Annotated in this window: 47 protein-coding genes and 1 pseudogene; 11 read left to right on the top strand and 37 right to left on the bottom strand. The window is 41.1% G+C overall.

Annotated features, from left to right (window positions below; all coding sequences use genetic code 11):
- Positions 1–204 precede the first annotated feature (204 nt).
- The 3 genes and pseudogenes from ACNQGS_RS23535 to ACNQGS_RS23545 all read left to right on the top strand — a co-directional run bounded on the left by ACNQGS_RS23535 (position 205) and on the right by ACNQGS_RS23545 (position 3,649).
- Entirely contained in the window at positions 205–1,179 is a 975-nt protein-coding gene (locus ACNQGS_RS23535; RefSeq protein ID WP_491489444.1) for a metal-dependent hydrolase, read from the top strand.
- Positions 1,180–1,297: 118 nt separating this feature from the next.
- Positions 1,298–2,976, top strand: a pseudogene (locus ACNQGS_RS23540) (bifunctional metallophosphatase/5'-nucleotidase).
- Positions 2,977–3,496: 520 nt separating this feature from the next.
- Positions 3,497–3,649 carry a hypothetical protein gene (locus ACNQGS_RS23545; RefSeq protein ID WP_491489445.1) on the top strand — a complete coding sequence of 51 codons (153 nt, stop codon included), beginning with the start codon at positions 3,497–3,499 and terminating at the stop codon, positions 3,647–3,649.
- Between the two features lie 77 nt (positions 3,650–3,726).
- Here the strand turns inward: ACNQGS_RS23545 and ACNQGS_RS23550 are convergent, their stop codons facing one another.
- On the bottom strand, positions 3,727–4,284 hold the full coding sequence (locus ACNQGS_RS23550; RefSeq protein WP_491489446.1) for a hypothetical protein: 558 nt from the start codon (positions 4,282–4,284) through the stop codon (positions 3,727–3,729).
- Between the two features lie 166 nt (positions 4,285–4,450).
- Between ACNQGS_RS23550 and ACNQGS_RS23555 the strand changes: the two genes are divergently transcribed.
- Positions 4,451–5,986, top strand: a complete 1,536-nt coding sequence (locus ACNQGS_RS23555) for a CehA/McbA family metallohydrolase domain-containing protein (RefSeq protein ID WP_491489447.1) — start codon at positions 4,451–4,453, stop codon at positions 5,984–5,986.
- Positions 5,987–6,102: 116 nt separating this feature from the next.
- Positions 6,103–7,158, top strand: coding sequence for a HupE/UreJ family protein (locus ACNQGS_RS23560; protein ID WP_491489448.1), 1,056 nt, complete (start codon positions 6,103–6,105; stop codon positions 7,156–7,158).
- Between the two features lie 107 nt (positions 7,159–7,265).
- On the opposite strand, the gene lepB is transcribed toward ACNQGS_RS23560, so the two are convergent.
- The 10 genes from lepB to ACNQGS_RS23610 form a co-directional block, all read right to left on the bottom strand.
- Complete coding sequence (lepB, locus tag ACNQGS_RS23565) at positions 7,266–7,814, bottom strand: signal peptidase I (protein ID WP_491489449.1); 549 nt, start codon at positions 7,812–7,814, stop codon at positions 7,266–7,268.
- 138 nt (positions 7,815–7,952) lie between these two features.
- Complete coding sequence (locus ACNQGS_RS23570) at positions 7,953–8,084, bottom strand: hypothetical protein (protein WP_491489450.1); 132 nt, start codon at positions 8,082–8,084, stop codon at positions 7,953–7,955.
- Positions 8,085–8,118: 34 nt separating this feature from the next.
- Complete coding sequence (locus tag ACNQGS_RS23575; protein ID WP_491489451.1) at positions 8,119–9,186, bottom strand: phosphotransferase family protein; 1,068 nt, start codon at positions 9,184–9,186, stop codon at positions 8,119–8,121.
- An 80-nt stretch (positions 9,187–9,266) separates the two neighbouring features.
- Positions 9,267–10,502: an acyl-CoA dehydrogenase gene (locus ACNQGS_RS23580; protein WP_491489452.1), complete on the bottom strand. Its 1,236-nt coding sequence runs from the start codon at positions 10,500–10,502 to the stop codon at positions 9,267–9,269.
- An 88-nt stretch (positions 10,503–10,590) separates the two neighbouring features.
- Complete coding sequence (locus ACNQGS_RS23585) at positions 10,591–11,373, bottom strand: enoyl-CoA hydratase (RefSeq protein WP_491489453.1); 783 nt, start codon at positions 11,371–11,373, stop codon at positions 10,591–10,593.
- Positions 11,370–12,257 (bottom strand): 3-hydroxyacyl-CoA dehydrogenase family protein, encoded by an 888-nt coding sequence (locus ACNQGS_RS23590; RefSeq protein WP_423798363.1) that lies wholly within the window; start codon positions 12,255–12,257, stop codon positions 11,370–11,372. The genes ACNQGS_RS23585 and ACNQGS_RS23590 overlap by 4 nt, the downstream gene beginning before the upstream one ends.
- Positions 12,258–12,312: 55 nt before the next feature.
- On the bottom strand, positions 12,313–13,488 hold the full coding sequence (locus tag ACNQGS_RS23595) for a thiolase family protein (RefSeq protein WP_491489454.1): 1,176 nt from the start codon (positions 13,486–13,488) through the stop codon (positions 12,313–12,315).
- Positions 13,489–13,522: 34 nt separating this feature from the next.
- The gene (locus ACNQGS_RS23600; protein ID WP_491489455.1) at positions 13,523–14,659 is read right to left on the bottom strand and encodes an acyl-CoA dehydrogenase family protein; all 1,137 of its coding nucleotides are present in this window, start codon (positions 14,657–14,659) and stop codon (positions 13,523–13,525) included.
- Positions 14,660–14,807: 148 nt separating this feature from the next.
- Complete coding sequence (locus ACNQGS_RS23605; RefSeq protein ID WP_491489456.1) at positions 14,808–16,253, bottom strand: sigma-54 interaction domain-containing protein; 1,446 nt, start codon at positions 16,251–16,253, stop codon at positions 14,808–14,810.
- Between the two features lie 145 nt (positions 16,254–16,398).
- Positions 16,399–17,064, bottom strand: coding sequence for a hypothetical protein (locus ACNQGS_RS23610; protein ID WP_491489457.1), 666 nt, complete (start codon positions 17,062–17,064; stop codon positions 16,399–16,401).
- 262 nt (positions 17,065–17,326) lie between these two features.
- Between ACNQGS_RS23610 and ACNQGS_RS23615 the strand changes: the two genes are divergently transcribed.
- A complete protein-coding gene (locus ACNQGS_RS23615; RefSeq protein WP_491489458.1) occupies positions 17,327–18,088 on the top strand; it encodes an SDR family NAD(P)-dependent oxidoreductase in 762 nt (253 codons plus the stop codon).
- A 712-nt stretch (positions 18,089–18,800) separates the two neighbouring features.
- Here ACNQGS_RS23615 and ACNQGS_RS23620 read toward each other — a convergent pair.
- The 6 genes from ACNQGS_RS23620 to ACNQGS_RS23645 all read right to left on the bottom strand — a co-directional run bounded on the left by ACNQGS_RS23620 (position 18,801) and on the right by ACNQGS_RS23645 (position 26,074).
- Positions 18,801–20,573, bottom strand: a complete 1,773-nt coding sequence (locus ACNQGS_RS23620) for an ABC transporter ATP-binding protein (protein ID WP_491489459.1) — start codon at positions 20,571–20,573, stop codon at positions 18,801–18,803.
- Between the two features lie 966 nt (positions 20,574–21,539).
- Complete coding sequence (locus tag ACNQGS_RS23625; protein WP_491489460.1) at positions 21,540–22,337, bottom strand: DUF8832 domain-containing protein; 798 nt, start codon at positions 22,335–22,337, stop codon at positions 21,540–21,542.
- A complete protein-coding gene (locus ACNQGS_RS23630; RefSeq protein WP_491489461.1) occupies positions 22,330–24,816 on the bottom strand; it encodes an FtsX-like permease family protein in 2,487 nt (828 codons plus the stop codon). Before ACNQGS_RS23630 ends, ACNQGS_RS23625 begins: the two co-directional genes overlap by 8 nt.
- A complete protein-coding gene (locus ACNQGS_RS23635) occupies positions 24,788–25,495 on the bottom strand; it encodes an ABC transporter ATP-binding protein (protein WP_491489462.1) in 708 nt (235 codons plus the stop codon). Before ACNQGS_RS23635 ends, ACNQGS_RS23630 begins: the two co-directional genes overlap by 29 nt.
- 146 nt (positions 25,496–25,641) lie before the next feature.
- The gene (locus ACNQGS_RS23640) at positions 25,642–25,899 is read right to left on the bottom strand and encodes a hypothetical protein (protein WP_491489463.1); all 258 of its coding nucleotides are present in this window, start codon (positions 25,897–25,899) and stop codon (positions 25,642–25,644) included.
- Between the two features lie 31 nt (positions 25,900–25,930).
- Positions 25,931–26,074 (bottom strand): YrzI family small protein, encoded by a 144-nt coding sequence (locus tag ACNQGS_RS23645; protein WP_491489464.1) that lies wholly within the window; start codon positions 26,072–26,074, stop codon positions 25,931–25,933.
- 360 nt (positions 26,075–26,434) lie between these two features.
- On the opposite strand from ACNQGS_RS23645, the gene ACNQGS_RS23650 reads away from it, so the two are divergent.
- The gene (locus ACNQGS_RS23650; RefSeq protein WP_491489465.1) at positions 26,435–26,596 is read left to right on the top strand and encodes a hypothetical protein; all 162 of its coding nucleotides are present in this window, start codon (positions 26,435–26,437) and stop codon (positions 26,594–26,596) included.
- Positions 26,597–26,764: 168 nt separating this feature from the next.
- Here the strand turns inward: ACNQGS_RS23650 and ACNQGS_RS23655 are convergent, their stop codons facing one another.
- The 6 genes from ACNQGS_RS23655 to copZ all read right to left on the bottom strand — a co-directional run bounded on the left by ACNQGS_RS23655 (position 26,765) and on the right by copZ (position 34,217).
- Positions 26,765–27,934, bottom strand: a complete 1,170-nt coding sequence (locus ACNQGS_RS23655; protein ID WP_491489466.1) for a uracil-xanthine permease family protein — start codon at positions 27,932–27,934, stop codon at positions 26,765–26,767.
- Positions 27,935–28,170: 236 nt separating this feature from the next.
- Complete coding sequence (locus ACNQGS_RS23660; RefSeq protein ID WP_213119199.1) at positions 28,171–28,821, bottom strand: response regulator transcription factor; 651 nt, start codon at positions 28,819–28,821, stop codon at positions 28,171–28,173.
- Entirely contained in the window at positions 28,821–30,245 is a 1,425-nt protein-coding gene (locus ACNQGS_RS23665) for a PAS domain-containing sensor histidine kinase (RefSeq protein WP_491489467.1), read from the bottom strand. Before ACNQGS_RS23665 ends, ACNQGS_RS23660 begins: the two co-directional genes overlap by 1 nt.
- A gap of 186 nt (positions 30,246–30,431) precedes the next feature.
- Positions 30,432–31,358 (bottom strand): DUF8832 domain-containing protein, encoded by a 927-nt coding sequence (locus ACNQGS_RS23670; protein WP_491489468.1) that lies wholly within the window; start codon positions 31,356–31,358, stop codon positions 30,432–30,434.
- Positions 31,359–31,578: 220 nt separating this feature from the next.
- Entirely contained in the window at positions 31,579–33,933 is a 2,355-nt protein-coding gene (locus tag ACNQGS_RS23675; protein WP_491489469.1) for a heavy metal translocating P-type ATPase, read from the bottom strand.
- Positions 33,934–34,007: 74 nt separating this feature from the next.
- On the bottom strand, positions 34,008–34,217 hold the full coding sequence (gene copZ, locus ACNQGS_RS23680; protein WP_491489470.1) for a copper chaperone CopZ: 210 nt from the start codon (positions 34,215–34,217) through the stop codon (positions 34,008–34,010).
- A gap of 241 nt (positions 34,218–34,458) precedes the next feature.
- Here copZ and ACNQGS_RS23685 point away from each other — a divergent pair, with 241 nt between their 5' ends.
- Complete coding sequence (locus ACNQGS_RS23685; protein ID WP_491489471.1) at positions 34,459–34,785, top strand: hypothetical protein; 327 nt, start codon at positions 34,459–34,461, stop codon at positions 34,783–34,785.
- A 116-nt stretch (positions 34,786–34,901) separates the two neighbouring features.
- Here the strand turns inward: ACNQGS_RS23685 and ACNQGS_RS23690 are convergent, their stop codons facing one another.
- The 4 genes from ACNQGS_RS23690 to ACNQGS_RS23705 all read right to left on the bottom strand — a co-directional run bounded on the left by ACNQGS_RS23690 (position 34,902) and on the right by ACNQGS_RS23705 (position 39,700).
- Positions 34,902–36,380 carry a PAS domain-containing sensor histidine kinase gene (locus ACNQGS_RS23690; RefSeq protein WP_491489472.1) on the bottom strand — a complete coding sequence of 493 codons (1,479 nt, stop codon included), beginning with the start codon at positions 36,378–36,380 and terminating at the stop codon, positions 34,902–34,904.
- A 177-nt stretch (positions 36,381–36,557) separates the two neighbouring features.
- On the bottom strand, positions 36,558–37,220 hold the full coding sequence (locus ACNQGS_RS23695; protein ID WP_491489473.1) for a DJ-1/PfpI family protein: 663 nt from the start codon (positions 37,218–37,220) through the stop codon (positions 36,558–36,560).
- Between the two features lie 159 nt (positions 37,221–37,379).
- The gene (locus tag ACNQGS_RS23700) at positions 37,380–38,426 is read right to left on the bottom strand and encodes a flavin-containing monooxygenase (RefSeq protein WP_491489474.1); all 1,047 of its coding nucleotides are present in this window, start codon (positions 38,424–38,426) and stop codon (positions 37,380–37,382) included.
- A gap of 251 nt (positions 38,427–38,677) precedes the next feature.
- Positions 38,678–39,700, bottom strand: a complete 1,023-nt coding sequence (locus ACNQGS_RS23705; RefSeq protein WP_491489475.1) for a nuclease-related domain-containing protein — start codon at positions 39,698–39,700, stop codon at positions 38,678–38,680.
- Positions 39,701–40,406: 706 nt separating this feature from the next.
- Between ACNQGS_RS23705 and ACNQGS_RS23710 the strand changes: the two genes are divergently transcribed.
- Positions 40,407–41,663, top strand: a complete 1,257-nt coding sequence (locus ACNQGS_RS23710; RefSeq protein WP_491489476.1) for an MFS transporter — start codon at positions 40,407–40,409, stop codon at positions 41,661–41,663.
- Between the two features lie 142 nt (positions 41,664–41,805).
- Here the strand turns inward: ACNQGS_RS23710 and ACNQGS_RS23715 are convergent, their stop codons facing one another.
- The 9 genes from ACNQGS_RS23715 to ACNQGS_RS23755 all read right to left on the bottom strand — a co-directional run bounded on the left by ACNQGS_RS23715 (position 41,806) and on the right by ACNQGS_RS23755 (position 52,816).
- Positions 41,806–42,816, bottom strand: coding sequence for a DUF3231 family protein (locus ACNQGS_RS23715; protein ID WP_491489477.1), 1,011 nt, complete (start codon positions 42,814–42,816; stop codon positions 41,806–41,808).
- A gap of 370 nt (positions 42,817–43,186) precedes the next feature.
- On the bottom strand, positions 43,187–43,861 hold the full coding sequence (locus tag ACNQGS_RS23720; RefSeq protein WP_491489478.1) for a pepsin/retropepsin-like aspartic protease family protein: 675 nt from the start codon (positions 43,859–43,861) through the stop codon (positions 43,187–43,189).
- A gap of 28 nt (positions 43,862–43,889) precedes the next feature.
- The gene (locus ACNQGS_RS23725; RefSeq protein WP_491489479.1) at positions 43,890–45,257 is read right to left on the bottom strand and encodes an arsenic transporter; all 1,368 of its coding nucleotides are present in this window, start codon (positions 45,255–45,257) and stop codon (positions 43,890–43,892) included.
- A gap of 492 nt (positions 45,258–45,749) precedes the next feature.
- The gene (locus ACNQGS_RS23730) at positions 45,750–46,106 is read right to left on the bottom strand and encodes a heterocycloanthracin/sonorensin family bacteriocin (protein ID WP_491489480.1); all 357 of its coding nucleotides are present in this window, start codon (positions 46,104–46,106) and stop codon (positions 45,750–45,752) included.
- 246 nt (positions 46,107–46,352) lie between these two features.
- On the bottom strand, positions 46,353–46,661 hold the full coding sequence (locus ACNQGS_RS23735) for a hypothetical protein (protein WP_491489481.1): 309 nt from the start codon (positions 46,659–46,661) through the stop codon (positions 46,353–46,355).
- 232 nt (positions 46,662–46,893) lie between these two features.
- Positions 46,894–48,474: a SagB family peptide dehydrogenase gene (locus ACNQGS_RS23740; RefSeq protein ID WP_491489482.1), complete on the bottom strand. Its 1,581-nt coding sequence runs from the start codon at positions 48,472–48,474 to the stop codon at positions 46,894–46,896.
- A 25-nt stretch (positions 48,475–48,499) separates the two neighbouring features.
- Complete coding sequence (locus ACNQGS_RS23745) at positions 48,500–50,440, bottom strand: TOMM precursor leader peptide-binding protein (protein ID WP_491489483.1); 1,941 nt, start codon at positions 50,438–50,440, stop codon at positions 48,500–48,502.
- Positions 50,437–52,371 carry a putative thiazole-containing bacteriocin maturation protein gene (locus ACNQGS_RS23750; RefSeq protein ID WP_491489484.1) on the bottom strand — a complete coding sequence of 645 codons (1,935 nt, stop codon included), beginning with the start codon at positions 52,369–52,371 and terminating at the stop codon, positions 50,437–50,439. The genes ACNQGS_RS23745 and ACNQGS_RS23750 overlap by 4 nt, the downstream gene beginning before the upstream one ends.
- 172 nt (positions 52,372–52,543) lie before the next feature.
- Positions 52,544–52,816, bottom strand: a complete 273-nt coding sequence (locus tag ACNQGS_RS23755; RefSeq protein ID WP_491489485.1) for a heterocycloanthracin/sonorensin family bacteriocin — start codon at positions 52,814–52,816, stop codon at positions 52,544–52,546.
- A gap of 291 nt (positions 52,817–53,107) precedes the next feature.
- Between ACNQGS_RS23755 and ACNQGS_RS23760 the strand changes: the two genes are divergently transcribed.
- Together ACNQGS_RS23760 and ACNQGS_RS23765 are read left to right on the top strand one after the other, a co-directional pair.
- Complete coding sequence (locus ACNQGS_RS23760; protein ID WP_213119178.1) at positions 53,108–53,443, top strand: L,D-transpeptidase; 336 nt, start codon at positions 53,108–53,110, stop codon at positions 53,441–53,443.
- A 185-nt stretch (positions 53,444–53,628) separates the two neighbouring features.
- Complete coding sequence (locus tag ACNQGS_RS23765) at positions 53,629–54,135, top strand: J domain-containing protein (protein ID WP_491489486.1); 507 nt, start codon at positions 53,629–53,631, stop codon at positions 54,133–54,135.
- Positions 54,136–54,179: 44 nt separating this feature from the next.
- Here ACNQGS_RS23765 and ACNQGS_RS23770 read toward each other — a convergent pair.
- Positions 54,180–54,548: MBL fold metallo-hydrolase (locus tag ACNQGS_RS23770; RefSeq protein WP_491489487.1), on the bottom strand; the 369-nt coding region annotated here is incomplete at its 5' end.

Raw genomic sequence — 54,548 nt, forward strand, 5'->3', positions numbered from 1 at the left:
GTCCGAAAACATTCGTTTTCGGACTTTCTTTGATTTCTAGTACGACCCTGCTGCCTGAAAACGACTCTTCTCCTTTTGAGGCAGAAGAACCGTCCCCATGCATCATTACAAAAACAATATATACTTTTTACATTGGATTAATAAAGTAGACTCGAACTTCAAATATAATAAAGTAGAAGCTGACATTTAGAGAGGAGTGATGAAATGGATACAACTTCTCACATCTTAATGGGGTTGGGATTGGGTGCTCTTGCTCAAATGGATCCTGTGATCGCTAATGATGATGCCCTGACACAAGCCGTTGTTTTAGGTACAGTCATTGGTTCCAATGCCCCCGATTTCGACTTTATGTATCTTTTGAAAGGAAAAGGCAGCTACTATCGAAACCACAGAGCATGGTCCCATTCCCTACTGGCTTTACCTTTATGGAGTGCTGCCGTTTCAGGAATTATTTTTTCCCTTTTCAATGTGCCGTCTTTTTCCCATCTATTCTTTTGGACCTTCTTAGCTGTTATACTGCATGTCTTCTTTGATTTGTTTAATGTGCATGGCACTCAAGTCTTGCTTCCTTTTTCAAACAAATGGATTGCCTTTGATTCCCTCCCATTATTTGACCCAACCATTTCTTTTGTACATATCCTAGGATTTTGCCTGCTGCCTTTCTATGATCCTGGAAAAACCTTTCTTATTATCTATCTTTTTATCTTCCTATATGTTGTTGTCCGGACTACTTATGCAGTTATGATAAAAAGAAAATTAGAGCACCACTTTGTCCGTTCCCTCCGGATTAAATTGATTCCACGTATGTTCTTGTTTCAATGGGACGTCTTAATCGAGACCAAAACAGACTTTTTATTTGGCGTCTATTCCGAAGGAAGTCTACACATTGAGCATACTTTTTCAAAGGAAATAGACTTTCCAGAACTCGTTTCAGATAGCCAAAACCACCCGACCGTTTCCGATTTTCTTTCTAGCACCCAATATGCCTTTCCGTTTGTTCGGTCTAGGAAAAATGGATACATCATCTATTGGAAGGACCTTCGTTTTCGGACTAGAAAATTTTTTCCCACTCTAGCCATCCTATTTATTTCGTCTGATTTTAAAATAAAAAATTGCTTTATCGGTACTTTGCATTCCTTGAAGCAATACAAACAGGTTATTCGAAAACTAAAAATATAAAAAAGGGTGATTCAATGGAAAAAACATTATGCATGATTACTAGCGAAATGACAGGTTATGTTCATAGCACTATATTGCGCCCCCATCCTCACACTCTTTTTTACATGAAAATTCCGCCATGAATTTTATCAGCACCCTAAAAAATAATTTAGGAGGGAAAAAAGTGAAAGGCGCATTTAATGGGAATGCCATCAGAAAAGCTGTACCTGCTTTGATCCTTACGACTGTGTTTTCAGCGGCTTTTGTTTTGGACTCAGGGAGACCTGAAACGACAGGCATTTCCCACAGCATCGAGACTGATCAGACGCGCATTCACGTTCAATTGCTTGGGGTTAATGACTTTCACGGCCAATTAAATGTAACTCGTGAAGTGAACGGAAGGCCAGTCGGCCGTGCGGATTATCTCGCTGCCTATTTAACTGAAAGAAAAGAGGAAAACAAAAACACGCTGCTAGTTCACGCAGGTGACATGGTTGGCGCAAGCGCACCCGTCTCTTCGCTTTTACAAGAGGAGCCCGCAATCGACGTGTTAAACCAAATCGGCTTTGATATCGGAACGTTAGGGAATCACGAGTTTGACCGGGGCGTGAAGGAAATGCTGAGATTGATTCGCGGAGGTTTCAACCAAAGGTCCGAATATTTTAAAGGTGCTGGGTTCCCCTATCTATGTGCCAATGTTCTTAACGCAAAGACGAATTACCCCCTTTTCCCTCCCTATAAAATTATGAAAGTAGCAGGCGTTCCAATTGGATTTATCGGTGTGGTAACGGATGATACACCCAGCATGGTGGATTCGAAGGCAATTGAAGGTGTCACCTTCATAGAAGAAGTTACAGCCATCAATAAAGCGGTGGACGAATTAAAGGAACAAGGCGTAAAAGCAATCGTAGTCCTGGCTCACAATCCAGGAAAACAGTCTTCCTTCGACGCTGCCGCGACCGGTGAGATTGTAGATATTGCCAAACTGGTTGACGATGAAGTGGATGTCATGTTTGCTGGCCACAGCCATTCTTACCTTAATACGGAGGTTGATGGAAAACTGCTAGTCCAGGCTGAATCCTACGGGACTGCCTTCTCCGATGTGGATTTGGAGATTAACCCAGTAACGAAGGACATTGTGAATAAAAAGCGGAGATTGTTGTTACCTATCAAGACTCTATTAAACCTGATCCTGAGATGAAGGCATTGATTGAAAAATACGAAACAGAAGTTACCTCTGTGGTGGACGAAATTGTTGGAACGGCTGCTTTTGATATTACCAGCAAACGGAACGAAAACGGTGAATCCGTTTTGGGCAATCTGATTGCCGATTCCGAGCGTTCCATGATGAACACGGATTTTGCTTTTATGAACCCAGGTGGAATTCGAGCGGACATCCAAGCTGGTACCATCACTTATGAAGAGCTGTTAACGATATTGCCATTTCATCATCATCTCGTTAAGATGCGGCTGACTGGAGAACAAATCCGCCAGGTGTTAAATCAACAGTGGCAGCATGGCCAAGTGCGAATGCTGCAGATTTCAGGTTTGAAATATACTTGGGATGAGATGAAAGCTGGCAGCGACAAGATCGTCGATTTATATACGGATGACGGAACCTTGGTTGTGCCTGAAAAAACCTACTCCGTAACTGTAACCAACTACCTCGCAAATGGCGGTGATCATTTCACTGTTTTTCAAAATGGGACGAATAAAGGGATTGGACCTATTGATGTTGATAGTTTTAAAGAATACTTGAAACAGTTTAATCAACCTATTCGCTCTTTCATTGATGGCCGGGTTCAAAAAGTTCGCTAATAGGATTCCCGCTAGTGAATGAAGGACATTTGCTGCCCACGATTCGTTCATTTTGTCCCTCATCCCCTTCATGAAGGACATTTCCATACCGGGGCTCCTTCGTTTTGGCCTTCATCGCCTTCATGAAGGACATTTCCATCCCCGGGCTCCTTCGTTTTGGTCTTCATCGACTTCATGAAGGACATTTCCACCCCCAGTTTCACTCGTTTTGACCTTCATCCCCTTCATGAAGGACATTTCCGCTCCAGTGTTCACTCGTTTTGGTCTTCATCTCCTTCATGAAGGACATTTCCATCCCCGGGCTCCTTCGTTTTGGTCTTCATCGACTTCATGAAGGACATTTCCACCCAGGAACTCCTTCATTTTGTCCTTCTTTCACAAAAGTGGTCTATTCGTTATAAATAATTTAAGAAAACATTACCGCTTTTTAATCTAGCCTTAAAAAAGAAAGTCTACAATTAACGTTAGTAACTAGATGGAATAGCACCAAAAAATATTATTCATAAAAGAAGGATGATATATGAATATTTCCTATAAAAACTATCAAGGCGGATATAATAATTTGGTCGTAGTAGAAAGCGGCGGAGTGGTTACCACGAGTTTAAAAGATAAGGATACCGCAATAAGAACCCATAAAAGAAAATTAAAGCGGCTAAAGGCTAAACAAAAATGAAACATAGGGATGGTTCTCATGGCATTTTAAATTGATTAATAATTTAAAAAAGCCTGCAGAACCGTCCCCATGTTTTCTTAATAGTTTTTTATCAGCATTTTATCAATTTCACGTACTATATCATATGAATTTACTAGTTTCTCAGGTACCAAAGTTCTGCCATATTCCCAGGCATTCCTTTCTATTAGAGACAGAAGCTGTGCTTTTTCTTCATCCTCACCATAATGTATAGTCCTTAAATCATGTTTATTTTTCTTAAAATCTAAATAATAACCGAGTTGACGATAAAGAATAAGTCTGACACAGTCTTCATCTGTCTGTTTAATTTTAAAGTTAATATTCGCTATGTATCCATTTATTTGTAGGTAGTTAAACTTAAGCGTATTTGTCGATACGTTATAACTCATCGGTGCAGGTAATTTATTGTTCATCTCATAATTAATATCTAATTTGTGCTCTTCTAAAGTTTTACTGATGATCTCCTCAATATCCCATATATATAGCATTTTATCGACCACTTCCCTTCCTAAAATCTTTTCATTAAAAATAATTTTTTCTGCCTTCCTCTCATTATTTTTATGGAATGGTAACGGAAAGTAAATCCTTCCATTTACCTTAAGTCTTAATACCTGCATCAAACGTACCCTGCCATTTTTTTATTATTTATTCCAATAAAGATAGTTCTTTTGTCTCATTTTTCCTAATTTACACAATATTTACAGAATGTTTATTCTCCCCTAATAAAACTTATTTAATATTTAAGCTGTTGAGCAAGCTTATTAATAAGGGGGCAAAGGAAAAATGAAAACTCGTTTTAAGAAGGCTATTCCTTTCATTGCAACAACTGTTCTTGCAACAACTGCACTTACTACCCAAACATTATTTAATGAGGGTGGTAATCAAAAAGCAGAAGCACAGTCAGTCTCAAATGAAGATGTAAAAAAGAAGGATGCCACATGGCTTGCAGGTGACCATCACGTGCATAGCGAGTGGAGTGTTGGCTGGGACAATTCTACAAATCCTCCAACTCCAATTAGGGGTGGGGATGCAATTTATCCAATCTCTAAAAATGCCGAATATGGTAAAAAGTACGGACTTGATTGGATGATGACCACAGATCATGGGGGCCCTAATCATTCCAAGGTTAACTTAGAACAAGCTTATCCTGAATTATTAAAATCCCGTGCAGCTGTTCCTGAAGTTCTTCAATTCTACGGAATGGAGTTTGACACACCAGCAGCTGACCACAGCACTCTCATGATTCCAAAAGGTGAAAATGAATCGCAAGTGCTTTACGATATTGAAAGTAAATTCAATAAACGTGATCCTTTTCCAAACGATGGAAGCAGGGATACAGAATCAACTATGATTGATGCTCTTAATTATATGAAACAAATGGATGAACTTCCAATTTCTATTGCACACCATCCATCCCGCTCTGCTACTGGTGTCGGTGTATGGGGACAAGATACTCCGCAAGAGTTCCGTAATTGGAACGATATCGCACCTAACATTTCTATCGGTATGGAAGGTGCGCCAGGACACCAGGCGGCTGCTATTAACCCAGATGGCTCTCTTGATCCTAAAGGTTCCCGTGGTTCGTATGGAAACGTAAACGCTCCAACAATGGGTGGATTTGACCAAATGTCAGCTATCGTTGGCGGTTTATGGGATTCGATGTTAGGTGAAGGAAGACATTGGTGGATTACTGCTACCTCTGACTCACATGTTAACTGGCGTGATGGAGGAAGTGACTTCTGGCCAGGTGAATATTCGAAAACATATGTTAAAGCAAAGAAAGATTATAAGGATGTAATGGAAAACCTTCGTAATGGTAATGTGTTTGTTACCACGGGTGACCTTATCTCAGAACTTGATGTTAAACTGCAGGCAGGAGGAAAATCACCATTGCATGCGCAGGCAAAAGGAAATACAGCATCAATCGGTGAAACACTTACACTTCCTAGTAAGAAATCTGATGTAACAGTAACAATTCGCATCAAAGATCCAAACGCTGCAAACTCTCATGGTGATAAGCCAAATGTTCAACGTGTTGACTTAATCATGGGAGAAGTTAATGGGAAAGTAGAAGACCGCTCAACTGCTTCTAATCCTACAACTAAAGTCGTGAAGCGTTTTACGGAAAATGAATGGACAAAAGACGGTGAATACATCACGATTACTTATACTTTAAAAGATGTGGATAAAGATAGCTACATTCGTTTACGTGGTACTAACACTGATCAATTAGAACCAGAAAAAGATCCTAAAGGTGAAAACCCATGGAATGATCTTTGGTTCTACTCAAATCCAATTTTCATGAAAGCAAGTAAATAAATAGAAACTCAAACTAAAAAAGATCTTGACGAGGGGCATTTTATACTCCTCGTCTTTCCGTTATCTTTAATCATCAACAACATTGCGAGAAAACATTTGAAATGGACGTGGAATGAATGAAAAAGCTATGGCTGCCTACTTTAATCTTTTTACTTTTATTTGGTTCCCTTTTGCCTGCCCCATCCTCTGCCCATACCAATAATAGTGAAGGTTTTTCTACCATGGAAGTAAAAGAGAAGTCACTAGATTACGAGTTGAAACTTGATCTCGAAGAACTAGGCCATGCCCTAAATAAGGGAACAGAAGAAAAGGAACTGATTAACAATAAGATGGTGGAGCAATATATAAATTCCCATATAAAGCTTTATGCGGATAGTCAACTTATTGAAGGAAGCTTGGAAAAATCAGATATAGAGATGATTAACGAGAAACCATTTGCGGTCATTAACTTGATATATACTATGGAACATAAACCCCAAAAACTAGTGATGGAATATAATATGTTTATGGACGACTCCGATCCAAGTCATGCCAATTTCGCAACCATTAAAATGGACGGGAAACAACAGGAAAAGATTCTTACATTTGAATCGAGGGAATTAGAGATTGGTAAGGCAAGCCTTTTGCAAAATGTTAAACAGTTTGTCGTTCTTGGCTTGGAACATATTTTTACAGGTTATGACCATATCCTGTTTATCATTAGTTTACTTTTTGGGGCAAAAACCTTTCGTCATATTCTTTCTTTAGTCACGGCCTTTACGATTGCCCATAGTATCACATTGGCTCTTGCTACTTTTGACATTGTTCAGCTTCCAAGCAGATTTGTGGAATCCGCGATTGCTTTAAGCATCGTCTACGTTGCGCTTATGAATATTTTTAATACGGACTCCAAACACCAGCCATGGCTTGCCTTTGCTTTTGGTTTAATCCATGGATTCGGTTTTGCCGGAATATTATCGGAAATGAGATTAGACACAAACCATATGGCTGCGTCCCTCTTATCTTTTAATATCGGAATCGAAATCGGCCAACTAATCATTGTATCGTTGGTATACCCGCTTATTTTATGGATCAAGAAATTAACGGTGAAACCAATTAAATGGGTCATTCCCGGAACCTCGGCAGCCATTTTAGCTTTTGGTCTGGTTTGGTTTATTCAAAGAGCTTTTTAAAAAGGCTGATTTCGTAAAAATTATTGCTATACCATAAGGATATAATTACACTAACAAAAACTCGCATTACGTTTGCGAGTTTTCTTTGTTATATACATAAGTAGCAATTAGTTATTTACGATTTTAATCTCTTTTATTGGATAATAAACAACATTTGTTGTCCCTATTACCTTTTCCATTGGTATCGCTCCAATATCACGGCTGTCTTTGCTTCGCCTTCTGTTATCTCCCATTACAAACAAACTATCTTTAGGGACAGTATCACTACCTACAGCGGTTTCCTTTAAAGTGAAGGAGTCTGTTAAGGTTCCTTCATCTTTTAATGATTTCTTGTATTTTTCCAAGTAAGGTTCGTTGTAAGCCTTCCCATTTATATATAAAACATCATTTTTATACTCAATACTGTCACCTGGGAGTCCGATTACACGTTTTATGTAATCCTTACCTTCCGGGGCGTGAAAAACAACAATATCAAATCTTTTCGGTTCCCCAATTTTGGTTACTACCATACGGTCCTTGTCCTGGAGAGTGGGGTTCATTGATTCACCGTCAACAACAATTGGGGTAAAGAAAAAAGAGCGAATAATAAATGCTATAACAAGAGCACCCAAAATTGATTTAATCCATTCAAACGTTTCATTTTTCTTCTTTGTCATTACTCAACCTCCTTTAATAATCTATATCCTTATTTTACCACATTTGTTTAGTTTAGGTATAAGTCATCCTTTTTAAGCTATCCTGCCACGTCGAACAAGATTATTTTTACTACTCATTTTAACCATAGGTTTCCAAACCTAGGATTGCTTGTTTGCCAGCTTTCTTTCAAATACTTGCACATCAAAGAAGCCATTTAAATCAGAAAAGAGCCTAAAAAATCCATAGGGACGGATTTCTGAAATAAGATCCGTCCCAAATCCAACAATCATTTTGAGGCAAGAGAACCGTCCCCATGCATCATTCCTATAGCCACTTAGTCGACAACAAGGCGTATTCAATATAGCTGGCAGCAGCTCGATTCATCCGAGCAAATCTTTCGTCATGGGTCTGACCTTTGAAATATCGGAAATATATTTGCTGGGCTATGACAGCCAATTTAAAGTACGAGAAGGTAAGATAATAAGAAATATTTGAAACGTCATGGCCGCTTTTCTTCGCATACCTTTCTAAAAATTCTCTGCGTGTAAAGAAGCCTTCTTTTGCTGTGATGGGTTGAATCCCAGATCCGCCTTTTAATTCGTCAGGGTCGCCGGATTCCAGCCAGTAACATAAGGCAACCCCTACATCTGCCAGCGGATCGCCGATTGTTGCCATTTCCCAATCAAACAAACCGGTCATCTTGCGAAAGTCCTCAGAAAACATCGCATTATTCAATTTATAATCATATTGAATGATGGCGGGTTTTGGTGAAACAGGGATATTTTTTTGCAGCCAGGAAGTTAACTCCTCAACACCGGGGACCTCTTCCGTTTTGGCATTTTCGTATCGTTTAATCCAGCCGCCAGTCTGCCGCTCCATAAATCCATCCGGCCTTGAGATGTTTAGTAATTCTGTTTTCGTGTAATCGACCTGATGCAGTTCTACTAATTGATCGACCATGATTTCCGATATTTTACTCCCTAAACTAGGATGATAGGGAACATGTGCAGGAAACTCATGATCTAGCACTAAACCCTTTCTTCTTTCCATGATAAAAAAAGGACTGCCGACTATGGAATGATCATTGGAAAAAATATACGGCTTGGGTGCAGTTGAAAAGATTGGGTGCACATTCGATAAAATCGTATATTCCCGCTCCATATCATGGGCTTTTGGGGCGACAGGTCCGTGCGGCGGCCGGCGCAGCACTGCCTCCCATTCGCCAACTCTTATTAAATAGGTCAGATTAGATTTACCTGCACCAAATTGTTCAATCTCCAATTTGCCTGCAGGGGCCTCCTCGATATTTTCCTGAATAAACTTTTGGAGCTTCTCATAATCGAGCTCCTCCCCTTTTCTCACATCAATCGTGTCACGAAAGGTTTCCTTCATTTCCTTTTTTCACTCCCTTTTAAAAAAAAGTTCAGGCAATGGAGGGCTGACCTCCCATTACCTGAACTCGGATATTGTTTTTAAATCTGGACTGCTGATAATTCTGGAGTTTGATATTTTTTCAGTTCCAATCTAGCAATCTGACGGCGATGCACTTCATCAGGACCATCGGCCAGTCTTAATGTACGTGCCTGCGCCCAATGATTGGCAAGAGTGAAATCATCACTTACGCCGGCAGCACCAAATGCTTGAATAGCACGGTCCAGGACTTTTAGTGCCATATTTGGCGCAACCACTTTAATCATCGCGATTTCAGTTTTCGCTTCTTTATTTCCAACTGTGTCCATCATATAGGCCGCTTTCAATGTCAATAAACGGGCTTGCTCGATTTCAATTCTGGATTCTGCAATCCACTCTTGAACAACACCTTGCTCGGCAATTTTTTTACCAAAAGCAGTCCGGTTTAGCACACGCTTGGTGAGGTCTTCAAGGGCACGTTCTGCCAATCCGATTAATCTCATGCAATGGTGAATCCGGCCCGGTCCAAGCCGCCCTTGGGCAATCGCGAATCCTTTTCCTTCTTCCCAAAGCATATTCTCGGCAGGCACCCGGACATTCTCATAGACAATTTCCGCGTGACCATGCGGTGCATCATCATACCCAAACACTGAAAGGGTTCGTTCAATCTTCACACCTGGTGTGTTTAATGGTACGAGAATCATAGACTGCTGTTCATGCCGCTTTGCGGTTGGATCATTTTTCCCCATCACAATCGCAATCTTACAGCGCGGATCCCCTGCCCCTGAAGACCACCATTTCCTGCCATTGATGACATATTCATCGCCATCTCTGACAATGCTTGTTTCAATATTGGTTGCGTCACTGGAAGCCACATCTGGCTCAGTCATTGAAAAACAGGAGCGGATTTCACCGGCCAGAAGCGGTTCAAGCCACTGTTTCTTTTGCGCTTCCGTACCATAACGGACAAGAACCTCCATGTTACCTGTATCTGGTGCGCTGCAATTAAATACTTCCGGACCAATCATGGATCTCCCCATAATCTCACAAAGCGGTGCATATTCCAGATTGGTTAATCCAGCCCCATACTCACTTTCCGGCAAGAACAAATTCCATAGCCCTTCCGCTTTTGCCTTTTGTTTCAGTTCTTGCATAATCGGAGGAATATCAGACCAGCGTGTTTCCTGTTGATTCAGCTGCTCCTTATACACCTTTTCATTTGGGTAAACATACTCCTCCATAAAATTAATTACCCTCTTTTGCAAGTTAACAACCTTTTCAGAATATGAAAAATTCATCCTATCCATCCCCTTATCATGTTTTTAGATAAATTAAGATTGTACAAAAAACCTGAATCGAGTGTTGACATGTTCACTGTTACCCATTTTATTTATGCGCAAAAACGGGCTTTCTTTTTTCGATAAACGCTGAAACTCCTTCTTTCACATCTTCCGTTAAAAAGACCTCTCCAAACAGTTCAGCTTCTCTTTCAATTCCGGCATGGAATTCCATATTTGTTCCTTCATCTACGGCCTTTTTAATCCGAGATAGAGCTTGTAGGGAATACCCGCTGATTTTCTTGGCCATCGCCAGTGCCGCGTTCATTCCTTGTCCTGTTGCGACAACTTTGTTCACGAGTCCAAGCTTCACCGCTTCATGTGCCGAAATAGGGTCGCCGACAAACATGAGCTCTTTCGCTTTTGCCTCTCCTACTATTCTCGGAAGACGCTGGGTGCCCCCTCCGCCAGGGAAGATTCCCAATTTGATTTCCGGCAGGCCAAGCTGCGCGTGTTCTTCGGCAATCCGGATGTCACAAGTGATGGCAAGCTCACAGCCTCCGCCGAAGGTCAGGCCATTTAAGACGGCAATCGTCGGCTTCGGCAGGAAGTCGATTTGGTTAAAGACGGCATGCTGCTCCAAAACTCGGTCCTTCATGCCTGCTTTGCCAATGGATTGAGGGAATTCTTTAATATCTGCTCCCGCCATAAACGCCCGGCTTCCTGCCCCCGTCAAGATGACCACCACAATCTCGTGATCGCTGGCAATATCATCAAAGACAGTCTTTAACTCACTGGTTACCTGCCCGCTTAAAACATTTAGCGGCGGATTATCAATCGTCACTATCGCAATATGATCACTTTTTTCCAGTTTTACTAATTGCGTATTCACTTTGCTTTCACCCCTGTTTTTTCATATTCATACCAGCCCTTGCCGGTTTTACGGCCAAGAGTCCCTGCCTTCACTTTTTCTTCTAGGCTTGCAGACGGCTTATCCTCTTCATTTCCTGTTTCTTTATACTTTTCAGCCAGTGCATAGTAGCCGACATCAATACCGGATAAATCCATCAGCTCGAAAGGACCCATTGGGTGGTTTAATGCTTTTTTGACAATCGTATCAATGTCTTTATAATCGCAGATGCCTTCCTCATACAGCTTGAGCGCCTCGTTGTTTAAGGCAAACAACAGACGGTTGGCTATAAAGCCCCATGTTTCCTTACGCAGCAACACGCCGGTACGTTTGATTTTTTCACAAACAGCCATTGTGACAGCAGCCGTTTCTTCAGACGTAGTCTCACTCATGACGACCTCAACGCAATCCATCACTAAAGCTGGAAAAAAGAAGTGCATATTACAGACTTTCTCCGGCCTCCTGGTAACATCGGCAATTTTTGAACTAGCAATTGTGGAGCTATTGGATGCTAAAATGGCATGAGGAGGTGCCAAACGATCAACTACAGCGAATAGCTCCCGTTTAACATCTAGCTTTTCAACAACCGCCTCAATGACAAAGTCTGTATTCCCTACAGCCACTTCTAAATTAGTAGTATAAGACAACCGGGCGAAGGCCTGATCCAAGCCTTCCTGACTGATTTTCCCTTTTTGCACCCATTTTCCCATTTGAAAATCAAGGGCTTCCTTTGCCTGTTCCAAGGCCTTCTCCTGGATATCGTAGATCGTTGTTGAAAACCCGCCTAACGCGCATAACATGGCAATTTGGTGTCCCATCGACCCTGCACCTAACACCGAAATATGTTTTACATCCTGTATATTCAATGATTTCACTCCTTCCGGTACTAACCGGTTAGTACTTTAGCAATGTTCAAAAAACTTATCCTTCTCGCTCAATCAACGCTGCAATACCTTGGCCGCCGCCAATGCATGCGGTAATCAAAGCCCGCTGTTTATTTGTTCTTTGTAATTCGTAAACGGCTTTCGTCATCAAAATGGCTCCTGTTGCTCCAAGTGGATGGCCGTGTGCAATTGCCCCTCCGTTTACATTGAGCTTTGCTTCGTCGATTTCCAGCTCGCGGTTGCAGGCAAGAACCTGGGCAGCAAATGCTTCGTTCAACTCTACAAAATCAAAATCATCGATCTTTAACCCTGTCCGTTGTAATAGCTTTCTAGTTGCCGGTACCGGACCAATTCCCATAATATTAGGATCCACACCGCTTACCGCAGCGTCACGTACAACTGCCAGCGGCTTTAAGCCTAATTCTTCAGCCTTTTCACGGGACATGATCACTAATGCACTAGCTGCATCATTGAGTCCTGAGCTGCTTCCGGCTGTAACGGTTCCTCCTTCAAGGAAAGCTGGCGGTAATTTAGCTAATCCTTCAAGCGTCGTAGATGGTCTCGGGTGCTCATCCACTGCAAATGTGATCGGCTGCCCTTTTCTAACAGGAATTTCAATAGGAACAATTTGTTGTTTAAAAAATTCCTGTTCCATCGCGGCTGCCATTCTTTGCTGGCTTCTTAATGAATAGGCATCCTGTTCTTCTCTAGAAATATTATATTTTTTTACTAGATTTTCAGCCGTGATTCCCATTGGCGGATCACCGATTTCCTTTGGTGAAAGCTGCGATTTACGAAAACTTGGCGGCGCTGCACTGTATGCTTTTGTAGGGCGATCCATTAAATATGGAGCACGGCTCATACTCTCAGTTCCACCTGCCACATAAATATCTCCTGCTCCAGCATTAATCGCCTGCGCAGCTAAAACAACGGCATTGATACCAGAACCGCACTGACGGTCAATGGTTAAACCGGGAATTTCAAGAGAAAGCCCAGTTTGCAGGGCAGTTAATCTAGCAATGTTTCCACCGCCGCTTAACACATTTCCAAAAATAACATCATCAATCTGATTTGCGTTTACACCTGCTCGATTTAGCGCTTCCTTAATCACGACTGCACCAAATTCATGGGCATTCAGGCTGGCTAATGCCCCACCCTGCCTTCCAATCGGAGTTCTTACGGCTGATACGATCACTGCATCTCTCTTTGACATTCTTTTTTCCTCCCTATTCATCTATTAACTATGTTTATAGTAAAACCTGTCTTGCAATGACAAGCTTTTGTATCAAATTTGAGCCTTCATAAAACTGGGTGATTTTCGCATCCCGCAGCATTCGTTCCACAGGGTAGTCATCGGTATAGCCGCTGCCTTCTAGCATTTGAACGGCATCCGTGGTCACCTTTATCGTGGTATTCGAACAGAATAGCTTTGCCATTGAGGCTGTACCTGCCACTTCAGCTGATCCGCTGTCCAGTAATTCTCCACCGTAGTAAAGCAATCTTCTAGCAGCCTCAATCTCTGTTGCCATTTCAGCCAGCATCAGTTGGGTATTATGAAATCGCAAACTCTCCCTCGAAGAGCGCATAAATTTATGGGCATACTTTATTGCTTCTTCATAAGCGCCTTGGGCAATCCCCAAAGCTAGAGCCGCCACATTTAATCTCGTCCGATTAAGCGTTTCTTTCAAAATTTTAAATCCCTTGCCCTCCCCTCCAACTAGCTGTGAATGATGAATTTTTACATTCTCTAAAATTAGTTCTCTTGCTGGAATCCCTTTTACACCCATTTTCCCTGCTTCTCTTCCTACTGTTAGTCCGGGTGTTCCCTGCTCGACAATAAAATAGGTAAGTCCTGCATTTTTTATTCTAGGGTCCATGGTTGCGACAATCATGTAAATGTCAGCTACCCCAGCGTTAAACACAAATAACTTTTTACCATTTAAAACATAATAATCGCCCATTTTCTCAGCTGTTGTATATACTGTTTCGAGATCGCTGGTGATTCCCTCTTCCGTAATCCCAATCGTCCCTATTAACTCACCTGATGTGAGAGGAGGTAAATACTTCATTTTTTGCTCCTCCGTACCACCTAGAAGAATGGGGTTCATCACCATTTCCTGATTCGTCAACAGCATGGATGTCGAACCGCAGCAGCGAGCAATCTCTTCAATCATTATCAACTGATTCAAGCACGATAGGCCGCCACCGCCAAAACTGGTAGGTACACTTGTCCCGAATAATCTATTTTCTGCTAACTTCCTGAGGTGGGTGTCCGGTATTCTTTGAAGTTGGTCCACATCTTTTGCTGCAGGAAGAAAGCAATCTTCAGCAATAGACCGGATAAAATGACGAACCATATGAATCTCTTCCTGAATCAATTTCATTGCCCCTCCCATGGTCATTATTCTTTTATAATGCAATTTCTGTGCCAAACTAAATTGACTGGTTATTTAGGCTCCATTCCTTCGGTAATGCAAAAACACAACAAAAAAATAGTGCAAAATTGCAACGTGTTGCATTTTCGCACTACTTCTAAATATTAGAATACTTTTGTACTTTCCTTGATAACGTGGAAGCATCGACGTCTAGTGCTTTGGCTGCCGCGCGCATGCTAGGATAATTCTTCAAGGCACGCTCGATGACCTGTTTTTCATAATGCTCCATTTGCTCTTTCAGGGACTTTAAATTGTTAGGCTTAGTGATGATGATGTCACTTTCCCTTTGTGGTTCAGTCTGCGTTTTTTCTTTATCTTGCTGTATAAACAATTCATTTCTGATGTCCTCAGCAGTAATAATCGGTTTTTCAATCATAATGCACAGCCGCTCAACTATATTTTGAAGTTCTCGTACGTTCCCCGGCCAATGATAGTGTTTAAAGCTATCCATCACTTCTTTCGAAAAAATCTTATTGACGCCATATTTTTGTCTGATGTCATGGATAAAGTGATAGGTTAACGGAACGATATCATTTGGTCTTTCCCTTAGCGGAGGAATATGAATCGGAATGATGTTTAAGCGATAATAGAGGTCCTTGCGAAATCCTCCTTTTTTGATTAAATTTTCCAGATTTTGATTAGTTGCAGCGATCACCCTGGTGTCAATTTTTATCGGCTTTGTCCCCCCGACCCTGGTAATTTCAAATTCCTGCAGGACCCTTAGTAATTTGACCTGTAAGTGTAAGGGGATTTCACCAATTTCATCTAAGAGAATCGTCCCCTTAGCGGCCTGCTCAAATAAACCAACCTTACCCTTAGGGCTGGCTCCAGTAAAGGCACCAGGTTCATAGCCGAACAATTCAGATTCTAACAGATCATTGGGAATCGCCCCGCAATTCACTTTGATAAGCGGCTGGCTGCTCCGATTGCTATTTTCATGAATTAATTTTACAACAACCTCTTTACCTACTCCTGATTCCCCATATAAAATAACGGTCGAGCCATGCTGAGCGACTCGTAAGGCGCGGTCGATGACTTTCTTCATTTTTATGTCGTAGGCGACAATGGAATGAATGGCGGTTTTATTGGATTTTAGTTCTTCCAGCTGCTGAGTGATCTCCTCATGCTCCTGCTCTAATTGAAAAATTTCATGCTTGAGCTGGTTTAATACCGTTACGTCCAACATCTGACTGACAACTTTAATGATTTGTCCTTGTTTATTTTTAATAGGGATGGCGGTTACTAAAACTTCCTTGCCATTATAGAGTTTTGTCAGTTGGGTAATAGGTTTTCCTTCTTTAAAAACCTGTAGTTCGGCGGTTTGGTCGATGATTTCCTCGATTATTAAATCCCGATGCCTGCGGCCAACCACATCACTTGCCGATAATCCTGTTTGTTCCTTAAATGCCGGATTTACTTCGGAAATCCTGCCGTCTTGATCAGTGATGACCACTCCTGTAATGGAATGCTGAAACATTTGCTGATACGTTTCATAAATTTCTTCCAGTTTCTCTAATTCGCTCGGTGCGTCTGATACCAACATCCGCTTACGATCCCTGTTTGTTATTTTTTTGCTCCTCCCTCCAATTAGGGTTGTATGTAAATAATCTGATTAAAGTTATTGTATTCTATATTTTCTGAAAAATAAACGAATTAAACTTATACTCCTAAACATAAGAAATAGATTCTTACTGATGATTTTGCCGATGAGATTTTATAATTTCAAAATATTGTGTGTCTCCTAACCCATATTCTTTAAATTTTTCAAGTAAAGCTAGCATAAGTTCCTCTTCTGGAACCTCTCGGTGCTTGTGAATATACAGCAGAAGATCACTGTCTTTTCTTAGGTAATTCAAATATAGCTCTATCCCCTTCTTTAATGGTTCGGGATCGATATTTTCAGGCATAGTTTTATCAATCAACACTTGTTTGTACATGTCATAATATCCTTTCGCCTTTAGGGAAAAATGGCTCACAGGCTGAAATTGATCATCAACTAGATATAGATCAATAGAGTCTGTATGCTCTACTTGGTCTAACCAAGCAAGGATGGTCAGGATATTAATTTGACAAAACATATCGGCATCAAACCATAAAGCCATATGAGTAAAATTTCCACTTAAGAGCGGCTGCAATGGTGTTAGTGCGTGTTCAATGTATTGTTTCGGCGTTACATGATGGACCTTTGCACGTATTTGGATGAATTTATCTGAAAATAGATTAGGACTCGTATTTCCATAACACATTGCCTCGTTAAAAGGAACTATCAATTCTTGATTAAGAAAATTTGTCTTTTTGTAATAATTATACATAGCTAGTCCATTTAGAATATGTATTGTTCTTTTTTGTATCATTGTTAACAACCTCTTCTTCTATTTATTTTAAGCTATTGAGACGGGCCATCCCTTACGTTCCTACATCTATGCTTCCACATTTTATACAGCTTTTTCAGACGAGCTTATTTCCCTCTCCAATGTACCGAATTATTTGAACTAATATACGTTGGTAACTCGAGATAGTTCCAATGGAAAATTACTCATTCAGTTTTATTAGTTGTTTGCATTATAATATTTATATACATAACAAAAAATGAACCAAATAAAGGAGCTTTGAACAATGGACTTGCAATTACAAGGCAAAAACGTACTCATTACCGGCGGTTCAAAAGGAATCGGAAAGGCAATTGCCAAGGCATTTGTTGATGAAGGAGCAAATGTTACGATTACCGCCAGAGGCTTAGGTTACTTAGAAGAGGCACAAGCAGAACTTGGCGGCAGCGTGGCTATAATTCAAACCGACATTACCAATCCTGAGGAACGGGAGAAATTGATTCATACTTATACCGAGGAAAATGGATCAATTGATATCCTTATCAATAATGCCGGTGGCAGTAATGGCAGTAAAGTAATTGAAACCGATATGGAACTTTTTTATCAGGCAATGGAACTGAACTATTTTTCTGCAGTACATCTGAGTAAACTAGCTGCCCTTCCTATGAAAAATCAGCGGTCGGGATCCATTATTAATATTACCTCTGTTTATGGTAGGGAAAGCGGTGGTAAAGTTACCTACAATAATGCAAAAGCGGCGCTTATCAGCTTTACGAAGTCTTTGGCTGACGAAGTGATTCCATATGGTATCCGTGTGAACAGTATTGCTCCTGGTAGTATTTTGCACGAAACTGGCAATTGGATCAAACGCATGAATGAGGATCCGGAGGGCATTAAAGAGTTTGTGAATAAAGAAATTCCTGCAGGCCGCTTCGGTACCCCGGAGGAAATCGCCAATGTTGCGGTATTCCTTGCTTCTGAAAAAGCATCCTGGATTGTCGGAGCCAGCATAAATGTCGATGGCGGACAATCGAAGATGAATTTTTAAGGTTTTTATTCCTATTCCGGCTGAATCACAATGTAAATAATACACAAAAACGCTTGGGATTTCCCAAAAAAATCCAAGCGTTTAACTTTATAGAGGCTTTATTCTCCCGAACCAGCTAATACTTGAATCATTCGGGTGCATATAAAATTTATATACTCCCAAACTTGCAATCCCTTCATGCATTCGGGCTCATATAGAGACTATATCCTCCCGAACTTGAAAAACTGTGAAGTATTCGGGCTCATATAGAGACTATATCCTCCCAAACTTGCAAACTATGAAGTATTTCGGGCTCATATAAAGGTTATATCCTCCCGAACTTGCAAACCTGTGAAGTATTCGGGCGCATATAGGGGCTATATACTCCCGAACTTGAAAAACTTTAATGCATTCGGGCTCATATAGAGGCTGTATCCTCCCGAACTTGAAAAATCTCGATGCATTTGGGCTCATATAGAGGCTGTATCCTCCCGAACTTGAAAAATCTCGATGCATGTGGGCTCATATAGAGGCTGTATCCTCCCGAACTTGAAAAATCTTGATGTATTCGGGCTCATATAGAGGATATATACTCCCGAACTTGCAAACCCTTGAATTGTTAGGGCACATATAAAGGTCTTTATCCTCTCGAACCAGCAAACCAAGTAATAAATACCTTTTTCGAAAAAAAATGGCTGCACATAAGCAACCAATTTCGCTACCCAATCTTTTTTCAGCCTGCTGCCAATTTCATTTCTTCTTCGGCAGTCGAATTTTGCTTTAAATAAAGTTCTTTGTAATAACCGTTTCTTTTTAGCAGGGTCTTATGATTTCCACTTTCTACAATTCTACCGTTTTTCAAAACAAATATGGTATCGGCATTCAAAATCGTTGATAGCCTGTGCGCGACCATAATAATAGTCTTATCTTTGGCAAATTTATTAATCGACTCTTTAACAAGCTTTTCACTTTCATTATCCAGAGCGCTGGTGGCCTCATCCAAGAAAATCAACGAAGGATTCTTTAAGAATATCCGAGCAAGGGCCACCCGCTGTTTTTGGCCGCCAGATAGCTTAACTCCTCTCTCCCCAATTTCTGTTTCATAACCGTTTGGCATTGCTGAGATAAAATCATGTGCAAAAGCCTTTTTGGCAGCAGCGATTATTTCTTCATCTGTCGCATCAAGCTTTGCCATTTTAATATTGTCCTTAATCGAAGTACTGAATAAAAAGTTATCCTGCGTGACAATTCCCATATGCTCTCGAAGATTTTCAATCGCGTAATCTTTGATATTAACCCCATCAATTAACACCTCACCTTTCGTAACATCATACATTCTCAGCAAAAGCTGCAGGATGGTGCTCTTACCGCCGCCGCTTTCACCAACAAACGCATAAGTTTTTCCTTTCTCAAGTGTCAAAGAAACATTATCTATTATGTTCTTCTTTCCATCATAGGAGAATGTCACGTTATTAAGCTCGATGCAATCGTTAAATTCCTTTAACTCAACTGGGTTTGCCTTTTCGTTAATTGCTTTAGGAGTACCAAAGAAATCAAAGATCCTTTTTAAAGCAACACTTCCTTCGGTAATGGCCGGATAAGCATTCACTAGAGCGGCCACAGGACTTCTCATTTTATCGACATAGGCAAAGAAAGCAATGAGGCTTCCCATCGATAAACTCCCATCAATCACAAACAAACTGGCAATAATCGCGACGATAAATGGTGTCATATCACTTAAAACATTGACGAAAGCTAGCATGATGGCATTAATTTTGGCGTGCCGATCTGTTAATTTGTCAAATTGAGTTAAGTGTTGATCGAGTTCCTCTTTGTCTCTTTTTTCCGAAGCAAACAACTTTGAGAGGAAGGCACCTTGGATTTTTTCAAAAATAAACCCGCTCATTACCGATCGATATTGCATCATGCTGCGGGTTGACTTTTTTAATCTTTTTGACAAGATATGTGCAAGAATAAATTGTAAGCCAACTAGGAAAACAGACAGGATTGTTAATTTTACGTTAAGGGTCAACATTACCGCCACAACGAACACGAGAACAATCATTTCAATCCAGATGTTTCCAAAGAAGGCAGTCAAGAAACCCTTCACCTTCTCGATATCGTCGAAAAAACGTGTAGCGATTTCTCCGCTTTTGTTATCTACAAAATATTTCGCATCAAGAGAATGAACTTTCTTAAAGGCATCTTTGCGAAGGTGTTTCATAATATTGTTGTTGGCCTTGTGGATACAAAATTGCCTTACGTATTCCATAGGTGTTCGGATGAAAAGGAATATGGCCATCATACCGAGCCCAATCATCATTAGCTGTTCAAGCATTTCCGTGCGGGACAATTGATCATTTTGCAGCAGAGAATCAAAAATATATTTTAAAATTAATGGAACAAACAGCGGCACCAGGAAACGAAAGATACTCCCGACAAATCCAAGCAAGTATAAACCCCTTACCGGTTTCACATATGGTAAAAACAACTTGAAATCTTTCATTTTATCAAACTCCTTTCAAAATGGATCCAGCGGCCTTATCGAGTGAAGTTTTCTAATGTATTGGATGATTTCATTCTACGTTGTTTTAATAGCTTCCTAACCGCACACTTTCTGAACCTCCACCGCATACTTTTTAGACCTTCACCGCAGGTTTTTTGAGTGAAGCCGCAAATTATTGCGGATGCTTTTTTATGCAAAAAAAACCACTTTTGCGGATTTTCAATCAAACATTTAGGTCTTCTTATATGCTATTGTTTGTTTAGTAGGATTCTATTACTGAATATTAACGTAATCAATTGGATAATGAATATATGGACCGACCTTAATTACCGAACTATGTCTCTGCCGAGCATTTGGGGAGTTATGAACGCTCCTTATCTACCGAACTATGGCGTTGCCGAGCCATTGGGGAGTTATGAACCGCTCTTAACTACCGAATCATGGCGCGTCTAAGCTATTGGGGAGTTATGAACGCTCCTTATCTACCTAACCATGGCGTTGCCCAGCCATTGGGGAGTTATAAACACTTCTTATCTACCGAACCATCGCGTTGCCCAGCCATTGGGGAGTTATGAACGCTTCTTATCTACCGAACCATCGCGTTGCCCAGCCATTGGGGAGTTATGAACGCTTCTTATCTACCGAACCATCGCGTTGCCGAGACATTGGGGAGTTATAAACGCTTCTTACCTACCGAACTATGTCGCGGCCGAGCCATTGGGGAGTTATGAACGCTTCTTATCTACCGAACTATGTCGCGGTCGAGTTATTGAGGAGTTATGAACGCTTCTTATCTACTGAACTATATCGCTGCCAGTAATTGGGGAGTTATGAACCGATCATAACTATCAAACCTAAACGCCCTTGTATGGATTTAGAGTTTAACCAATTAATCCATAGTAGATTATGAGCCTATAATAAAAAGAGGCAAATCTAATTCGATTTGCCTTTCAATCGTATTTCACCCTACTGAACCTTTATCACATAAGGAACTGTAAAGACTTTGTTATCTCTCTGAAACTGTACCCAAATCTTATAAATTCCGCTTTTCGGAAATTCTGTTTCAAAAAGTGCCTCCGGACCACTTCCCTGCCCTTCAACTGCGTGAACGTGCAAGTAAAGTTCCCCGTCCGATGATAAAACGACCACATGACCAATCGCCCCTAAGTAAGGCTCGAGGTCCGTAATCGGCTGATTTGTTGCTTCGTCCGTTAATGTAAACTTAAGAGTAAGCTCCTTGTTTGCCTCGACAGAATCCATCATTAAGGCTACTCGATTGCCATCCACGGTTTTCACAAGGTCATCATCAACCACGACCGGAACAGAAGCCTTTTCACTTCCCTCAACGTCAACCCACGCCATTTTGGTCATTGAATCGCCGTCAGTTGGCTTAAATTCTGCAATAAGCTTATACTTGCCGCCAGCGGGAAATTCATTTGTGATTTCAAACAAACCTTTCCCTTTATACTCAGGATGGATGTGATTGAAATAGGATAAATCCTTGCTGACGATAATCAAGTGCAATAATTTTTCGTGCGTAATTTCAAAATCATCAATCGGTTTCCCGTCATTCTTCAAAATCTTTAGTTGTATCCGTTGCTCGTCACCTGCTGCACTTTCAATCTTCCAGTTCGCCTTTACATCATCAGCGACAATTCGGGTACTGACTTCCGCAACTTCCTCATTCTCCCACGATTCATTCGATCGCCCGCAGGCAGACAGCAATAACAACGGCAAGAACAGTACCAACAGGATTCTACTCATATCGAAGCGCCTCACTCAACTTGATTTTTGCCGCTCTGGTGGATGGAGCGATGCTGGAAATGATGCTGACAATAATCCCAAACAAAGCTATTATCGCAATAATTAACCAAGAGACGCCGAATTCAAAGGTTAGTGAGTTTACTTGCATAAACGTAGACGTCAAATAGATTAACAGAATGCCAAACAGGATTCCGATAACAGTTGCAGCAAGACCTATTCCAAACCCTTCTAGTAAAATAATCCCGATAATCTGACGGTGCGTTACACCAACTGCCCGCATCATCGCTATTTCCCGGACCCGTTCCATAATATTAATCAGTAAGGTATTCGCAATTCCAATGCCAGAGACGATAATCCCAAGGATGACAAGGGCGTTCACCATACTGAAGGATGCTGTAATGGTACCGCCAATCATAGAAACCCAATCCTCAGGCCCCCACATTTCCTCAATTCTCCCACCGAATTTGGAGTAAATATTCTCTCTCAATTGTAGTGGACTTATTTGTGCTTCCTTGATGACTAACGCATTTCTTTCATATTTCACACCGAAGTTTTCCTTGAAGTTCTCATCACTCATAAACGCCCCGTAACCACTATTTTTCATTGTGTTTACCATTGCGGCCACTTTAAAGGTTTTTTCACCGTCAATAGTAGCTAACGTAATGCTTTCGCCAATTTTTCCTCCCCAAGTCGCAAAGGCGGCCTGATCAAGGAGAATTTCATCATCTTTTAAGCTCTTAATTAATGCACTGTGTGAACCGTTTGCTACGGTAAACAACGGGAATCGGTCAATCCAGTCCGCCCCCACTCCGTATACAGGGAGCATTCGCTTCTCGCCATCCAAATTCCAAACGATTCCCTGCATCGAATACGTAGCTGCATCTTTGACTCCGTCTGTATTTTTAATAATGTCGAGATCCTCTTTCTCAATATGGTGGAACATGATGTCGAGATTTCCGCCGTAAGATTGGTTAATCATTTTCTCATACGATTGTAAAAGTGCCGAATTTAGAGAACTCATTAACACAATCATGGCAATCCCAAGAGATAGAATCACGGAAGTCATGGAAGTGCGGCCAATATTTCGATTTAAATTACGGATTGCGACGTCTCCGGAAAATTTGAATACAAGTCGATAGAACGCTTTCAGAATAAAACTAAACAGTTTAAAGAGATACGGAAATACTAGGGTGATTCCAATCATAAGCGGCAGGACTAAAATCAAATGCTTGATGAAAAAGCTTGATAGAATAAGCAGGACCCCTACGATCCCTAACCACTTAGAATGACCACTAGGCTTTGCCTTGTTCTCTTTTAGCACATCAATCACACTCGTCTTACCCACCTGTTGAATCGGGTACCAAGAGGCAAGAATCGGAACGAGCAGACCGGCAAGGATTGATACGATCAACCCGGTTACTAATTCCATGGAACTGTTGCTTTGTACGCCATACACCATGAAGATGAGCAGTTTCAATCCGTGCGCAAGGCCATATCCTACCGTAAGCCCAAACACCGTTCCGATAATGGCAACCAATAATACCTCGGTCAGGACCATACCCTGTAATTGTCCCGGTGTATATCCAATCGTTTTCAACACGGCAAATTCACTTTTTCTTTCTTTAATGCTTACATAGAGCGAATTAAAAATGATGAAGGCGCTCAGGGCAATTCCCAGGAAACCAGCAATATACAGGGCTAAGAAGAAAGTATTCAGGTCCTTAAAAGCAGTATCAAAGTTAATAATCATAGGCTGCATATAAATACCGGTATTGCTTTTCACAAATTGATCCAGCTCATTCTCTACGGCATCAAGCTGATTAGGGCTTGATGCTTTTACCTGGATTGCTTGAACTTTTCCGTTTAAATCAAACCAATTTTGAACAGTTGGGAGTGGAACCGCGACCGCCCAGTGGTGATATTTCGCCATATTCCAGCTGGAAGGGCCCATTAAGTCTTTTGTGTATCGAACAATGGCCGTTATCTCAATCGTTTTGACACCTTGGTCTGTATCAAAGGAAATCGTATCTCCAATCTTTGAGCCCCAAACCTTTGCTGTTCGATCCGTAATGACGGCCCCCTTGGCTTTTAGATCACCGTCAATTACTTTGAAACCAGTAACTGTGGTATCAAGCTGGCTATAGCCGGTGAGAACGACTCGTTTCTGGATGGAAGAGATCCCTTTTTCTTTTGTAATCAACTTGGTGTTTTGCTTTAACATTGCAACAGATTCATAATCCTTACCCGAAGCCATTTGCTTATCAACATCTTCGGAAAAATAGGCCTCCGTTCCAGCAATAGTAAAATCCGCTTTTGCTATAGCCTCCTTTAAGTAAATAGGAAAGGCTTTTTCTGCCGTATTGACAGCTGCAATTACACCGAATGTGGAGGCAACCCCTATTATGATTGATAACATCGTAAGAAAAGTCCGCATCTTCCGCCGCATTAAATTACGCCATGCGATTTGCCACTTTTTCATTTCGATATCCTCCTTCCTCCACGATCATTCCATCTCTTACCACAATGATTCGATCCGCTACCAGTGCTGCCTGTTGGTCATGCGTCACCATGACCACCGTAATCTTTTCCTCTTTGTTAAGCCTTGATAAAAGCTTTAAAATATCTTCTCCGTTCTTTTGATCGAGATTGCCGGTAGGTTCATCTGCTAGGATTAAACTTGGCTTCATCGCTAACGCCCTTGCAATGGCTACTCTCTGCTGTTGGCCGCCGCTTAGCTGGGAAGGGAATGCTAACTCTTTACCTTGCAGGTTTACTTCTGACAGCAATTTTTGCACAATCGTTTTGATTTCATTTTTTGGAGTGTTGTTAGCAGTTAGGGAAAGCGCAATATTTTCGCCGACCGTCATCATCGGCAGGAGCTGATAATTTTGAAAAACAAAGCCCACCCTTGTGCGACGGAATAATGTTCGTTCTTTTTCATTTAATTTGGTTAAGTCAATTCCGTCCACGACGATATTTCCTGTTGTAGGCTGATCGAGACCCCCTAGTAACTGAAGCAATGTGCTTTTCCCAGAGCCACTCGGTCCCATAATGGCCACAAATTCCCCTTTACGGACGTGCATAACGGTTTCCTTTAGTGCAAAAAAATCACCCGACTCCAAAGTATACATTTTTGAAACATTTGAAACTGATATCATATTTTCCCCTCCATTTAATGGCATGTTGTGTTTTCTATATTTTCATTGTAGTAATGAATGCATGTTGCCAAACCGCACTCTTTTTGGAGGTCACCGCACTCTTTTTAAGGTGCCTCCGCAGGATTTTGCGGCAGCCCGCAAGTTTATCAGTGATTGCGATTAGTTACTCTCGGATAAAGTGGCGTTTCTCTCGGATACCGGTCCATTACTCTTTGATAAAGCACGGTTACTCTCGGATAGCAGGATATTACTCTCAGGATGGGCAACATTACAGGCGAATAGGCTGGCGTTAATGTCGCATGACGGGCTGTTACTGTCGGATAAGCCGCTGCTACTGTCCCATAGCCTGCCGTTACTGTCGGATAAGCTGCTGTTACTGTCGCAGCATGACCATAACGAGGCAAAAAAAACTGCCAGGTAACCCCTGGCAGTTTGTTAGTGCATCAAATAATGATTCGAGATTAGCCGATCTTTATGCTCTTCATATAGTTTTTCAACCATTTCATCGTGAAGGGCTTCTTCAGGTTCGATTAATCGTTTTTTTATGCTAACGGTAAAGAATAATAGATTCAATGTCATTGTAATTTCCTCCTTAATGGGATTTAGTCAACCCACTGTTTGTTGTTTTCTATATTCACATATTACTCAGTTCAGCCGCTTCCCTAACCGCACTCTTTTTGAAGACCGCCGCATTTTATCCGTGTGTCACCGCAGTCCTAACCGCTAAAGATTACCGCGTTTTCTATCGCAAAAAGAAATGGCGCAGTTCACTAAACTGCGCCATTTCTTATACCTATTTTTCACATGCCAGTCACATGAAAAAAGCTGTCGAAACAGCCAATTTTGTTGCATTTATTTTCTACTCCTCTATTGGAGCGGATTTACCGAGTGCTTTATGTAAATAATACGATTGTTAAATGAAAATCGAGGAGGATTTATATGCAGCAACACAATCAACAAGCTAAAGGAAATGCGGGCTCCATGATGCAACCAGAATTTGCCGGAACGGATGCCCAAAAAGTAAAACAAGAAATTCAAAAAGATGTCAGTGCAGGACAAGGTGCAATGACTTCCCGTGAGGCAGGAGCCATGCGCGATTAATTTTACAGGTAGAATTAAAAAAGCAACGGTTCTGCCGCTGCTTTAAATGGTTCATGGAATGGTTCATGGGGACGGTTCTCTTGTTTCATTATGGTTTACAGAATGTATACCGCTATAGGATTTAGGACCAAGTAAACTGATGCACAAGAACCGTCCCCATGCATCTTTTTAATCTTCATTCTTTGTCGTAAAATCGGGTACGAGCCAATGGATGAGTAATCCGGCGATGGTCGCGTAGGCGATACCGTTATGAGCATATCCTACTCCGATAATGAAGATGATAGCGACGATGACCAAATTTTTCATATTTGCCAGGCTTACTTTTTCCTCAATGAGATGACGGATCCCCATTGCGGCGATCATACCAAATAACAGGATACAAATGCCGCCCATTACTGCAACTGGAATGGATTGGATGAGAGCTCCAACTTTTCCGAACAAGCCAAGGAGAATCGCAATGACGGCAGCGCCTTGTACGATCCTACTGGAAAACTGGCGGGTGATGGCTAGAACACCCAGGTTTTCAGCATAAGTGGTTTGCGCGGGTCCGCCGACGAATCCGGAGATAAGGGTGGCAAGACCGTTACCCAAGAGAATCCGCCCGAAGCCAGGATCTTTTGTGACTTCTTTTCCAGTAATCTCGTTTAATACAAACATATGACCTAAGTCTTCAATAATGGTAACAAGTGCAATCGGTGCCATACCAAGGATGACAACCCATGTGAATTCAGGCATCACAAAATGAGGGAGCGCGAAAATAGGGGCATCTGCAATGTTTTGAAAATCGACATAGCCGCGGACAGCAGAATAAATATAACCGACGATAAGACCGATGATAATTGGTAAGAGGCGGATCACCTTCGTGCCAGCAAGCGTCGCGATGATAGCGGCAAGAAGGCTCACAATGGCAGCGTCCCAATGTGTCGCGGCCATATTAGTGACAGCTGTTGTCGCCAAGGAAAGTCCGATAATGCTGACAACCGGACCGACGACGACTGGAGGGATGGCTTTTCGCACTTTATCGAAGCCAACTGTGGCAATAATCAGCGATACGATGGCATAAACAACGGATACGCTGATAAGGCCTGCCACGGCTTGACCCGGCGAGTGAAGCTTTCCTACATATAACGCAAGTGGAGCAATAAACGCAAAAGATGAACCTAGATACGTAGGAACTTTTCCACCTGTAATAAGATGGAAGATCAAGGTACCTACACCACTGGCTATAAGGGCACTTCCTGGATCAAGGCCGGTTAGCGCTGGCACCAAAACTGTTGCACCAAACATCGCAAACAAATGTTGTAATGACAATGGTATTGCTCTTAAAAAATTATTCAATCCTGTTTCCCCCCTTTAATAGTTCCTTTGTCTATTCAATGTTAAATATTCGCATAAAAAATATTTTATGTCTTTTTTGTTTACCTTTTTGTATTTTCTGTTTTTGCTACGTTCATACACAAAAAAGAGGCTCCCGAAGGAACCCCCATTACACGCTAAAATCATTGCGATTTTAATTGTGAAATCCACAGCTTTTTATTTGTTTTTTCCAACAGTTACGCCAAATAAGAATGGTATTATTTCAATTCTTCCTCAGGAATCAACCCAAGCTTCTTGGCCTTGGCAATGGTATCGACTCTTGTTCGAACGCCAAACTTTTGGTAAAGGGCGGTCAAGTTATACTCTAATGACCGCTGGCTCATCGCTAAATTCGAGGCGATTTCCCTTGTACTTTTCCCTTTAGCTAGTTCTGTCAGGATTTGTTCTTCATTGCTGGTTAGGACCACTTTTTCATTGGCAGTGGATTGATCCGATATGATCCCCGGTCTTCTTAATTCTCTTACCAATGAAAGCGGCAGAACTACCTGCTGCCTTAAGGCACTCCTAATTCCTGCAACTAACTCATCCCGCGATGAAGTTTTTGAAAGAAAACCAGAAACACCTGCTTCAACCAGCAAATTAAAATGAGGCTTGATATCGAAGCCTGTATAAATCAATACAGTCAAATCCGGATTATATGCCAATGCTTGCTTTGCTAACTCAAGCCCATTTAGGTGTGGCATGTATAAATCGAACAACAATACATCATAATGGTGCAGCTTGATTAAATTCATCGCATTCAATGAACTGTTTTCAACCGTAATGTTGAAATCCGGTTCTTGTTCCAACAGCATTTTGGTACCTTCAATAATGGATAAATGGTCATCTACAATTAAAATATTTACCATTATACTAAACTCCTTTCTAAGTTAATCGGAAGCTGTAAAGCAGCAAATAAACCACACTTCGGCTCCAAACTGATATCCATCTTGCCTCCAAGACTTTGCGCTCTTTGTTCTACATTTGTTAACCTCAAATGATCCGAGGAAGAACTCTGCCCAACTCCGTCATCACTGTAGACCAGCTTCAATTGATGATCCTCATAGTAGAGATCAAATTTTATTTCATTCGCCCGAGAGTGTTCCTCTGCATGAATAAGGAGTTCCTGCACGATCCGGTAAATCCCGATCGTCTGCTCCTCGCTTAGCGGAAGCATGGAGAGATCTTCTGACGTAAAAGTAATTTTATAGGTGGAGCTAATCTGGATATGCTCGAACAAATTTTCCAATGATCTTTTTAATCCTAACTCTCTTAGCAGAGGTGGGCGTAAGTTATTGCAGGTCGCCCGAATATCATGAATGATATCCAACAAACCCTGTTCGATCCCAACAAGTTTGGTTTTGACTTCCTTGTCTATTTCATAACGATTCAAAAGAGATTCCAGCCTGCGGTATAAGTCAATTTGATCCTGCAAAACCGTATCATGCAAATCACTCGATAACGTCAATCGCTGCTGTTCCTGCAGATTAAACATTAACCGCAGCACCCATTGCGGCGTTTCCTTACTACGGGTGGCTGTTTCCAGCTGCTGGATCAAATTCTCTATCATATTTAAATTTTCAAAAACCATCATCGAATAATAGGCCAACGTTTCCAGCCAAATTGATTCCATCTTTTCACGAATGGCACTTGCATTGATGGACAGGATGTAGGGGCTCTGTTGCCGATTACCTATTTTAATCATGACCTTTTCAGAGGCCTTCTCCATTTTTCCTAATGATAATTGTATGTCTTTTGGAGAAATTTTCATTATGGTAGGATTCGAGTTTGGTAAAATGGTTATGAGTTCCTTGATTAGTCTCTCTTCCAAGTCAGCATGTTTCATCACAAAAGAAAGATCATTCGAAAAATTCTTCAGGCTATTCTGCAACACTTCATGACGGTTCTTATGGTACGCAAGCTCTAGCTCCATCCGCTTTCGTTCCGTAATGTCCCTAATCGAAACAACTTGAAGATAATTCTCTGTGTCGGGAAGCGGCGTGGTTTTACATTCGCCATAACGCACTTCCCCATTCTTTCTAATCATTCGATATTCCGAGGTATTACTTTGTTTTGAGGCCAGCAGGTTATGATGCCTTTGCAGCATATGTCCCCTATCCTCAGGATGAAGAAGGTCAAAGCCGTCTCGATTGTGTAATTCTTCAGGTCGATACCCCATAGTCTCATAAACATTTGGGGTAATATATAAAATGTGACGATTCCGATCCACAATCATGATTACGTCACTTGTATGATTGAGGATTGTTTGAAAAAATTGCTGGTTGTTATCCATAAAAGCACCACCTGTTTTCTCCTCTACTCCTAGTTTAACTGGAATTTCTTTATGCGAACCGCAAAATTCTTGCGTGTTTGGACTCTTTTCGTGCACTTCCTAGATTTTTTGTTTTTTTCTACACAGCACTAACGAAAGGGAGAGTCTAGCCTGCCCTCCCCCTCCACATGGTTCACATTCTATTTATTATTCCGTCACTTCAATCACAAACGGAAATGCTCTCACTTTACCATTTTGTTTGAACTCAGCCCAGATTTTATAAATACCAGGCTTACTAAATGTAGTTTCAAAAATCGGTTCCGTATCATTGGACGGGTGCACATGGAGAAATTTCTTGCCGTATTCATCGAGTATCACCACATGGCCCATGGCTCCTAAATATGGAGTCAAATTGGTTCTATCAAGGTCGAAGGAAAGTTTAACGTTCTCCCCTGCTTTGAAAGAACTGACGGTCATTGTAACCTTTTCCCCATCGACAATCTTGGTGAAATCAGTATCTGGAACTAATGAATGACCATGTGCAGCCGTATTTACAACTGGTGAACCCACCACAAATGGAACTGGTTCTACTGCATAAGCATGAGATTTAGGCTTAATGTCGATAAATGCCTTATAATACCCTTCAGGAAGTAAATTTCCAATCGTGAACTCACCTTTACCTGTTCGCTCAGGATGTAAATGGTAATACTTCTGAAGCTGTTCGTCGACAATAATCAAATGAAGAATCTTTTCATGATTGACTTCTAAATCATCGATTGGATTTCCTGCCTTATCCTTTAAATAAATTTTAATATTGTCTTTATCATTGTAAACAAACGCATTTACTTGGCTGCCTTCACTATGTGAAGAACCCCCGTCATGGCCATGGCTTCCTTCCTCCCCATGAGCACCCGTTTCCGCTGCCTCGCTACCATGATCTGAACTCCCCATATCCTCCATGGTTTCCATGCTTTCCTTTTTATCTTCGTTCTTTTTGTTTTTCGTATTCCCCATATCCTGCATTCCCGCTTCTGCAGCGGTTGTCTTTTCATCTGCGAACCATTTGTCATAAGCCTGAAAACCAACGATGACAATGGTTACATAAAGCATTCCTGCGATTGCCCATTTTCTCATTTCTTTCACTCCTTATAATGTTGAATGGATAAATTCTTCCAATTGGTATGTTCTTAGCATACTGCTAAATGGCTAACTTCAAACCGCAAATCAATCGAATCACCCCGCAAAGTTTTTGTTAGCTTCCGCTAGAAAAATAGCAACTGTCAGAAAAAAAATAAGCTTGCGGATCCTTTTTTCCGGGACCATTCGCAAGCTCCAAATAGCAATTGAAGAAATTTCACCGCAATATCACATCCACTAACTTCTGTATTCCTGCATCCTCTAATAAATTGTTATAGATAAAATAACCACCAAACAGTACCACTAGTAACAGCAAAGCCGGTATCAGCCATCTTTTTGGAGAAAATGCAGCCTCCTCGGTATCGGTATTCAACTGTTCGTTTTGTAACCTAAGGGCATTTAATACCACGGATACAGAGCTAAATGCCATAGCCGCACCCGCCAGCCATGGAGCGAGAAAACCGAGTGCAGCGACAGGAATGCCGACCGTATTGTAGGCAAACGCCCAGAATAAGTTTTGCTTAATGTTTTGCATCGTCTTTTTGCTCATATGAATGGCATCTGCAATACTATTTAAATCCCCACGCATCAGGGTAATATCCGCCGCCTCCAACGCCACATCCGTACCAGTTCCGATCGCCATGCCAATATCGGCAACTGCCAAAGCGGGTGCATCATTGATTCCGTCCCCAACCATGGCGACAATTTTCCCTTGTTCCTTAAGCTTCTTCACCTGTTCCGCTTTCCCTTCAGGAAGTACCTCTGCAAGAACGTGGTCAATTCCAGCCTGTTTGGCAATCGCATGTGCCGACTCTTTATTGTCCCCCGTAATCATGATCACTTCTAATCCCAGGTCTATCAGGCGTTTCACCGCTTTTTTCGATGTTGTCTTAATCGTATCTGCGACTGCAACAATTCCAACATATTCTCCATCAACCGCAGCCAGCATCGCGGTCTTACCCTGACGTTCCAAGTTCTCCATTTTTGCTAAAGCTTTCTCAAAAGAAACGTGATGCTCTGCTAAAAGACGGCGGGTTCCAATTAAAACTGCTCTTCCTTCAATATTTGCTCTAACACCATACCCCGGTATAGCTTCAAAATCAGTGCAATCCTCTATTAAAATTCCTTTTTCTTGAATCCCATGAACAATCGCTTGTGCCAACGGATGTTCCGACTGTTTCTCGGCAGCCGCGACCACCGATAAAAATTCCTCTTCGCTAACTTTTCCATCCACAATAATATCGGTGAGAACAGGCTGACCATTTGTAATGGTTCCTGTTTTATCCAAAACAATCGTGGTTAGTCGGCTAGCTCTTTCCAGATGTTCGCCGCCTTTAAAAAGAATGCCAAATTCAGCCGCACGACCCGATCCAGCCATAATCGACGTTGGGGTGGCCAACCCCAATGAACAAGGGCAGGCAATCACAAGCACGGCAATTAATTTTTCAAGGGAACCGGAAAAGTCACCTGGTGTTACCCAGAAATACCAAATTAGAAAAGTTAGGATAGCAATCCCGATTACAATCGGAACAAAGATTCCAGAAATTTGATCAGCCAAGCGCTGGATTGGAGCCTTAGAGCCCTGTGCACTTTCAACAATTTTGATAATCTGAGCAAGAGCCGTGTCTTTTCCCACTTTAGTGGCACGAACTTTGATGAAGCCGTTTTTATTGAGGGTAGCGCCGATCACCGTGTCCCCGATCGTTTTATCTACCGGAACACTTTCACCAGTCAACATCGATTCATCCAAAGCGGTTCTGCCCTCGATAATCTCTCCATCCACAGGAACCTTCTCACCAGGCTTAATTAATAGAATGTCTCCCACTTCTACCTCTTCAAGCGGAATCTCCAGCTCCTGGCCGTTTCTTTCGACAACTGCAAGCTTTGACTGTAATTGCATCAGCTTTTGAATGGCTTCCGAGGTACGCCCTTTTGCGCTCGATTCAAAAATCTTCCCTAAAATAATAAGAGCAATTAAAATGGCACTCGTCTCAAAATAGACTTCTAGCATCGCGGCGCCCGTTCCATAAGATTGTATCAAAACATATAAACTATAGAAGAAAGCCGCCGATGTCCCAAGCGCCACCAAAACATCCATATTAGCACTGCCGCTCCGCAATGCTTTATATGCACCCCGATAAAACTGAAGGCCAATCAGTAATTGTACAGGTGCAGCCAACATCAGCTGCACCCATGGATTCATAAAGAAAGCCTGAATGCCTAATGTATCCGGAACTTTCGCCATATTGGCAAACATGACCAGAGCCATTGGAAACGACAGCAGCATGGCGAACAGAAACTTGCCCTTTTGTTGCAGCAGCTCCAGCTTTCTTGGGTCCGCCTTATCTACACCCGGCTCTTCTTTCCTTTCGGCACCATATCCCAGCTTTTCAACCACTTGTATGAGGTCCTGGTCTTGAACCATCGAAGGATGAAATTCCACTGTGGCTGTTTCCATTGCCAGATTCACTACTGCCTTGGATACCCCATCTATCTTATTTAAACCTTTTTCTATCCTTGCCGCGCAGGCCGCACAAGTCATCCCGATTATCTGCAAGTTTACTTCTTTCATGCTCATAATTTCGTCCCTTTCCTACATTTTTTCACCTCGATTAACATAGACCTTATTAAGTTGTGGGACATTTCTTAATGGCAGACTTCGTATCCGCGGCTTTCAATGCATTCCTTAATTTGTTCGGGACTTACTTGTTCTAAATCGAACACGACCGCCACATTGGCTTCCTTTAAATTAACTTTTACTTTATTGACACCCTCCAGTTTTCCGACGCTTCCCTCAATTGACTTTACGCAATGCTGGCAGGACATCCCTTTTACTGCTAATGTAATCCGATCCATTTTCCATCTCTCCTTTTGGAATAATCATTTGACATTATCATTGTATAGGAGTTGCCTCTTAGTAAAACCGCAATGTTTCTGGGTCACCCCGCAGGATTTTGATGAATCCCTGCAAGGTATTTTTCGGAAAATAAGCAGAGCAACTACTTAGGAAAGATTGCGCATGGTGACAGTTGAACTCGTACTTTCGTATAATGAAAAGGGATGGAATACCGATCAAAATTAAGATGGTGAACTAGGAATGAGAATATATTTATCAGAGATGCAAATGGAGGAAATAAAACGAATCGTTCAAAAAGAATTTTTGATAAAAGGAATAGAACCAACAGATGAATATTTATTTATCCACTGTTTTTCAAAAAAACAGAAAGAAACCATCTATTATCATCTGTTAACCGAAAATGATACCTTGATCATCCGCTGCTATGCACGCGTGTTCGACACCATAGGTTTGAGTGTGATAATCAGAAGCACTGCAAAAAACATATTTGAATATCTGATAAACCACACCGGATTACAAAACACAATCTATATAGAAAACGGGATGGAATTAAAATTTTATAAATGAGAGACAAAAAAGCGGATTATCCTTTTCCTAACTAGGATAATCCGCTTTTTTATAACTTTGTGAAGGAAAATACTAAAATACCATTTAGTATAGTTTATTTTCAAAAAAGGCACTCATTATACACTAAGCGGTATCTGCATCTTTACACTCAAGCCATTCCCAGGCTGTGAGGCAAATTCAATCGTACCATTTAGGCTTTGAATCCTTTCTCTCATACCAGATAATCCCATACTTTTGAAGGACGGAGTCAACTTTTCAGCAGCAAAGCCGACGCCATCATCCAAATAGTGAAGATGAATCCACTCTTCCGTTCTGCTTAGATGAAAATGCAGATTACTAGCCTGGGAGTGTTTAATGGCATTGTTAAGCAGCTCTTGAACAATACGGTAAATGCCGATGGTTTCTTCTTCATTTATTACAAGGCTATCCGTATTCTCGACTGTAAACTTGATTTTAAAGGTTGAAGATACTTGAGTATAATCAAATAAATTTTCTAAAGCGCTAATAAGGCCCGCTTCCCTTAGAAGCGGCGGACGCAGCTCATTACAAGTCATTCGAATTTGATGAATCGTGTCCAACAGGCCTTGCACAATTCCCTTTAGCTGCCGGTCTACTTCACAATCAAATTGGTATTCCTTTAATATGGATTCCAAGTTTCGATATAAAGCCATTTGATCCTGCAGGACGGTATCATGTAAATCGCTTGATAATTCCATTCTTTGTTTTTCCGATAAGTTAAACAATATTCTTAAAATCCACTGTGGTTTTTCACTTTTTTGAAGGGCTGTTTCCAATTGACTCATCAGACTCTCAATTACATTCAAACTTTCAAAAACCATTACGGTGTAATGAACCAATGTCTCCAGCCAAATCAAATCCATTGATTCCTTGATGGAAGAGGATTTCATGGTGAGAATATAAGCCATTTCCTTTCGGTCGCCTATTAAAATATAAATCTGCTCGTTTTCAACCTTGAGTTTACCAACCGTTAAATTATTCAAAACAGCCGCCAGACTTACTGGGTACTCCCCTTCCATCGCTTTCGATTCCCGATCATATATCACCATTTGCGGTTCAGAATCCGGTATTATTGTGTTAAGCTCGTGTATTAGTCTGCTTTTAAGCTCCGACACCTTCATAACTCCTGATAGGTCCTGTGAGTAGTTTTTTAAACAATTTTGCAGTTCTTGATATCGGTTCTTTCTTCGCTCAAGCTCTGATTCCATTCTTTTTCTCAATGTAACATCCCGAATGGACACAACGATAAGATTGTCGGGATGGTTTTGAACCGGCATGACCCGCGATTCAAAATATTTTAATTCGCCGTTTTTATGAAATACGCGATATTCGTCCACCCTTGGTTCACCTGTCGCGATCACTTCTTTATGTGATGCCATTAGTCGATCCCGATCTTCCGGAGAGAGAGGATCAAATGCATTTCTCCCTACGAATTCGTCTGGACCATAACCTAAAATTGTTTCGACAGAAGGTGTAGCAAATTGTACGATTTGATGTTGGTCAACAATCAAAAGGATATCGAGTGTATGCTTTGCAATCGTTTCAAATTCCCAGTTCCTATAGGTCTTATTTTCCAAACTTTCACCGCCTATGGATAATTTTTCCTATAAATTCCATTTTACACGATGAACTAAGAATTGGATACATTAATGTTCGTTCCAGTACGTACTTTTTTCATTTTAATCTTGTCTGTTCTATACGAATAAAGGGAGGGGATGCAATTTCGGCACCCCCTTTAGATTTGTTGATATAGGTTAAATTTCAATATTTGCCTTGATTCTCCAGTCATGCGGGTATTCTTCTGTAGCCGCCGTCCTTTCTGCCGCCGTTTCACCCATTAATTTTCCAACAAGATACAGTGACATGTCGATACCAGCAGATACACCTGCAGAGGTAAGAATATTTCCCTGATCGACATAACGCACCTTTGAAACAACCGTAATATCTGGATAATTCGATTTTAAGTAATCTAAAGCAAGAAAGTGGGTGGTTGCTTTTTTTCCAGATAGAACACCTGATTGGGCCAAAATGACTGCACCTGAGCAAACAGAGGCAACGATGCCGCCTGATTCGTAAAAGTCCGAAATCCACTTGATTAACTCTTTATTTTCAACACATTTATGGATGGCATATAGCGGCCCGCCAGGAACAATTAAAATATCTATTTTAAACTCATTGCTCTGAAAGCCATAATCAGGTTGGACCTTAAGGCCATTATGAGAAGAAATGATTCCCCCTGTCTGTGAAATCGTTTTAACAATAAATGGCTTTTCTTCAATGGCTAAGCCTTCTGTTAACATTTTGGAAACTTTGTCATCTTCAAATACGGCAAGAGAAAAAACTTCAAATGGTCCAGCATAATCTAGCACATCTACATCCTCAAACAGCAATATACCTACATTCCATTGCTTTTTCATCATAATCCTCCCCAACTACTACTTTTTAAATGATACATTTCTATCATAGAATTCAAGCAGGCTTTAAAAACCGCAAAAAAACCGTAAACTCGCGCAAACATTTTTCAGTTTCCCGCAAAATTGCCTAGGCAAAAAAAACGCCAGATGGCGAATTCAGATTTATAAATCTTTCTTTGTCATGTAATTATAAAGATACTCCGCATCTTCCCCAACCCCTAAAAGCAAGGCCGAACCACGGCGGTGCTGCCATGGCAAACCAAGAAAATAGAGTCCGTCTATTTCTGTTACCCCTCTTTCATGCTTTATGTTTCCGTTCGAATCCAGAAGATTGGGGGTTTCGATCCATGAATAGTTCGGAGTAAAGCCAGTAGCCCAAATAATATTTTTTACTGAGATTGAAGTAAGGTCCTCAAATTGAATCTCATTTTTTTGAATAGACTTAGTTCTCCTCTTTACTATGACACTATGATTCTTTATCTTCTCCCTCAGCTCGTAACCGAAAATGGGGTCACCTTGGCTTTGGATTTTTTTACCGATGAAAGAATGACGATCAGCCTTTAATATCCCCAATTTATCAAACCACCAGAAAATGCTTTTGCCAGCGACATTTAAAGGCATGAAACGAATTTTTTGGCTAACAGATAAGTATGTTTCGTGACATTCCGATAACTCAACTGCGATTTGGGCACCCGAATTACCGCCTCCTACCACTAATACAGGACCATCTTGCAGCTGAGTTGGGTTTTTATATTCTGAAGAATGAAGCTGAGTTATTTCTCTTGAGAGTTCTTTCGCAAAGGATGGAATACTTGGTGTGTGGAATGGACCTGTGGCGATGACGATTCTCTTTGTTTTTATTATTAAATCGTTTGTTGATATGACAAAAATATCCTTTTCTTTTCGTACTTTTTGTACCTGAGTATTGAACTTTATTGGCAAATCAAATACTTGAACGTATTGATCGAGATACTCCGCAATTTCATCTTTTGTTGGAAACCCCTTCGGATTACCTGGTAAAGGCAAACCAGGTAACGAGCTATAAAATCTCGGTGTAAACAAAATGAGAGAATCATATCTCTTTCGCCAAACATCGCCTGCCCTGCTTTGATTATCAAGGATCAAAAACGAAAACCCCGATTGCTTCAAGTAATATCCCATTGATAAACCAGCCTGCCCGCCACCAACAACGACCGCATCGTAAATCATAAACAAGACCCCCTTTTTTAAAGTAAGTATATACCCTGAAATCAGCATACGACATAATAGGGAGTTAGTACGCGCAAATAAGAGCCCCACCCCCGCAAAAATTTGTAGGGCATTCGAAACCTAAATTTATTTTCGATTAATAACCAAATATTTACGAATCCAAGAGAAATATTTGTGAAAACCGCCTATTTATTTGCGAACCCAAATCAGAAAATGAGCTACTAAAATTTTTTGGGAAGAGTCATCTGATATTAATTTCCACTTCTCTCTTTTATCCTCATATTTTTAACTTCCTTTTTAGGATCCCAAGGAAAACTAGCGGGAGAATACGTCCGCGTCTTTTTCGAACCAGAAGAAATAAGATTTAATAAACGCAGGATTCTTCCGGCAATATGTATGCAATCCAAACGAGCAAATTCTCGGAACTGCTTGTTTGTGATTTTCAGATCATACAGCAAAAAATAGTCCATTAACATATGAATATGAGCATCCTTGGAATAAGTTTGGCAGGCGGGACAATACCATTTATGCTTTTTGCGAATAAGAGGATGATGAGAGGTAGGACATAGAACCCCAGGCATTAAGTCTGATTTCTCAATTCCGAACTTTTCTAACATGAAGTTTGTCGGAGGGGTATTCATTTTAATAAGGAGCCGGGATAATCTTCGCATTTCCTTTGCGTCAAGTACAGGAGTTTTATAATAACTTTCAAACATTTTAATTCTATTAAGGAATGCATCTGCCTTGCAAACACGCTTTTTCATCTTTCCCGATTCTGGGCCAGTAACAACATATGTTGCATACGGATTACTTAGGACGACCACATAATCAACCGGAACCGGGGGGAAGTTGTGCGCTGCCAGCAGTTTTTGTAAGTACTCCTGATGCCGTTCTTCTTGAGCTATTGGATTAGGATATCCTTTAATTTCTCCATGCCACTCTTGAATAAACTGTTTGTTTTCAGTGTCAAAAGTTAGGTTTCCGCCTATATTTTTCGAACCTACAGCAATAATGGAATCTGAACTAATTAGGAGTGTATCAATTTGGCAGTTGTACGGGCCATCAGGTAGGTTTAAATCGTGGAGTATAAAGTATTTCTGTTCTGGAAAGGATCGATAGTAGAAATCGAGCGACTCTTCGCCTTTGTAGCCAATCACTCTCCTTCGATGTTCGTCCTCAATCATTGGATATCTAGGGTGACTTTTCGGGAGCCGCCTCAAAATAGCTTCCAAGATGAGTATAATAAGCGGAACTACTCTTACTTTCAGTATCAAAATAACTCCTCCTTTCTATTTTCGAAAAATAAATTCTTCCCCAACATTGAAAATCCTGCTGGAATTAGTCGATAAATGTTAAAACATTGTGTCTTTTTTTCTTGAAAGATCCTTATTTGAAGTTAATCTATAACCTACTAATTTAAGTTTTGAAATTTACTTACGGAATTTTCCAAAATATTTGCAATTCTCCTCCTTTTATTTGCGATTCCCCCCAATATATTTGCGGTTCTAAACAAGAAGGAGCTGCCTCATCAGATTATTTGCGAAAACTCACTGTTTATTTGCGATTCTCCTCCTTTTATTTGCGATTCCCACCGATATATTTGCGGTTCTAAACAAGAAGAAGCTGCCTCATCAAGTTATTTGCGAAAACTGTCTGTTTAATTGCGAATCTCCTCCTTTTATTTGCGAATCCCCCCAATATATTTGCAGTTCTAAACAAGAAAAAGCTGCCTCATCAAGTTATTTGCGAAAACTCACTGTTTAATTGCGATTCTACTCCTTTTAATTGCAAATCTCCTCCGTTTATTTGCGGTTACTTCCGCCTAATATTGCGGTAATCATGCTGTATGTTTGCGGTTTTAGCTACTTCAAACTGGCGTAAGATAGTTTCAAAGCAGACGAAGCCGATTCTTAAGAAGTTGCCTAAAGAATCCCAAGCTGAATTTTCGCTTTCCAAAAAAATTGAAAGGGTGTTGTCATTATGTCAAGTCAACCACAAATCCAGGCACCAACGATGAAATCGTTGTTTGCCAATCGCTTTGTTCAATCGATATTATTATCAGGACTGTTTTTACAGTTAGGCATCTGGGTCCGAAACTTTGCCATCTTAATGTTTGTAACCGAACAAACCAATAAGGATCCATTCGCAATTTCGATGATCTCCGTAGCTGAATTCGGACCAATCTTTTTGTTCTCTTTTATCGGCGGGACCTTTGCCGACCGGTGGAGACCGAAACGCACCATGGTTTTATGTGATCTGCTAAGTGCACTGTCCATATTCGCAGTATTACTGGCACTTGTTTTTGGCGGCTGGAAGGCAATCTTCTTCGCCACCCTCGTTTCATCTGTTTTGTCACAGTTTTCACAGCCATCTGGTATGAAATTGTTTAAGCTTCATGTTCCGCAAGTCTTAATGCAGCTTGGGATGTCCATGAACCAAACGCTTCAATCTATCTTTACGGTATTGGGACCCATCATTGGTACGCTGATCTACTTCCAATTCGGTATCTATGTATCAATCGCCATCATGGGCATTTGTTTTCTATTATCCGCTCTTGTTCTTGCGTTCTTGCCTGCTGATCAAAAGGTAGAAACGGTTTTGACAACAAATGTTTCAGCGGAGATGAAGATGGGTTTGCGTTATGTATTTTCAAATAAGCTTTTCCTTTATATGGGGGGATTTTTCCTTGCCGCTGGTATGGGGCTAGGCCTTGTCAACCCACTGGGAATATTCTTGGTCACTGAGAATCTAGGATTATCGGCACAAAACCTGCAATGGTTTACCGCTTTAAATGGTGCAGGAATGATCCTTGGCGGGGTTGGAGCAATGGCGCTCTCCAAAAAGATCACACCGCAAAAGATGCTTTTGATCGGATTTATTTCGAGTGCCGTATCTGTTGCGGTATTGGGGTCTGTTAATCTTGTTTGGGCAGCCTTACTCGCTCAATTCGTATTCGGAATTATGGGTCCACCTATCCATATTGCATGTAATACATTGATTTTAACAAATGCCGAAGAATCTTTTGTAGGTCGAGTCAATGGAATCTTAAACCCTTTATTTATGGGTGGAATGGTGGTAAACATGTGCTTAGTAGGTCTATTAAAAGCAGAATATCCGCTTATTGTTATGTATCTAATGGCATCCTCTCTATTCCTTATCGGCGCATTAGCTTTACTCCCAATGCTAAAGCTTAAATCAGCCAAACAGGTGAAAGCTGTCCCTATGCAGCACCATTAAAAAGGCCTGGAGAATTGTAGACAAAAAGCACCCGAATGAGTGATTCGGGTGCCTTTGATTTGGATAAAAGAATTGACCGCTTTTTAAATTCCTGGGAGTGCTATTCTTCAACACAAGGCTTCTTTCCTATTCGTTACTTGTTCTATTCCTTTGCTAATTTCTCACGGTCATCAGCCATTGGCGGTTGTTCTAACCAACCATTCTTAATTAATAGTTGTGCCCCATCTTCAGCATATAAGCCCATTTCTGCTATCATTTTAGCGTATTCAACACCTAGGTCTCTTCTTTGCGAAACAGAAAGACCTGCGCCAAAATAACCAACTGCTGAGGAAACCAATATAACAACATGATTTAACATCAATTTATCCGAAAACGGTGAAACAGTTGAATTTGTTACTTCAGAAACCCATGAATTAGGTGACGACAAATTAGATTTCGTTAGGATCGAACTAAGAGCACTAAATTGTTTTTCACAAATATTTTTACCTTTTTGGAAATATTGTTGAACTTCTTTTGATTGGCAGACTTGCCCAAAGCCCATTTCTATTACAACTTTCATACTAACCTTTATCATATTAAAGCATAGACCACTAATTTCCACAGCATTTAAAGGTCGTTTTTTCCCAAACCATCCCGTCAGATAACTTTGATTATTTACGAAATCAATTTCATTTGGAATATTTATTCGAGGGGGTTTACTATATATCCCTTTACTTAACAATAGCTTTGCTATTCGCTTATATAATTGCATGGTTTCCGTATTACATTGAATAAAGTAGTCTATTTGGTCATCTCGTTGCGAGGTAGCGACTGCACCAGCATAGCCAGTTAATCCGAGTAATGTCATAACATGCATATAAACTAACATGAAGGTATCCGTAAATAATGGCGGGGCATTAAGATTGACATCTTGTTCTAGTGAAAATCCCTTGGGAATCGGAAAATTTTCTTGATTAAGAAAACCTGTAATTTTAACGAGATGGGATTCCGCTAGGCTGCGGGCAAATTCAAGAATGTCTCTAATATCTTGATCTTTCGCCTTCTCAATAGAATGTTGAAGTATACAAATTGACAAAGAATCATTTATGTATTGGGTCCAGAGATTGGCTAATTCTGCTGACGTTAGATCAACATGATGAGTGACTTTATCCACTTTTATACCTCCTGTTATTTACCACTAAAAATTAGATTTCCCTTTAATAGGAAAAATATCTAATGATCATTAAATCCATTTTTAAGTACCATTCCAAAAAATTTATTTTAAGAAAGCTGAACTGACAAAAATTTTTTTAGCCTGAACAAAATTAAAGTCAATAACATATCATAACCATAGGTAAGGACACCAGAAAAAAAAGACCGTGACAAAAACGACACGGTCAAATATAGTGTTAACGGTGATTCAATAATCCATCCTCGTCTGCCAACAGGATGGATTATTTATTTTGTATATATTGACTAAACATGACATCACTCTGCCTTTCTTTCATGTTGTTATATCAATCTCTCAAGTTTTCACATCGTTTTTAAGGTAATTGTACTGTTTTAATATGCTCCACATTCCGATAGATCCGTTCCCCTTCGGCTGTGATTAAAGCAATTTTGTTATTTTGAATCTTTTGGAGTACGCCGATTTTTTCAGGATGGTCTCCTCCATCAATAATCACAAGTTGATTTTCAAATTTTTTCAACTGCTCATCAAAAGACCTTGCTAAAGGAGTGGACTTTGGCATAAGGGGCAGATTTTCACTGGTTAAGGAATATGGCGTTGTATTTGGCGGATAGGGAATGAGCCATTTCACATGATTCATTGAGATACACATTGTTTTATAGACAGGTGAGTGAAATACGAAATAGTCGTTCATAATGCTAGTTAGGTAGCCATGAATGGATTTATTCCCCGTGACATAAACATTCAAGAACAATCCTTTAGCAACAGTTAATGCCTTTCGAAAAGATATGGCATCCGTTTCAATTGGTTTTTCCGACGGTGGGGTATTCACAAGATCTTCTTCTTCTAATTCAGTTTCTTTTAATCTTTGTACATGGATGAAAGGAATATAAATGAAACGATGGTTTTTGCTATCGTACAAGACGATGATGTCTAATCCGCTATCTAACAGGATTCCTTTGCGAAAATTTCCTCCCGAAAGTTCAACCTCAATTTTCTTTCCCATTAAATCAACAAAATCAATCGGCATCTTCATTCTCCTTTTTCACTAAAATATCTTAATGCGAAAGAGCGCCGCCAAAAAGCCAAGAAACCCAATAATATAAAACGACTAGGGTAAACAGAGTTGCGGGTGGTATGACGACAACCGTGATTTTGATATACTCCCACCAACTGATCATTACTTTTCCTTTCCTTACAATATGCATCCACATCAATGTAGCAAGGGTTCCCATTGGAAGCAGTAACGAGCCCATATCGCTGCCAATTACGTTTGCCAAGTAGGCAATTTTCAATTCGAGCAAACTAAGATCCATATGGGTTAAGGTAAGTGTTCCAACCATGAGGGCTGGGTGATTATTAAAAATATTGGAGAGAACGGATAGGAGCACGCCCATCATGACACTCGCGTGGAGCAAGCTTCCAGAAACTATCGGTTCCATGAAACTAATCAACCAGTCTGTCAATCCGATGTTATTGAGACCGTAAATGATGGTATACATACAAAAGGCGAAAACGATAATATACCACGGCGTTTTCTTCAGCATATCGGCTGGGGAGATTTTTAAATATGCCCATCTCCATGCTAAAAGAATAAGCGAGCCGATTACAGCCATGAGGGAAACGGGAATACCTAAAAACGAAGCAACAAACAGGCTGCAACGGACAGCAAACACGAACAGAAGAACATTTCGCATAAATCTTGAACGAGCTTTTTCTGAAGGATGTTCAATGCCTTTCACTGGCTTGAGGGGATGATAAGAGGAACTTGTCAGCCCCGAAACATTCGTAGGAACGGTTTTCGGTAAGATTTTCTTAAAGCGAAGGAACAAGAACCAAGTCAGCAGCAGCAACCCAAGTGTTGCAGGTACAAACATCATCGCTGTATGCAGCCACAAATCCATATGAACGATTTTAAGCGCAATTAAATTTACAATGTTACTTACTCCAATTGGGGCACTTGAAGCAGTCGCAATTAAAGCACCAGATAGCAAGTATGGAATTTTTTGCTTGTTTTTTAAGCCCATATTGTTTAACAGCATGACTAGGATTGGGGTTGTAATTAAAATACTTCCATCGTTATTGAAGAATAGCGTCATAAGAAAGCACAGAAGATTGACATACCAGAATAAACGTATCCCTGACCCCTTCGCTCTTTCTGCGAGCTTCTCAGCCATCCAGCTAAAAAAACCAAAACTTTCTAATACTATCGCCATGACAATCGTCGCCATGATTGTAATGGCAGCACCACTTATGGTTTCGGAAATGGACCCCAGATCTGATAATGAAACACTTCCACTAAGGACAACAATAACCGCACCGATTGCGGCAGGTATCGCTTCATTGATGCCTTTTGGCCGCCAAAGAATAAGTCCTAGGGTAACCAAAAAAGTCACAATGGTGATCCAAACAGTTAAATGGACCATATTTTTTCTCCCTTCATTTTGTGATTTCTCAGGAAGTAACCTGAGACCACATACCTTCCTCTACAATCGTTCCGCTGATGTCCCCCCCTACCATCTGTCCCTCTTGTGTTGTTGTACTTTATCCTATGAAAAATGAATAAGACAGGCTTTAGACTTGTACCCTTTTTTCAATAAATCAACTGGAGTCTAAACATATATAATGAAATTCTACTAGCTACCTCTCACTTGAAAAAACAAAAAAGCGAAGCAAATTAAGCTTCGCACAGTAAAAATTTATACAAATTCAATGGGAAGGGACATAAATGTAAACTCGCCGATTGGCGAGTCCGATAGGACGAAGACAGAGGCGTAGTTGAATTTATGCGTTAAGAAAGTATAAAGCTTTCGACAGAAAGTTTATACTTTCTTATTAGCTTACGAAAAACAGTACTGTCCCTTTATTATTTATATGCTTATTTAGCTAACCTGCTGGCGCTGACACAGTTATAGCAGTTAATAGTAGCCATTATAATAGCCATCATAATAGCCGCCATAGCAACTGCCACAACCTCCACATCCGCCAACCGCTAAACCAATGCCGACACAACTAAAACCAACACATCCAAACCCACCACAACGGAAACCGCCGCAACGGAAACCTCCACATCTAAAGCCCCCGCAACGCATGCCACCGCCACAATGCATTCCGCCGCCACAACGCATGCCGCCACCACAGTGCATACCGCCGCCACAACGCATGCCGCCGCCATGCAGGCGCGGATCCAGGCTCTGTGGATCCATCACAACTAACTCACCAGTTTGATAAGGATCGATTCCCAACCCTTGGAGATCAAATTGAAGATTATGCATTTTTTCCTCCCCTTTGTATTTCATCAGGTAAACCTGAATAGAGAGATGAATGTGTAAGATAAAACATTACACGCCGTGTACTCTCTTCAACAATTTATGATTCCTTATAGGTTGCTGTCACTAAATAAAGAGCCTATTTTTCGTTGAAGTTTTATGAGATGTTCTCAAAAAAGTCTAAAAATAGATTACTATATTAAAAGATTTGTTATGTAGGTAGAACAGTTGTTTATACTTATATGCTAGCAATTAAACTTCATCTAGAAAAATGATTCTATGCTTTAACTCTTTATTGGAATCTAAAACACCAATTACAATTTGATTATCTTCAGTTATTGTCACATATCTGAATTGTTCAACCCCATTAATAATTATTGCTGGCTCCAGCTTTGCCTCCATCTTGGCAAAGACATTCTCTGAGTACTCAAGTTTTAGTATATCAGCAATTTCTTCTGTGGTTTGTCTAATATATTTAAATAGTAAATCTTGGATTGAGAATTGCTCAATCATCGTTAAATTTTTCTTAAACTTTAACTCATTTACTGAAACTGTTTTCACATTAATCACTCCTCAAATAGTAATTAAAGTGTAAACTTATCAATTCATAACCTCAACGATATTATAGTGACAGAATATTTACATTTTGATTTCAGCAAATGCACAGAAGGACAATTTCATTGAAACTCGGCATGATTCTTACACCTAGTTTACGTTAATAAACACAAATGACCCTAGTCCTTTAAACTAACCTTGGACCAGGGCCTGCCTTATTTTTGCTATTAAACTTAATCTAGCTCTTCAAACTTCCTTTTAACCAGGCACGCGAACGGTACGGCCCCACAGGGATTTGGATGAGGCTCGTTATTTGTTTCGCTTCGGCACGATAAAGTTCATCACACTGTTTCGCATCAAAACCTAATAAAGGGTGTCCCCCTAACCCTAAGGCACATGAAATTAAAAGCAGCCGTTGCAAGAGAATTCCCGCTTCCATCTGTTGAATTCTGTATCCTCTGTAGCCCAGTTCTTCTTTAAGATGATCCCTGTCTGCAACCAAATGCAGGCAGAGCGGAACTTGAAACAGATTGACAGTGGGCATGGTTAAACCATTTTGCAATATCTCACGGAAATCCCCGTCTGTTATTCTAATCAGTGCATGAGCGCCTTTGTCATAGGCGTAAGCGCCATTTGAAACACCCTCCACGTTATAAAAAAAGCCGTACAACGAAACACGAGTCCCCGTTTTTCCATCGGTGCCGTCAAGATCATTCTGATAAGGTCTGGAAAAAACCTCTTTCAACAAAGTTGCTAGTTGGGTTTGACTGACCTTTTCTAAAATAAAATCAACATCAGGACAATGCCGCTCTCTACAAACAGAAGCAAGGTCGTACGACAAGGACTCCGTAAATGGAAGTATGATCAATTCTGTACCATAGGACTTTTGTACACGACCATCCTTTTTTAGCTTCACAAATGACTGGGTTGTTCCAAACATCGATGCCCCGTTCATCTCTCTTAGCAGAGGGTAATCGAGGATTCTCTTTGAACGGTTATAGGTTTCCGTTTTCAGCAACGGCACTTCCTGGGACAATTCAACGGTAGAAACATATTCTTCTTTATTAAAGTCGTCATCCCATTGGATAGAGGGATAAATAGATAATGGGATCACTGCATATACACTTTCGTCCTGTTCGGTTAGCCCAAGTAAATGATTAATCGAACGATCAAGAAATTGGTAGCATACCCGTGACGAAAATCCCATCCGATCTGCCACTTCTAATGTTTGCCCAATAACCACACCGGCATCTAGACCTTGTAGACGGTAGGAAAAATTATTATACTTGTAAAAATTTTTCCAAAAAACCGTCGAGACAAAAACCGTGCAGAAACAATCAGAAACATCACCATTTCCAAGGCTCCTGGACAAGTAGGAATCGTAATTTCCTTCTCGGAGCAAGCGAAGGCTGTGATGGGCTACATCGTAATGGTAAATTCCCGTTGGGACGTTCATAATCTTTACATACACATATAATTCATTGGGATACAACGCCCCCCCAGAAGGAACAAATTTTCGTATTAACTGAAGATAGCTTACAGTAGTTATATCCTCAGGATCCTCAAGGAAAGCGGATTGTGCGTAATGCGTTAGACCGTATACATACCATAAGAAAGACCCGAGCTCTTCTAGTCCGGGTTCTGCCTGGGCTTCTCGCTGCTCAAGCGTTAACGGTACTTCACCGGTTAATGGAATCTCGGGTAGTCCGCGGTATAGTTTATAGGGAAGCGGCGCATCGCCCCAATCGACTTGCCAATCTGGCGGAGTGATTTTTTCCGGATCAAAGTGAAGGTGGTGCAGAAATGTCTCCAGTTTCAAGAGTAGTAAACCTCCTTCCTTTCCATTATGGGAATGGATGCGGATCTGGATTTAGCTGTTCATACGCCAACGGCTGTTTGACGTATCCAAGTTTCACTGGCACATGGAGGACCCTTTCCAGCCCTTTGACACGGGTCAGGTGATGTCCGAATGTCATCGGCAGCATGCCAGGAATCAATACCTTTACACAGTATAATCCATTCCGTTTGGTGATTGGTGTTGTTTGGTCCACCACAATAACCTCGAGGTCCAACTCTCGGAACCGCTGAAGAATATCCTGCAGGTCATCCTTCAAATCGGTATTCGCAGGAGGCTGTTTAAATTCCTCAGCAAACGATCGTAATGGACGATTGTTATCTAATAAAAAGCTTAACCTCCCCTCTGCTTCCCGCAAACCGTAAAGTATCCCATGGTCCTCCATCGTTCGGACTGCAAATGGATTTATTAGCATTTTTTCATATTTCTGCCGGTTTTCCTCCAATATTTTGTCATGCCTAACCATCATTCCAGCGAGCTCGAAAAGCGAACTTTTTACAGCTCTTACAGGATCAGGATTCGCTCCTGCTGCACAAATGAGGTTTACCCCCTTAGACTCCCTGTTTTTTGCTACAGCAAAAACACTGGGAATCTCCTGTTCCATCGTCGAATTGTATAAATAAACGTCATATCCCGCCACCTCACGTAACCGGTCGACCATCATCTTTACTTCTTTATCGTTAGCAGAACAAGGGTCAAGACGTGGAAGGGGCAGCTTGGCATACCAGGTTAACAAGAAGGAATCGCGCTCGACGACCTCCATAATTCCATGGAAAATAGCTTCCTCCAAGCTTCCTCCCAATGCACAGCCATTGGAGGTTTCATAAACATAGCCCTCCCCTTGCCCCAAACTATAATACGCGAGTAACTCTGGAACCAGTAACGGACGTTCTTGTAAAAACGAATAACCCCAAACCCAATTCATTGGGGCATCAGGATGAAACGGTTTAAACGGAAAATGGGGCTTTGCATATTGTTCCTGGTCATGCAGACCTACTGATGCAGGATTTAATGCGATATGCTTTACATTGTTATAACTATCTCGAACTTTCTTCCTTTTGCCTTGAGGCTCGATTCCACAATATCGCTCCAACCCCTCCAAAATGGCCGTCAGTTCACTCAATTCATAGGAATTGGTTCTCCCCGCTACCCCCTCGTCTGCTCCAAACATCGGCATGTTCACCAAAACATCGGCAAATGGGAGCCTAAAATCCGCCATTTTCCCATTCATGATTCCAGTCCGCTCATCCAGATAGTCTGCGGTTAGCACTGTTTTCAATTCATCTATTGAACGGCAGCGATACCCTTCCCCATTGATTTTGGGACTGGAGGCCAAGCTAATTTGTGCTAATTCCGGTGTGTCTTCAGGGATTGGGCTGCAAATCGGGCACAATGGATCAGGCAGGAAAAAGTGACTAGAGGTCGTTAACGATCTCAGATTGGTCATGAACATTCTTTCTTCCAAGGGGGAGGGTTCTCCTTTAAGAATTTTTTGCACTTCGTTAGTGATCAAGATAGCCATTTGCGATAATCCCGTCCGTGAAGCCCAGGCATCACGCAACACACTTGCACCCGAAGTCAATTTCGTCTGAATTCCCCACATTTCAAGACGATCAGGTCCTGCTATCAAGCGCCGTTTGTCAGCACAGAGAGAGCATCCCGGTTTGCCGGAGCGTATCAATGGACCAATGATCCCCTCACCAAAGGAAACGAACCCTCGAAGCCAAGGAATTCCAGCGGTCCTGCATCTCTGTTCCGCTTTTTGATGAACGGCCGGATGCCAGGCATCCTCAAGCACCAGGACTAATTCTGTTTCCTTAGGAATCTCTTCCAGAATATTTTGACGTCTTACTAGATAGCTAGTAGCCAGAAGATCATAGACGTAGTCTGCTAATAAACCGGCTCCGTCAATGAGGACCTGTGCAGTCATTTGGAATCCCCCTCTCGTACCTGCACACCATACACCACTAACAGCGCTTGCTTTAAAAATGGTTCCATCGATAGATCATAGACAAATAACTGTTTGTTGTTTTTGCGTAAGACCTGAATAGCAGATTGTAGCAGCTCCACTTGTGTCATCTCTTCACAAGAGCGGATATCAAATTTGCTATCCTTTTTTTCCAAATAAATCATTGATTCCTGCGCTTTCCTCTCCACGGAACTGATCCCATTTTGAGCATCGAAAAGGGCTTGCTGCAGTGTGTTTTGCAATGCCAAAGTTATATTTAAACCTGCCGCTGCGTACCAATTGCCGTTTGACCTTACCCAAACAACCGGGAAGCCTGCTACATCCTCTTTTACACCAATGGCCGGTGGACCCTTCAAGGTAGTCAAGGCATTTAAATAAAATCGGCATGTTCTATCCTCTATGGCTCCGATTGGCACACGATAAACCGGATTGTGCTCATTAGCCTTTCTTTTTTTCAATTCTTCATCTAGATAGGCTTGGAGTCCTCGGCAAACAGCCTCAGCCGTTGTTTCTCCTGAACCAACGCCAATGAAACCCTCAGCCTTATTCTTGTTAAGAGGGAAATCTATCATTTTTGACACATACATTTCAATACCCTTCAAACCAGCATTTCTTCTTGCTTCTTCATGCGTCATGCCCGAACAGATCACCTCTGGCAACAGTTCTGCCGGTCCCGCAGACGTTGGGTCAACAGCCTGAACAGAGCACTGGGAAAGAGGAAGCTGGGGCAAATCCCGTTCCTCCCAGGTATGAAAAATACCTATTTCTTTTGACGTTAATCCACTGAAATACTCCAATAGCAACCCCTGCTGCTCTTCCCTGTCAGAATCTTGGTTCAGTCTTACATCAAGATTTTCAATTAGTTCGGGTGTATGACGATTCGAAGTTACGAAAGGATGTGGGATGAACGAAAGCCAGTCTCCCTCCATTGTTTCAAGATTAAGCAGGTATATTTGATTACTTTGATTAGGGCCTGCAATTCCTGTAGCCTTCTTGAAAAATTCAAATACAGAGACATTGGCTAAAATCGCTCCTGATGTGGAAGCGAAACCTTGAGACTCCCCATCGTCTTGCACGAGTGATTGATGAATTCTTCGCCATGCCGACTCGAAGCATCCCTCTGATTCTGGATGCGTTAACGGACCGGCGAGCCCTACTTTTTCTAAATAAATAGAAGGGAGATAGGCCTTCTTTTCTTCTATGCAAACCTGATTTAGAGCCCTCAATTCATTAACATTTCCATCCTGAGAGACGTACAAAATCCAATCATAGTCCTGAACAGCTTCTTTCCAAAAATGGATCCCTGCCTCATGATGGTAAGGTACTTCTGCCATTTCCACATCGGAATCTATTTTTCTCGCATTCTGCACCAGTTCTTGGAGCCGCAGCCGATTGGTTGGAACACCATCTGTTATCATGACATTTAATTTGGGCAGTCCCGATTCAAGTAACGCAGCAGCCAGTGATAGCATGAAGGGGCCAGAGCCGATAGTGAGAACCTTAGCCTGGCGGTATTCTTGAAATTGGAAAGCAGCTGAATCAACAAAATTCTCGATGAATTCAATTTGTGAAGCATATTTTTCAAGAACTTGACGGTTTAGTTGATGAGGCCTATCTTTGCTGACATCGCGAACAAATCCATTCTTGTACAACGTTTCTCCAATCTCGTATACCCTGTCACGATAGGGCGGTGTTAGCCCTTGAGTCAAGGTTTCCAATGTTTGTTCCCCATTGAACATCGGCAGCAATTTTTCAATCCATTGATAGATGGTTTTGCCTTCCATTCGGAAGGAACTTGTGTTATTTCTAAAATAGACACCCCCCTTTTGATCTGGGAGAAAAAAGGTATCCCTTTTAACCTTCAGACGTGAGGACGAGGTAAGCTCTTCCATATTAGCTCCTCCTTATTCCAATCATTACTACTTGCGCACTATCAGTTTATGTACGAACTTTTGTCCAATATGATAAACACAGCAAAGAAGCGCCCCTGAGGCACAAGTCCGTGCAGGGGCACTTTTTATATAAAACAATATTCTTTTCGGGAATTGCCAAAAGCCTAACCCATTAAATAAAACCGAAACCGATGCCAAAACAGCCAAAGCAACCAAACCCACCGAAACAGCCGCCGCAGCCAAAGCAGCCACCACATCCGAAACCAAAGCCGAAGCCACCACATCGGAAGCCGAAACCGCCGCAGCGGAAGCCAAAACCGCCGCAGCGGAAGCCGCAGCGTCCCCACAAGCGTGCATCCTCCATCTGTTGGCCAAATGGAACTAACTGACCCGTTTGATAAGGATCGATTGCCAACCCTTGCAGCTCATTATGAAAATTTTGCATTTTTTCCTCCCCTTTGTATTTAGTCAGATGAAACCTGTATAGAGAGATGAATGATGAATTTGTGTTAATCAAGAAATCAGATGCGCTGTGTACTCTCTTCAACAAATTATGTTTTCTTATAGGTCGCTGTCACTAAATCAAGAGCCTATTTTACGCTGATGGTTTAATGATGTTTCCAAAATACACTATATTAATTGGTTTCTTAAGTATAAATAACGGCCCGCCCATTATTGTGAATGAACATTTATTTGTTTTATTTAATACACTATTCAAAAACTGGAGCTGAACCACATGGCGAAATGGATTGATGTATCCACATCAAAACACCAATTAAAACTCTTTGATCGTCATAAGCTTTTAAAAACTTACCCCATTGCAGTTGGAAAAATATTGACACCAACTCCTACAGGAACATACACGATTATTAACAAGGATCCTCATCCTGGCGGACCATTCGGAGTCCTTTGGATGGGATTGTCAAGACCTCATTACGGTATACATGGTACAAATAATCCATCTTCTATCGGTAAGAACGTCTCCCATGGTTGTATTAGAATGTTTAATCACGATGTTCTAGAATTGTCATCTTTAGTCCCAATTGGCACGCAGGTTTTTATTCATAAATAACGCATCTGTTCATAAAATTTAGGATGTTCGTACCTTTTGAGCATCCTTTTCATTAAAAATGTCTCAATGTAAAGAGACTTTAATTTAATGTCACACTCCTGTTCTTTTTCTGAAAAAATTCAGTGATATGATGGGTCTATCTGTAATATAGAATGCTAGATTTTAAAAAAAGCGAGTGAAAAATGATGCTGAATATTAAAGAAGCGGTTGAGCAATTAACCTCGTCTGGCATAGCAGCCAGTGACGATGACGTAATGGCGTGGATTAAGGAAGGCAAAATGAAGGCCGAAATAAACAAAAGAAGAACAACTACCTACAAAATCAATGTTAAGGATCTAATTGAATTTATCATCCAAACGCATGCCACTCAACTTACTGCACAATTAGAAGAGTCACTTCAAGAAAATCGCAGCCTTACGGAACAAATAGAGATATTAAATACCCGAATACATATTGAACAATCAAAGGTACGCACCTTAAAAAAAATGCTTAACACACAGATAGAAGTCACTGAACCCAGTACTTTTCACTACGGTGAGTTATTGGGATTAAATCAAGACTCTAGCAGCCATCTAATGAAAAAAGAATTTAAGAAACTGCTAAAAGCCCTCCACCCCGACCGCGGCGGGGATGAAAGGCTTTTTAAAGTGTTTAATGATCATTACGAGAAGCTTAAGCAATCGAGTCCATAAGATTTTTTCAAAGGCTCTTTGAAATTAACGAGATTGAGAGAAAGTTATCGTTTTAGTTCATATCCATTCACAAAATAATCGATCGTTTCCGATTCGTCTTCGTTTAAATCTCGGTTTAACTCTCGTGCATATTCCGATTTCATTTGTTCTGCATTACCATTATATTTTTCTGTGTAATCGGCCACTGTCTTTAACAGTTGCATTTCGTTGTTAAACTCAGTCCGAGATATTGGTTTCCAGTGGGAAAGGATATAGGTCTCTGCATCAAACTGTTCCAGGATTGCAGCCAGTTCCTTTGTTCGTTTGGTAGTATAGTTCCGTTTAGGGGAAAATATATCAGGATAAATGCTATCACCTAAAAACAATATCTTCTCTTCTTTCATATAGATGACAACAGAATCAGAAGCATGGTC

The organism is Neobacillus sp. PVCKKU3 (assembly GCF_058323225.1).

Coding starts and splice junctions, on each gene's coding strand:
- ACNQGS_RS23535 (WP_491489444.1), top strand. CDS start 205: ATGGATACAACTTCTCACATCTTAATGGGGTTGGGATTGGGTGCTCTT.
- ACNQGS_RS23545 (WP_491489445.1), top strand. CDS start 3,497: ATGAATATTTCCTATAAAAACTATCAAGGCGGATATAATAATTTGGTC.
- ACNQGS_RS23550 (WP_491489446.1), bottom strand. CDS start 4,284: ATGCAGGTATTAAGACTTAAGGTAAATGGAAGGATTTACTTTCCGTTA.
- ACNQGS_RS23555 (WP_491489447.1), top strand. CDS start 4,451: ATGAAAACTCGTTTTAAGAAGGCTATTCCTTTCATTGCAACAACTGTT.
- ACNQGS_RS23560 (WP_491489448.1), top strand. CDS start 6,103: ATGAAAAAGCTATGGCTGCCTACTTTAATCTTTTTACTTTTATTTGGT.
- lepB (WP_491489449.1), bottom strand. CDS start 7,814: ATGACAAAGAAGAAAAATGAAACGTTTGAATGGATTAAATCAATTTTG.
- ACNQGS_RS23570 (WP_491489450.1), bottom strand. CDS start 8,084: ATGATTGTTGGATTTGGGACGGATCTTATTTCAGAAATCCGTCCCTAT.
- ACNQGS_RS23575 (WP_491489451.1), bottom strand. CDS start 9,186: ATGAAGGAAACCTTTCGTGACACGATTGATGTGAGAAAAGGGGAGGAG.
- ACNQGS_RS23580 (WP_491489452.1), bottom strand. CDS start 10,502: ATGAATTTTTCATATTCTGAAAAGGTTGTTAACTTGCAAAAGAGGGTA.
- ACNQGS_RS23595 (WP_491489454.1), bottom strand. CDS start 13,488: ATGTCAAAGAGAGATGCAGTGATCGTATCAGCCGTAAGAACTCCGATT.
- ACNQGS_RS23600 (WP_491489455.1), bottom strand. CDS start 14,659: ATGAAATTGATTCAGGAAGAGATTCATATGGTTCGTCATTTTATCCGG.
- ACNQGS_RS23605 (WP_491489456.1), bottom strand. CDS start 16,253: ATGTTGGTATCAGACGCACCGAGCGAATTAGAGAAACTGGAAGAAATT.
- ACNQGS_RS23610 (WP_491489457.1), bottom strand. CDS start 17,064: ATGATACAAAAAAGAACAATACATATTCTAAATGGACTAGCTATGTAT.
- ACNQGS_RS23615 (WP_491489458.1), top strand. CDS start 17,327: ATGGACTTGCAATTACAAGGCAAAAACGTACTCATTACCGGCGGTTCA.
- ACNQGS_RS23620 (WP_491489459.1), bottom strand. CDS start 20,573: ATGAAAGATTTCAAGTTGTTTTTACCATATGTGAAACCGGTAAGGGGT.
- ACNQGS_RS23625 (WP_491489460.1), bottom strand. CDS start 22,337: ATGAGTAGAATCCTGTTGGTACTGTTCTTGCCGTTGTTATTGCTGTCT.
- ACNQGS_RS23630 (WP_491489461.1), bottom strand. CDS start 24,816: ATGAAAAAGTGGCAAATCGCATGGCGTAATTTAATGCGGCGGAAGATG.
- ACNQGS_RS23635 (WP_491489462.1), bottom strand. CDS start 25,495: ATGATATCAGTTTCAAATGTTTCAAAAATGTATACTTTGGAGTCGGGT.
- ACNQGS_RS23645 (WP_491489464.1), bottom strand. CDS start 26,074: ATGACATTGAATCTATTATTCTTTACCGTTAGCATAAAAAAACGATTA.
- ACNQGS_RS23650 (WP_491489465.1), top strand. CDS start 26,435: ATGCAGCAACACAATCAACAAGCTAAAGGAAATGCGGGCTCCATGATG.
- ACNQGS_RS23660 (WP_213119199.1), bottom strand. CDS start 28,821: ATGGTAAATATTTTAATTGTAGATGACCATTTATCCATTATTGAAGGT.
- ACNQGS_RS23665 (WP_491489467.1), bottom strand. CDS start 30,245: ATGGATAACAACCAGCAATTTTTTCAAACAATCCTCAATCATACAAGT.
- ACNQGS_RS23670 (WP_491489468.1), bottom strand. CDS start 31,358: ATGAGAAAATGGGCAATCGCAGGAATGCTTTATGTAACCATTGTCATC.
- ACNQGS_RS23675 (WP_491489469.1), bottom strand. CDS start 33,933: ATGAAAGAAGTAAACTTGCAGATAATCGGGATGACTTGTGCGGCCTGC.
- copZ (WP_491489470.1), bottom strand. CDS start 34,217: ATGGATCGGATTACATTAGCAGTAAAAGGGATGTCCTGCCAGCATTGC.
- ACNQGS_RS23685 (WP_491489471.1), top strand. CDS start 34,459: ATGAGAATATATTTATCAGAGATGCAAATGGAGGAAATAAAACGAATC.
- ACNQGS_RS23695 (WP_491489473.1), bottom strand. CDS start 37,220: ATGAAAAAGCAATGGAATGTAGGTATATTGCTGTTTGAGGATGTAGAT.
- ACNQGS_RS23700 (WP_491489474.1), bottom strand. CDS start 38,426: ATGATTTACGATGCGGTCGTTGTTGGTGGCGGGCAGGCTGGTTTATCA.
- ACNQGS_RS23710 (WP_491489476.1), top strand. CDS start 40,407: ATGTCAAGTCAACCACAAATCCAGGCACCAACGATGAAATCGTTGTTT.
- ACNQGS_RS23720 (WP_491489478.1), bottom strand. CDS start 43,861: ATGCCGATTGATTTTGTTGATTTAATGGGAAAGAAAATTGAGGTTGAA.
- ACNQGS_RS23725 (WP_491489479.1), bottom strand. CDS start 45,257: ATGGTCCATTTAACTGTTTGGATCACCATTGTGACTTTTTTGGTTACC.
- ACNQGS_RS23730 (WP_491489480.1), bottom strand. CDS start 46,106: ATGCATAATCTTCAATTTGATCTCCAAGGGTTGGGAATCGATCCTTAT.
- ACNQGS_RS23745 (WP_491489483.1), bottom strand. CDS start 50,440: ATGACTGCACAGGTCCTCATTGACGGAGCCGGTTTATTAGCAGACTAC.
- ACNQGS_RS23750 (WP_491489484.1), bottom strand. CDS start 52,371: ATGGAAGAGCTTACCTCGTCCTCACGTCTGAAGGTTAAAAGGGATACC.
- ACNQGS_RS23755 (WP_491489485.1), bottom strand. CDS start 52,816: ATGCAAAATTTTCATAATGAGCTGCAAGGGTTGGCAATCGATCCTTAT.
- ACNQGS_RS23760 (WP_213119178.1), top strand. CDS start 53,108: ATGGCGAAATGGATTGATGTATCCACATCAAAACACCAATTAAAACTC.
- ACNQGS_RS23765 (WP_491489486.1), top strand. CDS start 53,629: ATGCTGAATATTAAAGAAGCGGTTGAGCAATTAACCTCGTCTGGCATA.